This window comes from Enterobacter sp. MGH85 (genome assembly GCF_001037655.1).
Taxonomy (GTDB): domain Bacteria; phylum Pseudomonadota; class Gammaproteobacteria; order Enterobacterales; family Enterobacteriaceae; genus Enterobacter; species Enterobacter intestinihominis.
The window spans coordinates 57672-115342 of sequence record NZ_KQ089925.1; the positions used below are offsets into that span (position 1 = coordinate 57672).

Genomic DNA, 57671 nt, shown 5'->3' on the forward strand with positions numbered 1-57671 from the left:
AGCGGGAAGCCGCGGATCTCGTTATCGCCGCTCTGACCGAGGTACACCTCGTTCATGTACAGCTCAAGAATACGATCCTTGCTGTAGCGCGCATCCATCAGCACGGCCATGTACGCTTCGTTGGCTTTACGCCAGTAAGAGCGCTCGCTGGAGAGGAACAGGTTTTTCACCAGCTGCTGGGTCAGGGTACTCGCCCCCTGCACCGTACGCCCCGCGGTCAGGTTCGCCAGTACCGCACGACCAATGGAGTAGAGGCTAATCCCGTCGTGCTCGTAGAAGTGGCGGTCTTCGGTTGCCAGCAGGGTATCCACCAGCAGATCCGGGAAGCCGTTACGCGCCACGAACAGGCGCTGTTCGCCGTTTGCGGACGACAGCATGGTGATGAGACGCGGATCGAGACGGAAGAAACCGAACTGGCGATCGTTATCCATGTTCTCAATGGTTTCCAGGCGATCGCCGTCAAAGGTCAGACGCGCGCGCACCTGCCCTTCTTTACTGTCCGGGAAGTCGAACGGACGGCGGATCATCTCAATGCTTTTCGCCTGGACGGTAAATTCACCCGGACGGGTCATTTTCGTGACCTGACGATACTGCGTGGCTTGCAGCAGCTTCACCATCTCGTTCTTGCTGATGGACATGTCCGGCTCAAGGTTCACCATGCGGCCGTACACTGCCGCAGGCAATTGCCAGACTTTCCCGTCGATACGGCTGCGGATCTTCTGATCCAGATAAACGCCGTAAATCGCGATCAGGACAACAAAAACAATAAACAGCTTCAGCAGCAGCCAGAACCAGCCGCGTTTACCACGAGGCTTACGCCCTTTGCCTTTCCCTTTACGCGGCATCGGTTCTTCATCCTCATAATCGTCTTCATAGTCATCGTCATACTCCTCATCTCTGAGGCGACGACGGCTTACCTTTTCTTTCGCCGGACGCGTCGGCTTTCCCTTACGTCCTATTGGCTCGCGGTCATTCCCCGCCATGCTTTTTCTCCGCAACATTCAGGCGCAAAGGCCAGATTTTCTTATCTTGCACAGGTCAGTGAAAGAAGAAATCTCTCAAAATAAACAGCAAGACTTTCCTGACAGGAAAGTCTTTAGTGTTTTCTCCCTCTCCCTGTGGGAGAGGGCCGGGGTGAGGGCATCAGGCCGCACTTTACCTTTCAGGCCGCACTCCCCCATTACGAATATTTCTTCGTGCGCCGTGTCGGCGCGGTATTCGCCGGATCGTCCGGCCAGACGTGTTTGGGATATCGCCCCTTCATCTCTTTCTGCACTTCACGATAGCTCCCCGCCCAGAACGCACCCAGATCGCGGGTGATCTGCAAGGGACGATGCGCAGGCGAAAGCAGCTCAAGCACTAACGGCACGCGCCCTTCAGCGATGGACGGCGTGGTGGCCTCACCAAACATCTCCTGCATCCGAACCGCCAGCGCTGGCGGATTATCCTCATGATAACGAATGGCAATCCGGCTCCCGGTTGGCACAGTGTAATGCCCAGGCAGTTCACTATCCAGACGTTGACGTAACGACCAGTCCAGTAAATTCTGTAACGCTGCCTTAACATCAAGCGCCTTAAGGGCGCGCAGGGAGTGTACGCCGCTCATCTGCGGCAACAACCACTGTTCAAGCGTCGCGAGCAGCGTCTCATCATCCACCGCTGGCCACCCCTGTTCCGGCAGCCACTTCGCGGCGCAGTGCAGACGTATACGATATTGTTCAGCCTCAGGCGTCCAGTTCAATACGCTCAGCCCTTTTTCCCGAATGCCGTTCAGCATCGCCTGGTGTAACTCTTCCTCCGACAGCTTCGCCAGCGGTTTTGTCCCGAGCGTCAGTTTGCCAATCTGGCTACGACGGAACGCCTTCAGCGTGCCCTGGGCATCATCCCATTCGACAATGTCAGATTGCTGAAGCAGCTGCGGGCAGGCACGCGTCAGGGCGTCAATATCTACGGCAACCGCCTGCAAGATGCGCGCATCCGGGGAGTGACTGCCCTGGAGTAAGAGCGGCGCGATCAGCCATTCATGACGCGTCAGAGCATCATCGCTGTCCAGCATCGCGCCCATCCCATTTGCCAGTTGATAACGACCATCCAGCCCGCGACGGCGCGCGATTCTGTCCGGGAAGGCCTGGGCCAGAAGAGGGATAACTTTATCGCTGTCAGGCGATCCTCCCCGGCTCTTCAGGCGGTGACACAACTGCTGCGCGCGCTGTTGCCAGTTTCCCTGCTGGCGTGAAAAGGCCTGTCCCAGATCGCTGCTGCCACCGCGCGGCGGCTCCTCAAGAATAGCCGCCAGTTTTGCCGCCGTGGCAATTTCATCGTCGCCTTGTGCTGCCACCAGCATCGCTGCCAGACGCGGATCGTTGCCCAGCGCCGCCATTTTCTGGCCGCGCGCCGTCAGTCGCTCGCCTTCCAGCGCGCCAAGCTGGGTCAGCAGGCTGCGCGCGGCGGAAAGGTTCACAACAGGTGGAGGATTAAGCCAGGTGAGCTGGTCAGGGTCCGGGCAGCCCCACTGCATCAGATCCATTACCAGCCCGGAGAGATCGCTTTGTAAAATCTCAGGCGTACTCTGCAATGCCGCACGCTCCGCCTGCTCGGCGCTGGTTAAATGCAGGCAAATACCCGGCTCAAGACGCCCTGCTCGGCCTGCGCGCTGCACCATTGAGGCCTGGCTGATGCGCTGCGTCAGTAGCCTGGTCAGCCCGGTACGCGGATCAAAACTGGCCACCCTCTCCTGCGTACTGTCCACCACCAGGCGAATGCCTTCGATGGTCAAACTGGTTTCGGCGATATTGGTCGCCAGTACCACTTTGCGCTGCCCCGCCGGTGCGGGAAGGATCGCCTTGCGCTGGTCAGCCAAATGCAGCGCGCCGTAGAGCGGGCACAGCATAACGTCACTGCTCACCCTGGATGCCAGTTGCTCCTGTACGCGCTGGATTTCGCCTAGGCCGGGTAAAAAAAGCAGCAGCGAGCCGGGTTCCTGACGGAGCAATTCGGCGGTGGCGATGGCAACGGCTTCGTCAAAACGCTGATGGGCAGGCAGCGGCTGATAGCGGCGCTCGACCGGGAACGCACGCCCTTCAGAGGAGATCATCGGCGCGTCAGGGAGCGTCTGCCGGAGCCGCTCGTTATCCAGCGTCGCCGACATAATCAGCAGCCGAAGGTCGTCGCGCAGCCCCTGCTGAACGTCGAGCAGCAGCGCAAGGGCCAGATCGGCCTGGAGGCTGCGCTCGTGAAATTCATCAAGGATCACCAGCCCGACGCCGCTCAGCTCCGGATCGTTTTGCAGCATACGGGTAAGAATGCCTTCAGTGACCACCTCCAGCCGCGTAGACGGGCCAATGCAGGTTTCGGCGCGCATCCGGTACCCTACCGTCTCGCCCGGTTTTTCATTCAGCAGTTCCGCCAGGCGCTGCGCCACATTGCGCGCCGCCAGCCTGCGCGGTTCCAGCAGGATAATTTTCCCGCTGATGCTCCCCTCGCGCAGAATTTGCAGGGGCAGCCAGGTGGATTTACCCGCTCCGGTGGGCGCGCTGAGCAAAACCTGTGGCGCATGTTCTAAGGCTGCGAGAAGCTCAGGAAGGACGACTGCGACGGGCAAAGAGGACACTTACGGCTCCAGAGGGTTAACATTAATCGGCGTACATTGTAGCATCGGCGCATATCATTACCGAGTCTTGCGCATGTCTGAGTCAAAACGGCTATTCTTCGCCATTGAATTACCCACCACGCTTCAACGGCAAATTGTTCGCTGGCGCGCCAGCCACTTCCCCGCGGAAGCGGGCCGCCCTGTCGTCGCCGCCAATATGCACCTGACGTTAGCTTTTCTTGGCGAGGTGAGCGCAGAAAAGCAGCGCGCGTTAAGCGCAATGGCCGGACGCATTTCTCAGCCGGGTTTTACGCTGCATCTTGACGATGCCGGGCAATGGCTGCGCTCTCGGGTGGTCTGGCTGGGGACGCGGCAGCCCCCTCGCGGACTGCTCCAGCTCGCAAATATGCTGCGGGCACAGGCCGCGCGCAGCGGCTGTTATCAGAGCCCGCAGCCGTTTCATCCCCACATTACCTTGCTGCGCGATGCGGGTCAGGCTGTTGCCATCCCGCCACCGGGCTTTCACTGGTCCTTTCAGGTGAATGAATTTGCGCTGTACGAATCTGCCTTTGTACAAGGACGCACCCGCTATACTCCGCTCCAGCGCTGGACGCTGGGCGATACGTTAAGGAATCCTGATGAAGTTTAGCCCTGCACTCCAGCCCGCCACGCTGATCCAGCGTTACAAACGCTTTCTCGCTGACGTGATCACGCCTGAGGGCGAAACGCTCACGCTGCATTGTCCTAACACCGGCGCCATGACCGGTTGCGCCACACCGGGTGACACGGTCTGGTATTCCACATCAGAAAATACTAAACGCAAATATCCTCATACCTGGGAAATGACCGAGACGCAAAGCGGGGCATTTATTTGCGTTAATACCCTGCGCGCAAATCAGCTGGTTAAGGAAGCCCTGACAAATGGAATCCTTCCTGAACTGGTGGGTTACGGCACGCAAAAAAGCGAAGTGAAATATGGCGATGAAAGCAGCAGAATTGATTTTATGTTACAGGCGGAAGACCGCCCTGAGTGCTATATTGAAGTGAAATCAGTGACGTTAGCGGAAGAGGAAAACGGCTTCTTTCCGGATGCGGTAACGCTACGTGGCCAGAAGCATCTGCGGGAGCTAATGAGTGTAGCGGCGGCGGGCAAGCGCGCCGTGTTGCTGTTTGCGGTTCTGCATTCAGCCATTGAACGGTTTTCCCCGGCCCGTCATATTGATCCTAAATACGCGCAATTGTTGAATGAGGCACAAAAGCAGGGGGTAGAGATTTTCGCTTATAAAGCGGAACTTTCTGCCGATAATATGACTCTGAGATCCTCTCTTCCCATTGTCCTATAAGGGATTAGACGATTGACTAATAAGTGTTCTGGCCGCGTGCGCAAATACGCTTTTCCTCACAGGGTTGTCAAGTGTTACGTTTAGATAATTGCCATACGGAAAAGCATCTGCTATTTATAGCGACCTGATTTTTCCCCCAACACGGGGATCGATAGTGCGTGTTAAGGAGAAGCAACATGCAAGAAGGGCAAAACCGTAAAACATCGTCCCTGAGTATTCTCGCCATCGCTGGGGTGGAGCCGTATCAAGAGAAGCCGGGCGAAGAGTATATGAACGAAGCCCAGCTGTCGCACTTCAAGCGTATTCTTGAAGCATGGCGTAATCAACTCAGGGATGAAGTCGATCGCACCGTTACACATATGCAGGATGAAGCTGCTAACTTCCCGGATCCGGTCGACCGTGCCGCTCAGGAAGAAGAGTTCAGCCTCGAACTGCGTAACCGTGACCGCGAGCGCAAACTGATCAAAAAGATCGAGAAAACGCTGAAAAAGGTCGAGGACGAAGATTTTGGCTACTGCGAATCCTGCGGTGTTGAAATCGGTATTCGTCGTCTGGAAGCGCGTCCAACAGCCGATCTGTGCATCGACTGTAAAACGCTGGCAGAAATCCGCGAAAAACAGATGGCTGGCTAACGCCTTCCCTCTCACTACTCTGCTAAGGCGGGAGTTTCTCCCGCCTTGTTACCGTTGATATGTCTGAATCTCACTATATCGGGCGCTTTGCGCCATCTCCCTCCGGTGAATTACACTTCGGCTCATTAATTGCCGCGCTCGGCAGCTACCTACAGGCTCGCGCCCGTCAGGGTAAATGGCTGGTTCGCATTGAAGATATCGATCCTCCGCGTGAAGTTCCCGGTGCGGCAGAAACTATTCTGCGTCAGCTGGAACATTACGGTCTTCACTGGGACGGCGACGTACTCTGGCAGTCTCAACGCCATGATGCCTACCGTGAACGTCTGGCGTGGCTTTCTGAACAGGGCCTTTCCTATAACTGCACCTGCACGCGTGCGCGAATTCAGAGCGTGGGTGGCGTTTACGACGGCCACTGCCGTACGCGGCACAACGGCCCTGAGAATGCCGCCGTACGGCTGATACAGCGCGCTCCGGTGACGCAGTTTACCGATGTCCTCTCAGGAACCATTCAGGCGGATGATCGTCTGGCGCGTGAAGATTTTATTATTCACCGTCGCGATGGCTTGTTTGCCTATAACCTGGCGGTGGTTGTCGATGACCATTTCCAGGGCGTCACGGAAATCGTGCGTGGGGCGGATTTGGTTGAGCCTACCGTGCGGCAAATATCGCTTTACCAGCAGTTTGGCTGGACGGTGCCGGATTACATCCATCTGCCGCTGGCGGTCAATGAACAGGGGAGTAAGCTGTCAAAACAGAATCATGCCCCGGCGCTGCCTGACGGCGATCCGCGCCCGGTATTGATCGACGCGCTGCGATTTCTCAACCAGAATGTAACGCAGGAATGGCAGGATCTGAGTCTGGATGAATTGCTGAAAACGGCCATTGCTGACTGGACGCTTATGGCCGTGCCAAAAATCCAGCATTCTCAAATGCGTTGCGCTGAGCTATGATTAGCCGCTTTTTTGATAACAAAACACACTACGAGGTGTACTATTTTTACCCGAGTCGCTAATTTTTGCCGTAAAGTGCTGAGCCGCGAAGAGAGCATGGCGAATGATGCTATTGCACAGCCACACATGTCGGTCATTCCGCGTGAGCAGCACAATATTTCCCGCAAAGATATCAGTGAAAATGCCCTCAAGGTGCTCTATCGTCTGAATAAAGCAGGCTACGAGGCCTATCTCGTCGGCGGCGGGGTGCGCGATTTACTGCTGGGCAAAAAACCAAAAGATTTCGACGTGACGACCAGCGCCACGCCTGAACAGGTGCGTAAATTATTCCGCAACTGCCGTCTGGTTGGTCGCCGTTTCCGTCTGGCGCACGTGATGTTTGGACCGGAAATTATTGAAGTGGCGACCTTCCGCGGTCACCACGAAGCGGGCGTCAACGATCGCACAACTTCCCAGCGCGGCCAAAACGGCATGCTGCTGCGCGACAACATCTTCGGCTCTATTGAAGAAGATGCTCAGCGTCGCGATTTCACCATCAACAGCCTTTACTACAGCGTGGCGGATTTTACCGTGCGCGATTACGTCGGCGGTATGCAGGATCTGAAAGACGGCCTGATTCGCCTGATCGGCACGCCGGAAACGCGCTATCGCGAAGATCCGGTCCGAATGCTGCGCGCCGTGCGTTTCGCCGCCAAGTTAAACATGCGTATCAGCCCGGAAACCGCAGAGCCGATCCCGCGCCTGGCGACGCTGATTAACGACGTCCCCCCTGCCCGTCTGTTTGAGGAGTCGTTAAAGCTGCTCCAGGCAGGCTACGGGTTTGAAACCTACAATTTGCTGCGTGAATACAACCTGTTCCAGCCGCTGTTCCCGACCATTACCCGCTACTTCACCGAAAACGGTGACAGCGCAATGGAGCGGATGATTGCACAGGTGCTGAAGAACACGGATACCCGTATTCATAACGATATGCGCGTGAATCCGGCGTTCCTGTTCGCGGCCATGTTCTGGTATCCGCTGCTGGAAACGGCGCAGCGCATTACCCAGGAGAGCGGCCTCGCCTATTATGATGCGTTCGCGCTGGCGGCAAACGACGTGCTGGACGAAGGCTGTCGCACGCTGGCGATCCCGAAACGTATTACCACGCTGGTGCGTGATATCTGGCAGCTTCAGCTGCGTATGTCCCGCCGTCAGGGTAAACGTGCCTGGAAACTGATGGAGCATCCTAAGTTCCGCGCCGCGTTCGATTTGCTCTCTCTGCGTGCTGAAGTCGAAAGAAACCAGGAGCTACAGCGCCTGGCGCAGTGGTGGGGAGAATTTCAGGTCTCTGCACCACCGGAGCAAAAAGATATGCTCACGGATCTGGATGACGAGCCGGCACCGCGCCGTCGTCACCGTCGCCCGCGCAAGCGCGCGCCGCGTCGTGAAGGCACAGCATGACCCTTGCGTATATTGCCATCGGCAGCAATCTGGCCTCTCCGCTTGAGCAGGTTAACGCTGCCGTTCAGGCGCTGGGGGAGATCCCGCAAAGCCATATCGTGGCGGTCTCCTCCTTTTACCGTACGCCCCCGCTCGGCCCGCAGGATCAGCCTGATTATCTGAACGCCGCCGTGGTGCTGGAAACAGCCCTTGACGCAGAAACGCTGCTGGATAATACCCAGCGTATTGAGCTACAGCAGGGTCGCGTACGTAAAGCCGAACGCTGGGGACCGCGCACGCTCGACCTCGATATTATGCTTTTCGGCCACAAGGTAATTAACACCGAGCGCCTCACCGTTCCGCACTATGACATGAAAAACCGTGCGTTTATGCTCTGGCCGCTGTTTGAAGTCGCCCCCGATCTCACCTTCCCTGACGGCACCTCGCTGAACGCCGTTCTGCAAAGCCTCAACGCGGAAAAACCGGTCCGCTGGTAATCCCGTGTCACCCCCGATTAGCCATGTGTCAAATATGGTTAATCGATTGCCTAAAATCATTGTTCCCTCGAATGTTACTGTTAGAATGCGCAAAGATCCGCTTTTGGGCCATCAGGAAACAGTATGAAACCAACTACCATCTCCTTATTGCAGAAATGCAAACAGGAAAAGAAACGCTTCGCCACTATCACCGCGTATGACTACAGCTTCGCAAAACTGTTTGCCGAAGAAGGGATCAACGTCATGCTGGTCGGAGACTCGTTAGGGATGACGGTACAAGGACATGATTCTACTCTGCCGGTCACGGTCGAGGATATTGCTTACCATACCCGCGCCGTGCGCCGGGGTGCGCCCGCCTGCCTGCTACTTTCCGATCTGCCGTTTATGGCGTATGCCACCCCGGAACAGGCCTTTGAAAATGCGGCAACTGTGATGCGCGCCGGCGCCAATATGGTCAAAATCGAAGGCGGCGACTGGCTGGTCGATACGGTGAAAATGCTCACCGAACGGGCCGTGCCAGTTTGCGGGCACTTAGGGCTGACGCCGCAATCCGTGAATATCTTTGGCGGTTATAAAGTTCAGGGGCGTGGCGATGCGGCGCAGACGCTGTTTGATGATGCCCTGGCGCTGGAAGCCGCTGGTGCACAGCTGCTGGTGCTGGAGTGTGTGCCGGTTGAGCTGGCTAAGCGTATCACTGAGGCGCTGTCGATTCCGGTGATCGGCATCGGCGCGGGCAACGTCACCGATGGCCAGATTCTGGTCATGCACGACGCCTTCGGGATCACCGGCGGTCACATTCCAAAATTTGCTAAAAATTTCCTGACAGAAGCAGGCGACATGCGTGCTGCTGTGCGGCAGTATATTGCCGAGGTTGAGTCCGGCGTTTATCCGGGCGAAGAACACAGTTTCCATTAAGGAGTCCAGGTGTGCTAATCATAGAAACTCTGCCGCTGCTGCGCCAGCATATCCGCCGTGCACGTCAGGAAGGTAAACGTATCGCCCTCGTCCCGACCATGGGCAATCTGCACGACGGCCATATGAAGCTGGTCGATGAAGCGAGAGCCCGTGCAGATATCGTGGTAGTCAGTATCTTCGTTAACCCGATGCAGTTCGATCGCGAAGACGATCTGGCGCGCTATCCACGTACCTTGCAGGAAGATTGCGAGAAGCTCAAAAAACGTCATGCGGATATCGTCTTCGCACCGGCCCCCGCAGATGTTTATCCTCAGGGTACCACTGAAGCGACCTACGTCGACGTACCGGGTATTTCGACCATGCTGGAGGGTGCCAGCCGTCCGGGCCATTTCCGCGGCGTTTCCACCATCGTCAGCAAGCTGTTTAACCTGGTGCAGCCGGACATCGCCTGCTTTGGCGAGAAAGATTTCCAGCAGCTGGCGCTGATCCGCAAAATGGTTGCCGATATGGGCTACGACATAGAGATTGTCGGCGTGCCGATTGTACGTGCGAAAGATGGCCTGGCGCTTAGCTCCCGTAACGGCTATCTGACTGCGGAACAGCGTAAAATTGCGCCAGGCTTAAGCAAAGTCCTGAATACCATGGCAGAGCAACTGCTGGCAAAAGAATTAACCGCAGAAGAAATCATCGCTCTGGCTGAACAGGCGCTGAACGAGAAAGGTCTTCGTGCTGACGACGTTCAAATTCGGGATGCCGATACGCTTCTGGAACTCTCAGATACCAGCAAACGTGCGGTAATTCTGGTGGCGGCTTGGCTCGGCCAGGCCCGCCTTATCGACAACAAAGTGGTTGAACTGGCGTAGTTTTACTACCCGGAAGTGAAAGGTAAACGTAATGATTCGCAAAATGCTACAAGGTAAGCTTCACCGTGTGAAAGTCACCCAGGCCGACCTGCACTATGAAGGCTCCTGCGCGATCGACCAGGATTTTCTCGACGCGGCGGGTATTCTCGAAAACGAAGCTATTGATATCTGGAACGTTAATAACGGCAAACGCTTTTCAACGTACGCGATTGCCGCTGAACGCGGGTCTAAAATCATCTCCGTTAATGGGGCAGCGGCGCACTGCGCGGACGTGGGTGATATCGTCATTATTGCCAGCTTTGTGATGATGTCTGACGAAGAGGCACGTCGCTGGCAGCCAAAAGTGGCATACTTTGAAGGCGATAATGAAATGAAACGTATTGCGAAGGCAATTCCGGTTCAGGTTGCCTAAGCCAATAGTACTGTTATAAATTACCCGACAAATAGGTTGGGTAATTTATACATAATTAAAATGAATAGCATTCTTTTTATATATTTTTATTAATATATTAAAGTCAACCTGCCGAACACCTGCTCATCAAAATGATGAACAATTATTATCATTCACTATTAAATAATCATATTGACTTAAAGATCGTTTAAGTATTTCTAACGCCTAACGGCTTCTCACAACCATTACTCATCACTTAGAATCCTTTTCCCGAAGCATCTGTTCGGAACGAACATAAGCCTTGCTTATGTTCACTTTTCTAGCATTTAAATATGGATATAAAAAATGTCTTTTAATAAATTAGGTCTGGCAACTATAGTAGCAATGGTTCTGAGTGCGGGTTCTGCAATGGCAGCTGATATTCCTTCAGATACAGGCACTATTACTTTCCACGGTATGGTTTCTAATAACACCTGTAAAGTATCCCTGGATCAGAAGATTGACAAGAGGGTAATGATTTTGACGTTAACCTGGATACCGTGTTTGTAAAAGACTTCGCTAATGCGCTGGGTACCACCAGCACCCTGGGAGAAAAGAAATTCTCCCTCACCCTGACAGGTTGTGATTCTGCTACCGTCAACCAGGCATCTGCTCAGTTTGATTCCTGGGCGGGTTCTTCTTCAACTTCCGGCGGTCTGCTGGTTCCACCATCAAATACTCAAGGCGCCGCTAAAAACGTCAATCTGGTACTGTCAAACGATGGCAACTCCGCTACCGATCAGATCAAACTGGATCAGACCAACAATACCCAGAAAGCAACGATTGATACCACAGGCGCAGGCGCACTTTACTACCGTGTAGCGTATACCCAGGGTCAGAACTGGGATGCGGCCAACAACCCAGTGTCAGCTGGTGTGGTTCAGGCACAAGCTGCATTCACCATGATCTACGAGTAATTTTAAGCGCATAAATAAAATGCTCATATTATCCCCTGACGTACGTCAGGGGACTATTGATATCATTCCAACAGGAAGTGGAAAAATGTTAAGCACATCATTTTATAAAGGATTTAAAGCTGCCTACTTTACAGCTGCTGCTGTCGCGTCATTCCAGGCAAGCGCAGATATCGTTATTTCGGGAACACGTATTGTTTATCAGCAGTCGCAAAAAGATGTCATCGTTTCTTTAGACAACCGTGGCAAAAAACCACTATTAGTTCAATCATGGCTCGATGACGGTCGCGATGACACCAACCCACAGGAATTAAAACTACCGTTTATTATTACTCCACCAGTATCCCGAATTGATCCGCAAAAAGGTCAATCCGTTCGGATCTCATACCTGGGTGGTTCATTGCCGCAAGATCGCGAATCCCTATTCTGGTTCAATGTGCTCGAGATTCCACCGAAGTCAAAAGTGAAAGACGGTGAAAATCCTAACCAGCTCCAGCTGGCATTCCGCACACGTATTAAACTCTTTTTCCGACCTGACGGCCTGAAAGGTACGCCAGGAGATGCAGCAGCCAAAGTAACGTGGTCACAACAAAAACAAGGTAATACGCTAAACCTGATCGCACACAATGATTCCCCTTACAACGTTTCTATTTCAAATGTAAAGCTGAAATCAGCAAATAAAGAGTACCAGGTTGAGCATAAATCTATTTTACCGTTTAGTACTCAAATTATGCAGGTAAAAGGTTTAGGTAGTACTGCCACCGGCACTGTTGCTTACGAAACCATTAATGACAATGGCGGCTCTGATACTTTTGAAAGCAAAGTAAATTAATAACCGCACCACCGCCACATTATAAATATAACACGTATGAATGATTCATAGCATTCATACGACGACTTGTCTGGATGAAGCATGCTATTTCAACGATCAATTTTATGTCTCGCAATCTGTGCAGCATTTCCTCTGCATGCCAGCGAGACTGAAAAAAAAGCTGTAGACACCTCATCCGAAACAGAATCGGCCATTGAATTTAATGACCAGTTCCTTATCGATAATGGTGGAGGTATCAATGTCGATCGTTATGCTTATGGCAACCCAGTTCTGCCAGGTACTTACCGTGTAAAAGTGAATTTGAATGGCAATTCAAAATCCACGGTCGAGATGACATTTATTGATAACAAAACGCCACGTGCCTCAGCATGTCTGACTAAACTCACGCTGACACAGGCAGGCGTTGATACCAGCATATTAGGCGATGATGTCAAAGACGACGAAACGTCTTGCGTAGATATCAAAAAATATTATCCCGGTGCTTCTGAAAATTTTGATAGTAGCAAGCAGGAAATGGATCTTAATTTCCCGCAAATCTACGTGCTTAAACTTCCAGCAGGGTATGTCGACCCTTCATTATGGGATAATGGTGTTCCGGCCGGATTACTCTCATACGATCTTAATACCTGGCACAGCGAGTCAAACGGCACCAATTCAGATACCGCTTATGCGGGCTTGCATTATGGCCTGAACGTGGGGCCGTGGCGTTTACGTTCTCGCGGCAGTCTGAACTGGGACAGCGATAATGGCACACATTATTCCAGCCAGGATATCTACCTCCAGCGAGACATCACACCACTTAACGCACAGATGGTAATGGGTGATTCCTACACACGCGGTGATGTCTTTGACTCGGTGAGCCTGCGTGGTGCGCGTATGTATAACGATGACCGCATGCTCCCGGAAGGCACCTCTGGCTACGCGCCAGTAATTCGTGGTGTGGCAAACAGTAACGCCAAAGTTAGCGTAACGCAAAGCGGCAATAAAATTTATGAAACCACCGTTCCACCCGGTGCTTTCGAGATCAATGACCTCAGTACAACAGGCTATGGCAATGATTTGATTGTCACTGTAGAGGAAGCCGACGGAAGTAAACGGACGTTTACCGTTCCGTTCTCCTCAGTTACACAAATGCTCCGCCCAGGCTCCAGCCGCTGGGATGTGGGTTTAGGTGAGCTGAATGATGATTCATTGCACGTTAAGCCAAACGTTGGCTACGCAACTTACGCGTATGGTCTGAATAATACCTTTACCGGTTACGTGGGTGCGCAATATACGGATATGGATTTCTACGCCGGCCTGCTTGGTCTGGCTATGAATACCCGTATTGGTGCATTCGCATTAGATGTTACCGGGTCCTATGCCGATATCGACGGGCTGGACACGCTTAAAGGGCAAAGTTATCGGCTGACCTACAGCAAAATGCTTGAAGCTACTAACACATCTCTTAACGTGGCAGCTTATCGCTTCTCTACAGAAGATTATCTCAGCCTTAACGATGCCGCCTCATTGCAGGACAGTATTCATCACGAGGAATATGGCAATCGATCTTATGACAGCAATGCCGAGCTTTATGCTGATTATCAGCGTACCAAAAAACAGATACAGGTCAGCCTGAACCAGCCATTGAATGTTAACGGTGATGAATACGGCTCACTCTATATTAGCGGTACCTGGCAGGATTACTGGAATGACTCCAGCTCCACTTCCGACTACAGCGTGGGTTACAACAATAGTTTTGCTTACGGTAGCTATAGCGTTTCTGTGCAACGCACGTACAACGAAACAGGGGAAAAGGATGACAGCGTTTATTTAAACGTCAGTATTCCATTCAGCATATTCAATAAAGATAGCGCGCAGTCAGGCGGATTTAATAACGTCAACATGAGCCTGCGCACTGATTTAAAAGGCGGTACCAGTTTTAACTCTACGGCAAGCGGCAACTCCAAAAACAGTGAAGTGAGCTATTCCGTTAGCGCCTCATCAAGCGGGGGCAACTACGGCAACCTGAACCAGGTCAGTGGCTATAGCTCATGGAACAGTCCTTACGGGCCGCTCGGTGTCTCAGCGTCCTTTGGCGATGACAATAGTAAACAGTATTCCGCGAGTTATAACGGCGGAATGGTTGTTCACTCGGGTGGCGTTGTATTTACATCCGGCAGTATCGGCGAAACGGATTCACTTGCGCTGGTAAAAGCAAGTGGCGCAACGGGTGCTCGGCTGGGTTACGGCCAAAGCCGCATTAACAGCTCCGGGTACGGGATTATGCCGTATATGTCAGCCTACAGAGAAAACCGAGTATCGCTCGATATCAGCACTCTCGAAGCAGACGTTGAAATCAAAAATACCAGCGCTGTTGCCGTACCTCGCAATGGCTCCGTTGTATTAGTGAATTTTGAAACGGATGAAGGTCGTTCGCTTGTTATGGAATTACAACGTTCTGATAACGGCTTTATTCCGTTAGGTGCAGACGTTCTGAATGAGAAAAACGAATCTATCGGAACGGTAGGCCAGGCAGGACAAGCTTATGTACGCGGTGTGGAAGACAAAGGCGCTCTCCGGGTGGTATGGGGAAGCGATGGATCCAGCTCATGCACGGTGCATTATCAGATTCCTGAAAATGCGAAGAAAGCAGGCTTAACCACGATTCTGAGTAATCAACAGTGCCAAATGTAATGATGTTAAAACAGGGAATCACACCCATGGGAAATAATATGAAGAAAAATCATTGCGGTTATTCATTAATCGCATTAGCAATGTTAGCGATGTCAGGTTCTGCTGCGGCAGCCGATCTCAATGTTAACTTCACTGCCAATATCCGCGAAACCACCTGCGATATGAAACTGGTCGGCGGTACGGGTTCAGATACGCAGCAAACGCTGACTATCGGTAATAACGGTCAGGTACGTTTAGATGATGTCAAAGCCGGAACGGCAAATGCCAATTTCAAAATTGTGCTCGTTGAATGCCCGGCGTCGCTGACCTCATTGAAAACCAAAGTATCGGGAACAAGATCTGGATATTTATACTCAGGCCTTGTTAACCAAATACAAAAAATCGACGGAGGTGCAGACTTCTCTGCTGTTGAGATTGCCAGAGCCAGCGCACCAGATGCCCCGTTTATCATTAACTCTGAGGACGATAACGAGCGCCTGGTCTGGAGTCCGACAGAAATCCAGAATAAGGAAGTTGCTCTGGTGGCCACCTTACGTGAAACACAGGAAAACAGGATGACCATAGGTGATTTTCAGGCCGTGGCGACCTTTGAATTTATCTACGAGTGATTAGTGCAGGAAAACGGAGCAACATTATGAAATTCAATTCTACTTTTATCGCCCTGTCCGTTTCTGCTCTTCTGTTCTCGGGAATGGCAAGCGCAGCAATTACAGGCACCCCTAGTGTCGAATTAACGATTAAATCAAAAATTGTATCAGGCACATGTACCGCAAAAGTACTTAACGATGCAGGAACAGCCTCCACTGAAATTGCGTTCGGCGACGTATACAAATCCGATCTGGTGAACAAAACCCGTGTCGAGCCGCTCAAGATTAGTTTCACCAACTGTTCTGGAGTAACCAAGGCAACGGTGTCCGCTGCGAAAGGCGCTGGTGGTGAATGCAGTGGCGTCAACAAGACGGGTGATTCTTACTCTGGCGGCTTAGCAACGGGCTTTGAGATCTGGTCGGGTGTTGTCGATACTGGCGAGCTTATGAGCTGTAACACGCCTCCGGCTGCTAAGGATGTCACCATTACTGATGGTACCGGTGAATTCCCGATGAATTCCCGTATCGTTATCGGGCAAGGCCAAACCATTGCTGATGTAGGCGCGGGGGCGGTTACTGCGCCAGTCACGTTTACTATCGCTTATCCATAATACCAGGAACCAGTATGCAACAATCACCGTTTATTTTATACCAGCCCGGTCTTGTGTTGCTTATGGGCTTGGCTGGTGGCATCTTGCCTGGCGTAAGCCAGGCAAGCTCAGGATTAGACGTAAATATTACCGCTAACATTGTTAATAGCACCTGTAAGATGACCGTGGAAAATGACGGCGAAATTTATCTCCCCAATGCGATGCGCAGTTGGTTTTATAACCCGGATGGTAGCGATCGTTTTACTGCAACCGATGATGCAGGCGGTACGCCTTTTAAGATCCATGTAGATGATTGCTATGGAGACAGCGGTACGGCTAAAAAGCTGAGTTTTAGCTTTTCGCCGCAGTCGGGTTTCTGGCCAGGACAAAATCAGGTTTTCAAAAGTGATGATACCGCCGCAGGCGCGGCAAAAAATGTCGGCGTCGTCGTTTTCTCTGAAAAATATAAAAAGAATGTTTTAAACAACGACGGCACGTCAAAAATCACTTATGACGTAAGCGGTCAGGATACTGCATTTTTAACGGATTATCAGTTCTATGCCCGATATCAAAATATTGGCGTAGTGGCTGGTGGTGTCGTTACCAGTAAAGTATTGGTTGACGTCACTTACGAATAATAATCAGAACAGGAAAAAGGATGAGAATGTTCAACTTTATAAGACAGGGTTTCAACGTGAAAGGCACAATGGCGTTTGCCATGGCGAGCGCGTTATTAACCCTCAGCCACTCCTGCTGGGCAGATGAGTGCCGCATGAATAATGGAAAAGGCGGCACAACCACGCTGATCAATTCTGACTACTCAGGTGGCACCGTACGTCTTCCCCCTCCGGGTAATTATGCCAGTACTCTTTTTAACGTTAACCTGACACCAGGCATTCAGGCCGAATGTGGTATGGGGGACGATGGTTTTAACCTCGTGTCACAAACAAACCCGACCTTGCTGATGGGGAGCAGTTATGGCAGGGCTATGTTTGAAACAAATATTCCGGGGATTTATTATTCCGTAAGGGTGCACACCGCAGAAAGCACTGGAGGCATGGGTGGTTACTTCGCTATGAATACTACTGGCTGGACTACCGTTGCATCCTCAGGTAAGTCTGACCCCTGGGATAGAAAATGGATAAACACCTCAGTTCAAATTTATATTGATGAAGGTTACAGAGGCAACCCGAACAAAGAAACCGCAATCAGACCCAAACCCGGCACTCTGGGTAAAATGGCTATTGGTAATCCAGATGATACTAACAACCAACCATGGACATTTGTGGTCAACGAGGACTCATTCCAGATCCCGATCGTTCTTCCAACCTGCGACATGGCCATGCTATCGGATGGTACTAATAATGTTAACCTGGGGGAATATTATGTTTCAGACATTAAAAACAATCGGGTTAAGGATATCCCTTTTTCCATTAGCTTAAGCAATTGTACCGGTGTGGCAAATATCACAACCAAACTCACCACCTCAAAGCTAACCGGAAAAAATAATGATCTTCTTGGTAATACGCTTTCGTCCGGAGCTGAAGGCGCAGGCGTGAAAATCATGTATAACGGAACCTCTCAACTTCTGCCGAATAATCCTGACTCATCCTATGTCATAACGGATTACCAAACCCCTGAATCCAAGCAAATTAATTATGTTGCTCAACTGGTAGCAAACGGAAACACAGTGAAACCGGGGTCGTTTAAAGCCACCGGCGTATTCACCCTTTCATACGATTAACCGCTATCCCTGCGGCTGATTACTGATCAGCCGCGACATCGTCTCCAGTGAGTCCGTTCTTAAGATATACAAACGCTTCAACAGGAACGGATTATCCCCCGGCTTCACCTTCCCCTTCATCGTCGTCACTGCCAGATGAAAACCAGCGTCATTCGCTGCCTTTATCGCTTTATTGTCATAGCCGCCAAACGGATAAGACACATACAATACGCGCGGGTTGAACTGCGCCAGTGCACGACGTGAGCGTTCAAAATCAAACAGGATCACGTGATAGCTACGGCTCAACAGGATGGGGTGTTTATAGCCATCCACGCGATGCAGGAAATGAGTGTGAGACTGAATGTCGAACACATCCTGGATGCCCTTGATTTCCTGAACGCTCATAAACTGTAGCGATTTTGGATCCCACTTCTGCGGATGGCCTTTGATTCGGGATGAAATAATAAACGCCGTCGCGTTGAAGCCATATTCTTTCAGAACAGGGTACGCGTAACGACTCACCGATTTGAGGCCATCATCAAAAGTGATCACCACCGCTTTCGCGGGCAGGTTCATCTTGTTACGCACGTACCCTTCAAGCTGGTACATCGTCAGCGTGGTGTAGCCCTGATCGCGTAACCAGGCCATCTGATTATTAAACGCACGTACGCTGGTCGTCGTGGAGGTATGTCGAAAACGGGTGTTCTCTTCATCACGCAAAATATGATGGTAGGTCAGAACCGGTAGCCCGTTATCTTCCTGCGCATCCAGGCTGCTTACCCATGCCAGACGATTACCGATACGGATCTGGAACCAGGTCTGGTTCAGGCGGTCTTTCAGCTTATTCAGAATCGGATAGCGAAGATTAGCGCTTAAGGTGCCAAAGGGCGCGCTTCCGCTGCTGGGGGCGTTATACACCGGCGTGTCTTTCCAGGTAATGAGGTTTTGATTACTGAGCGGCTTGTTCAAGTCACCCAGGCTATCCTCAACGCGTTGTTTGCCCTGAACTTTTTCAAGGTGGTCTTTATCAATAAACCCCGTACCGAATCCGAAACGAAATTCATAGTAATCCGCCGCGGCCGGAAAGACAGCGAGGATCTGCCCGGCGCGGACATTCCCCACATTCACAACGGCATTTCCTACCTGCGCCCAGATGGCCGCATCTTCGGTGGTTTGCATATACTGAGCAGGAAGGCCTTGCTGGCTGGTCAGGCTGGCAGACGCACCACCGGAAACCACGAGCAGAAGGATAAAGATAACGCGCTTGAGCATGGAATATAAATCGACACAGAAAATCAGCCGCCATTGTAACAAAAGCGGCATCAATACCAATGTTTAATGCTTATACAGATCGTGAAGCAGAACAAAAGGCGGGTTCTTCTGCTGCTGGTGCCACAAGCTGCTCACGCCCGGCGAGCCCTGCGCCACAATGGCGTGACGAAATTCAGCGCTGCTCAACGTTGCGCGCAGCGGATACATCGCTTCGAGTAAAGGCAGGCTGATACCGGAGATTACTTCACAGTTATCGTGCTTATGGCTCATTAGGGCAGCCGCACGGTATGGCGCCGCGCCGGATCTGTCAGTGAGAAAAATCACGCCATCGCCGGTGTCGGTTTCATGCAGCGCGTCACACATCATTCGGCTGAGCATATTGGTGCTCAGCCCTCGCCAGTAATTTACCGCACGACATTGCGCCAGGGGGCCAAATCGGGCCTCCAGCTTAAGCAGCATTTCCTGTGCCTCTTCATCGTGGCAGGTGATCACCCATCCCAGCATAACGTCTCTCCTTAGCAGGCGAGTAGTTTATCCAGGTGAAGGTTAGTTTACGGTGATAACTGTCAAAGAAAGTGCCCGGCAAACAGAACGTCGCCGGGCAGAAGGTTAGCTACGCAGCCCGCGTCCGCGCTGGATCAGATACCAGCACAGCAGATAGAATGCCACGATAAACACCACCAGCACCACAACGGTGGTGAACAGCGGGACATCGGCAATGCCGAGGAAGCCAAAGCGGAAGCCGCTGATCATGTAGACAATCGGGTTCAGGTGCGACAGCGCCTGCCAGAACGGCGGCAGCAGCGTCAGGGAGTAAAACACCCCGCCCAGATAGGTCAGCGGCGTCAGCACGAAGGTCGGGATCAGGCTGATGTCATCAAACGTTTTAGCAAACACCGCGTTCAGCAGCCCGGCGAGGGAGAACAGGATCGCCGTCAGCAATAATGTGAGCGCCACGAACAGCCACGAATGCACCTGGAACGGGACGAAGAACAACGAAATCGCCGTCACCAGAATCCCCACGCACAGCCCGCGCGCTACGCCGCCGCCCACGTAACCGGCGATGATCACATGCGTTGGCACCGGCGCCACCAGCAGCTCTTCAATGTTGCGCTGGAACTTGGCGCTAAAGAACGACGACGCTACGTTCGCGTAAGCGTTGGTGATCACCGCCATCATGATCAGGCCCGGCACGATAAACTGCATATAGGTAAAACCGTGCATCTCACCAATGCGGGAGCCAATCAGGTTACCGAAAATGATGAAGTAGAGCGTCATGGTGATCACCGGCGGCACCAGGGTTTGCACCCAGATACGCATAAAGCGGTTAATCTCTTTTGCCCAGATGCTTTTCAGCGCGACCCAGTAAAGATGCGTCATGCCTTGTCTCCTTGTTTGTCGTGCACCAGAGAGACAAACAGCTCTTCCAGTCGGTTTGCTTTGTTACGCATGCTTAATACCTGAATGCCCTGCGCACTCAACTGTGAGAACACGCTGTTGATACCCTGCTCGCGCAGCACTTCTACCTCCAGCGTCGAGGTATCGACCAGGCGATAGTTGTAGCCCTCCAGTTTCGGCAGCGCGCTTTTCGCCGCCAGATCGAGGATAAAGGTCTCTGATTTGAGCTTGGAGAGCAGATTCTTCATCGAGGTGTTTTCCACCAGCTCACCGTGCTGAATAATGCCGATATTGCGGCACAGCATTTCCGCCTCTTCCAGGTAGTGCGTGGTCAGAATGATGGTGGTGCCTTTATCGTTCAGATCTTTCAGGAAGCCCCACATGGAACGACGCAGTTCAATATCCACGCCAGCAGTCGGCTCATCAAGGATAAGCAGCTTTGGCTCGTGCATCAGCGCGCGGGCAATCATCAGGCGGCGCTTCATCCCCCCGGACAACATCCGCGCGCGTTCGTTACGCTTCTCCCACAGGTCGAGCTGTTTCAGATACTTTTCGCTGCGCTCAAGCGCCTCTTTGCGCTCAACGCCATAGTAACCCGCCTGGTTAACAACAATCTGCTGTACCGTCTCAAACGGGTTGAAGTTGAACTCCTGCGGCACCAGCCCCAGCTGACGCTTGGCGTTGACCACATCTTTTTGCAGATCGTAGCCAAACACGCTGACGCGGCCGGAGGTTTTGTTGACCAGCGAGCTGATGATCCCGATGGTGGTGGATTTCCCCGCCCCGTTCGGCCCCAGAAGCGCGTAGAAATCTCCCGCTTCGACTTTAAGATCTATCCCGCGCAGCGCCTGAACGCCCCCCGGGTAGGTTTTTTTGAGCTGTTCAAGCTCCAGTGCAATCGCCATGAATTCAACTTACCTTAAGTTCTGACACACGTTGTGTGGTTTCATTAAAAGTCGGGTTACCCTATAGTAGCGCAACGCAATCACTTGTTTACAGGTCGCTAACCTCCATGAACGACATAGATACACTCATCAGCAACAATGCACTATGGTCAAAAATGCTGGTGGAGGAAGACCCCGGATTTTTTGGAAAACTCGCGCAAGCGCAGAACCCGCGCTTTCTCTGGATTGGATGTTCTGACAGCCGTGTCCCCGCCGAACGTCTGACGGGTCTTGAACCTGGCGAACTGTTTGTTCACCGCAATGTGGCTAACCTGGTTATTCATACCGATCTCAACTGCCTTTCGGTTGTGCAGTACGCCGTTGACGTTCTTGAGGTTGAGCACATCATTATTTGTGGCCACTACGGCTGCGGCGGCGTGCAGGCGGCGGTCGAAAACACAGAGCTGGGGTTAATCGATAACTGGCTGCTGCACATTCGTGATATCTGGTTCAAACATAGCTCACTGCTGGGCGAAATGCCGCAGGAGCGCCGTCTCGACACGCTGTGTGAGCTGAACGTGATGGAGCAGGTCTATAACCTGGGCCATTCGACGATTATGCAGTCTGCCTGGAAACGCGGGCAGAAGGTCTCCATCCACGGCTGGGCGTACGGTATTCACGACGGTCTGCTGCGCAATCTGGAAGTGACCGCCACCAACCGCGAAACGCTGGAACAGCGTTACCGCTCGGGAATTGCCAACCTCAAGCTTAAGCATGTGAACCATAAATAACAAAGCCGGGGGTTTTCACCCTCTCCCTGTGGGCTGAGGGTTCCCCACAAATTAATGCGAGCACTGAGCAATCCCCTCGCCCCTCCGGGGAGAGGGTTAGGGTGAGGGGAACATCCGGCGGTGGTGGTCATTCCGTTCACTTTATGTTCCTTGCTACTCTGTAACGACATGACCGGTGAACGTGCCAGGGTGGCTCAGTCGCCACCACCCTGGCGACCCGGGCTCCCGGCGGTAAATCGCCGCTTCGCGGTGCCCTCGGCTTATTCCTTCCGGCTTATCGGGTACGGGCGGAGGCAACGTCCCTGTAAAGCCGCCCTCTCGGCGCATCCCTGCGCCTCGCCCCGGCCGGAAGGCAAACGCCTCAGCGATTTACAGCCGGACCAGGGCATCGCTGACAGCCCTCAGTCATTTAGAAAGCAACTTTATTGCTTCTGCATAAAGAAATTACTGGGGATCCCTCAGCCCTGTGGGAGAGGGCTGGGGTGAGGGCATCAGCCCGCAATTATTCGTCCAGAATCACTACTTTCCCAACATACGGCAGATGGCGATAACGCTGCGCGTAATCAATGCCGTAACCCACCACGAATTCGTCCGGGATGGAGAAACCAACGAACTCCACCGGCACCTGCACTTCACGGCGCTCAGGCTTATCCAGCAGAGTACAAATCGCCAGTGATTTTGGTTCACGCAGGCTCAGGATCTCACGCACTTTAGAGAGCGTGTTACCGGAGTCGATGATGTCCTCAACAATCAACACATCTTTGCCACGAATATCTTCATCCAAATCTTTCAGGATTTTCACATCACGGGTTGTGGACATGCCGCTGCCGTAACTGGAGGCGGTCATAAAATCGACCTCGTGCGGCACCTGCACTTCACGGCACAGGTCTGCCATGAACATGAAAGAACCACGCAACAGACCGACCAGCACCATTTCGCTGCCGCTGTCCTTGTAATGTTCGGTGATTTGACGACCCAGTTCGGCGATACGCGCTTTGATCTCGGCTTCCGGGATCATCACTTCAACAGTATGTTTCATATTACTAACCAAATGATTTTAGTGAAAATCTCTCAATGCGGATGACTCTCGCTCCGGCATCGATACGCAAGCCAGCCATTATACCAGTAAATGGATTGCCCTGGCGTATGAGTTATAAAAAGCAATATTTGTGATTCCGATCACAGTTGTTAATACCTATAATTAATTGCTAGCAAATAATTAACAAAACTGACGAGTACTTTTCTATGGCTGAAACAAAAACTAAACAGCCGCGTCTACTGGTGACATTAACAGCCGCGTTTGCCGCATTCTGCGCGCTGTATTTGTTAATCGGTGGCGTATGGCTGGTCGCGATTGGCGGCTCCTGGTACTACCCGATTGCGGGTCTGGTTATGGTTGGCGTAACCGTCCTGCTTTTACTCAGAAAACAATCTGCTCTGTGGCTGTACGCAGCGTTACTGCTCGCAACCATGATCTGGGGCGTCTGGGAGGTCGGGTTCGACTTCTGGGCGTTGACGCCGCGCAGCGACATTCTGGTCTTCTTCGGTATCTGGCTGATCCTGCCGTTTGTCTGGCGTCGTCTGATCGTCCCTTCCAGTGGTGCTGTAGCCGGTCTGATCGTTGCCCTGCTGATTAGTGGCGGCATCCTGACCTGGGCCGGATTCAACGACCCGCAGGAGATCCACGGTACGCTGAACACTGAATCCACGCCGGCTGCGGCTATCTCGCAGGTGGCTGACGGCGACTGGCCAGCCTATGGTCGTAATCAGGAAGGTCAACGTTACTCCCCGCTGAAGCAGATCAACGCGGACAACGTGAAAAACCTGAAGGAAGCCTGGGTATTCCGTACCGGCGACCTGAAAATGCCAAACGATCCGGGTGAGCTGACCAACGAAGTGACCCCGATTAAAGTGGGCAACATGCTCTACCTGTGTACGGCGCACCAGCGTCTGTTCGCGCTCGACGCGGCCACCGGTAAAGAGAAATGGCACTTTGATCCACAGCTGAACTCCAACCCGTCGTTCCAGCACATCACCTGCCGCGGCGTCTCTTACCACGAAGCGCGCGCTGATAATGCCAGCCCGGAAGTCATTGCCGACTGTCCTCGCCGCATTATGCTGCCGGTGAACGATGGCCGCCTGTTTGCCATCAACGCTGAGACCGGTAAGCTGTGCGAAACCTTCGCTAACAAAGGCATTCTGAATCTTCAGACCAACATGCCGGACACTACGCCGGGTCTGTATGAGCCGACCTCCCCGCCAATCATTACCGATAAAACCATCGTGATTGCCGGTTCGGTAACGGATAACTTCTCTACCCGCGAAACCTCCGGCGTTATCCGTGGTTTCGACGTGAACACCGGTAAACTGCTGTGGGCCTTCGACCCGGGCGCGAAAGATCCCAACGCGATCCCATCGGATGAACACACCTTTACCTTTAACTCACCGAACTCCTGGGCACCGGCAGCGTATGACGCGAAGCTGGACCTGGTTTACCTGCCGATGGGCGTGACCACGCCGGATATCTGGGGCGGTAACCGTACGCCGGAGCAGGAACGTTACGCCAGCTCCATCGTGGCGCTGAACGCAACGACCGGTAAACTGGCATGGAGCTACCAGACCGTTCACCACGATCTGTGGGATATGGATATGCCGTCCCAGCCGACGCTGGCGGACATTACCGTTAACGGTAAAACCGTTCCGGTGATTTACGCCCCGGCCAAAACCGGCAACATCTTCGTGCTGGATCGCAGCAACGGTAAGCTGGTTGTTCCTGCGCCGGAAAAACCGGTTCCGCAGGGTGCGGCCAAAGGCGACTACGTTACCAAAACGCAGCCGTTCTCTGATCTGAGTTTCCGTCCGGAGAAAGACCTCAGCGGTGCAGACATGTGGGGTGCCACGATGTTTGACCAGCTGGTATGCCGCGTGATGTTCCACCAGCTGCGCTATGAAGGCATCTTCACGCCGCCGTCAGAGCAGGGCACGCTGGTCTTCCCGGGTAACCTGGGGATGTTCGAGTGGGGTGGGATCTCCGTTGACCCTAACCGTCAGGTCGCCATCGCTAACCCAATGGCGCTGCCGTTCGTTTCCCGTCTGATCCCACGCGGTCCGGGTAACCCAATGGAGCAGCCTAAAGATGCGAAAGGCAGCGGTACCGAAGCCGGTATCCAGCCGCAGTATGGCGTTCCTTATGGTGTGACCCTGAATCCGTTCCTTTCTCCGTTCGGTCTGCCGTGTAAACAGCCTGCCTGGGGTTACATCTCCGGTCTGGATCTGAAGACCAACAAGATCGTCTGGAAGAAACGTATTGGTACGCCACAGGACAGCATGCCGTTCCCGATGCCTGTTCCAGTGCCGTTCAATATGGGTATGCCAATGCTGGGTGGCCCAATCTCCACCGCCGGTAACGTGCTGTTCATCGCGGCAACCGCAGATAACTACCTGCGCGCGTACAACATGACCAACGGTGAAAAACTGTGGCAAGGCCGTCTGCCAGCCGGTGGACAGGCTACGCCGATGACCTATGAAGTGAATGGCAAGCAGTACGTTGTCATCTCCGCAGGTGGTCACGGTTCGTTTGGCACGAAGATGGGCGACTATATTGTCGCGTATGCACTGCCTGACGACGCTAAGTAATGAAAAAGCCCGGTGGCGCTAACGCATACCGGGCTTTCGGGTGTCCTATGTAGGCCGGGTAAGGCGAAGCCGCCACCCGGCTTTTTTTATACGGTAAAGCCCAGCATCATCCCCGTATCTTCATGCTCCAGCAGATGGCAGTGGGCCATATAGGCAAACTCTTTCGGCGCTTCGTGATCGAACTTCACCAGCACCTCGCTGACACCGCCTTCCACCCTCACCGTATCTTTCCAGCCCCGGCGATGCGCGTCCGGCGCTTTACCGTTCTCAGAGAGAATACGGAACTGCGTGCCGTGGATATGGAACGGGTGCAGCATCATGTCGCCTTCGCCTGAAATCACCCAGCGTTCAAACTGCCCTTTCGTGGCGGCGAACATGGGCGTGTTCATATCGAACGCTTTGCCGTTGATGCGGTTGGCGTCGTGGAAATCGAAACCATGGCCGCCGTGATCCATGCCGCCCATTTTACCGTGGTCCATATTCATATGGCCCATCATCTGGCCGTGGTGCATTCCCGCCATGGCCTGCTTGCCGTACTTCTTCATCAGCGCCTGCATGCCCATCATGTCGAGCATCGGGTCCATGGAGAGCTGAAGTTTACGCTGCGTAAGCCCGTCCAGCGACGGGAGTGCGGGTAGCGTGGTGAGGGCGTCCGGCAGCGTACCGGAAGCGGCGATCTGTAGCGGCTGAATGCGCAGGACCGGATGGGGTTTATCAAACGGCGCAACGGCCATCCCCATCTGGCTGACCGGCAGGGTCACCAGGTCAAACGCTTTGCCATCGCTGATATCCACCAGCACCTCGAAGCGCTCGCCCATCAGCATCGGCAGCTCGCTCACCTTCACCGGTTCCGGCAGCAGGCCACCGTCGCTTGCCACCACATACAGCGGGCGTTTATCGCTGGTGGCGAAGTTCAGCGAGCGGGCGTTACAGCCATTTAGCAGGCGTAAACGCAGCCAGCCTTTTGGCGCGGCATGCTGCGGGTAGATTGCGCCGTTGGTCAGCAGCGTATCGCCAAACCAGCCTACCGCCGCGCTCATTACGTCCAGCTGATAGTCAATTTGCCCGTCAGCGCTGAATTTTTTGTCCTGCACAATCACCGGGACATCGTCGATCCCCCACTGTTTCGGCAGGCGCAGCAGGCGGCTTTCATCGTCTTCAATCAGCACCAGACCGGCCAGCCCCATCGCCACCTGATGGCCCGTTTTGCCATGCTGATGCGGGTGGAACCAGCAGGTCGCTGCACGCTGGTCAGGAGTAAAGGTGACGCTGCGCTTACCACCAGGCCTGATGACGCCCTGAGGCCCCCCATCCACTTCGCCCGGGACTTCCAGCCCATGCCAGTGCAGCGTGGTCTCTTGCGCAAGCGTGTTATGAATGTCTACCGTCACCGCCTTCCCTTTGCGTAACTGCAACGCCGGGCCGAGCAAATTGCCGTTATAACCCCACGTCGTGGCGGCGTGCTGACCGAACGTGGTTTTACCGGCCTGCACCACAAGCTGAATGCGGCTGCGGGCATCTGCGGCGAGTAATTCAGGTATGGGTAAAGCAGGTCTGTCGGCGGCAAAAACGGCGCGGCTCCAGAGAGGTAACGCGCTGGCAACCCCCAGCGCGGCAGAAAATTTTAAAAAATCACGACGTTGCATGTGCATTTCCTTATTTCCAGCAGGCGATATTTTGAGCATAAACCCTCCCCTTACCGGAAGGTCAAGCACGGCGGCAATAATAAAGATCGTCGGCCTGGCATCAAGTATGCTAACGTTAATTTTCCGTGATGCAGTGGTAAAGGCAATGAAGACGTTTTTCAGAACAATTTTGTTCGCCAGCCTGATGGCGATGTGTGCGAATAGTTACGCGCTAAGTGAAAACGAAGCGGAAGATATGGCCGATCTGACGGCAGTTTTTGTTTTTCTGAAAAACGATTGTGGTTACCAGAATTTACCCAATGGGCAAATTCGTCGCGCACTGGTCTTTTTTGCCCAGCAGAACCAATGGGACCTCAGCAACTACGACAGCTTCGACATGAAGGCGCTCGGTGAAGACAGCTACCGTGATTTAAGCGGTATTGGCATTCCCACTGCTAAAAAATGCAAAGCGCTGGCTCGCGATTCACTCAGCCTGCTCGCCTACGTGAAGTAACCTTCCCGACGCCCCTTGTTGACCCGCTAACCGCTTCACGGCGGTGTTGTGTTGCGCCCATCTGCCGGCTGTAATGGATGTTAACGAAGGAGGTGCTCCCCGTGACCGAAAAAACGGTATGGCAAGAAACGCTGCATGACCAGTTTGGTCAGTATTTTGCCGTGGATAACGTGCTCTATCATGAGAAAACCGATCATCAGGATCTGATAATCTTTGAAAACGCCGCCTTTGGCCGCGTGATGGCGCTGGACGGCGTGGTGCAAACCACCGAGCGCGACGAGTTTATCTATCACGAAATGATGACCCACGTCCCGCTGCTGGCCCACGGCCACGCGAAGGACGTGCTGATTATCGGCGGCGGCGACGGCGCGATGCTGCGTGAAGTCTCGCGTCATCAGAATGTCGAAACCATCACCATGGTGGAAATCGACGCCGGTGTGGTGTCGTTCTGCCGCCAGTATCTGCCCAACCACAATGCTGGCAGCTATGACGATCCGCGGTTTAATCTGGTTATCGACGATGGCGTCAATTTTGTTAACCAGACCACGCAAACGTTTGATGTCATTATCTCTGACTGTACCGACCCTATCGGTCCGGGCGCGTCGCTGTTTACCTCGTCGTTTTACGAAGGCTGCAAGCGCTGCCTGAAGCCTGGCGGGATTTTTGTGGCGCAAAACGGCGTTTGCTTCCTGCAACAGGATGAAGCGCTTGATAGCCACCGTAAGCTGAGCACCTATTTTGCTGACGTCAGCTTCTACCAGGCGGCGATCCCCACTTACTACGGCGGGATCATGACCTTTGCCTGGGCGACGGATAACGACGTCCTGCGCCATCTCTCCACCGAAATTATCCAGGCCCGCTTCCACCAGGCCGGACTCAAATGCCGATACTACAACCCGGCGATCCACACCGCAGCCTTTGCGTTGCCTCAATATCTGCAAGACGCGCTGTCCTCAAAGGAGGTGAACTAATTGAAAAAGCTTAAACTGCATGGCTTTAACAATCTGACCAAAAGCCTGAGTTTTTGTATTTACGATATCTGCTACGCCAAAACAGCGGAAGAGCGCGATGGTTATATCGCCTATATCGATGAACTCTACAACGCCAACCGTCTGACCGAGATCCTGACAGAGACCTGCTCGATTATCGGCGCCAACATCCTGAATATCGCGCGCCAGGATTACGAGCCGCAGGGAGCAAGCGTCACCATTCTGGTCAGTGAAGAGCCGGTTGACCCGCAGCTTATCGACAAAACCGAGCACCCCGGCCCACTGCCAGAAGTGGTTGTCGCCCACCTGGATAAAAGCCATATCTGCGTGCACACCTACCCGGAAAGCCACCCGGAAGGCGGACTGTGTACCTTCCGCGCGGATATTGAAGTGTCGACCTGCGGCGTGATTTCACCGCTGAATGCGTTGAATTATTTAATCCACCAGCTGGAATCCGATATCGTCACTATTGATTATCGCGTGCGCGGTTTTACCCGTGATATCAACGGCATGAAGCACTTCATCGATCATGAGATCAACTCCATTCAGAACTTCATGTCCGACGACATGAAGTCGCTATACGACATGATGGATGTGAACGTCTATCAGGAGAATATCTTCCACACCAAAATGTTACTTAAGGAATTCGACCTTAAGCACTACATGTTCCACACGAAGCCGGAAGATTTAAGCGAAGAAGAGCGTAAGGTCATTACTGACCTGCTCTGGAAAGAGATGCGCGAAATTTACTACGGCCGTAACATTCCGACCGTGTAATCGTGGACCGAAGCAGGGACGCTTCGGGGAGTTACTTCTGTTTCATAAAGTCGCGGTAGGCGTTCACCACTTTCAGGAAATCTTCCACACCGCACAGCGACAGGCTTTCTTCGTCGTAGTAGCTCATCCCCTCTTCCATCTCATCACCCGAGAACTCAAGCTGGTTGGCACGCACCATCACCTCTTCGCCATCCATCCACAGGGTGTATTCGTGTCCGGCGCGTTGCCAGGAGCGTTCACTGCCTTTCACCGTTTCCGCTGCCTGTTCGACTTCATCCAGCAGCGCGAGGTTCTCTTTCACCTCTTCGTTAAACCAGTGTCCAACGGCTTCGTGCCCCATCGACATTCGCACTTTCACCACGCCGGTGATGTCGCGCAAAAATTCGTAATCCATAGCGTTTTCCTCTGCAAAGCCATTAGGGTAATTATCGCAGCAGAGAGGAAGAAAAAAAGCGGGAGAGGTGGGAGGAATGAAAATAAAAAAAATACCCCTCACCCTGGCCCTCTCCCAAAGGGAGAGGGAATAAAATCCCCTCGCCCCTTGGGGAGAGGGGTTAGGGGTGAGGAGTTGGTTTTTTATACCGCGGTCTGGAAGATCACCCCGTCAGCCTTCTCGGTGTACTGAGAGAGCTGGTCGAAGTTCAGATAGCGATAGGTATCCACCGCCGTCTTATCTACCTGAGCCACAAAGGTCTGGTACTCTTCCGGCGTTGGCAGTTTGCCAATCAGCGCCGCTACCGCTGCCAGCTCCGCAGAAGCCAGGTAGACGTTCGCCCCGGTACCCAAACGGTTCGGGAAGTTACGGGTGGAGGTGGAAACCACTGTCGCACCGTCGGCCACGCGCGCCTGGTTGCCCATGCACAGGGAGCAGCCCGGAATTTCAATACGCGCCCCGCTCTTACCGAACACGCTGTAGTAGCCCTCTTCGGTCAGCTGCGCCGCATCCATACGGGTTGGCGGCGCCACCCACAGACGGGTCGGCAGCTGGCCTTTGTGAGTATCCAGCAGCTTACCGGCAGCACGGAAGTGGCCGATGTTGGTCATACAGGAGCCGATGAACACTTCGTCGATCTTATCGCCCTGTACGTCAGAGAGCAGACGCGCATCGTCCGGATCGTTTGGCGCACACAGGATTGGCTCTTTGATATCCGCCAGATCGATGTCGATCACCGCCGCGTACTCTGCGTCAGCGTCAGCTTCCAGCAGCTGCGGATCCGCCAGCCATTTTTCCATGCCCTGAATACGACGCTCCAGCGTACGGCGGTCGCCGTAGCCTTCCGCAATCATCCACTTGAGCAGCACGATGTTGGAGGTCAGATACTCAATAATCGGCTCTTTGTTCAGCTTGATGGTACAGCCCGCCGCAGAACGCTCGGCAGAGGCATCGGTCAGCTCGAACGCCTGCTCAACTTTCAGATCCGGCAGACCTTCAATTTCCAGAATGCGGCCAGAGAAGATGTTTTTCTTGCCCTTCTTCTCAACGGTCAGCAGACCCTGTTTGATGGCATACAGCGGGATTGCGTGCACCAGATCGCGCAGAGTGATGCCCGGCTGCATTTTGCCTTTGAAGCGCACCAGCACGGATTCAGGCATGTCGAGAGGCATCACGCCGGTCGCTGCGGCAAACGCCACCAGACCGGAGCCCGCAGGGAAGGAGATACCAATCGGGAAACGGGTATGGGAGTCACCGCCGGTACCCACGGTATCCGGCAGCAGCATGCGGTTCAGCCAGGAGTGGATAACGCCGTCGCCCGGACGCAGGGAGACACCGCCACGGTTCATAATGAAGTCAGGCAGCGTGTGGTGCGTAGTGACGTCAACCGGCTTCGGATATGCCGCAGTGTGGCAGAAGGACTGCATCACCAGGTCAGACGAGAAGCCCAGGCACGCAAGGTCTTTCAGTTCATCACGGGTCATTGGACCGGTGGTGTCCTGAGAGCCCACGGAGGTCATTTTCGGCTCGCAGTACGCGCCAGGACGGATACCAGCGATGCCGCAGGCGCGACCGACCATTTTCTGTGCCAGCGAGAAGCCGCGATTGCTTTCCGCCACGTCTTTCGCCTGACGGAACACGTCACTGTGCGGCAGACCCAGCGCTTCACGCGCTTTGGTGGTCAGGCCACGGCCAATGATCAGCGGAATACGGCCACCGGCACGCACTTCGTCGATCAGCACGTCGGTTTTCAGCTCGAAGCTTGCCAACAGTTCGTTGGTTTCGTGGTTGCGCACTTCGCCTTTATACGGGTAAACGTCAATCACGTCGCCCATGTTCAGGTTGCTCACGTCCACTTCAATTGGCAGAGCGCCCGCATCTTCCATGGTGTTGAAGAAGATTGGCGCAATTTTGCCGCCGAGGCACAGGCCGCCGCCGCGCTTGTTCGGCACGTGCGGAATGTCGTCGCCCATGAACCACAGCACGGAGTTGGTGGCGGATTTACGGGAAGAACCGGTACCAACCACATCACCGACGTAGGCCAGCGGGAAACCTTTCTCCTGAAGCGCTTCGATCTGTTTAATCGGGCCAACGCTACCCGGCTGATCCGGCTCGATGCCTTCACGGGCGTTTTTCAGCATCGCCAGGGCGTGCAGGGGGATATCAGGACGAGACCACGCGTCCGGAGCCGGAGAGAGGTCATCGGTGTTGGTTTCACCGGTAACCTTAAAGACGGTCACGGTAATTTTTTCAGCAAGCGCAGGGCGGTTCAGGAACCATTCGGCATCGGCCCAGGACTGCATCACCTGCTTCGCGTAAACGTTGCCTGCTTTGGCTTTTTCTTCTACATCGTAGAAGTTATCGAACATCAGCAGCGTTGAAGAGAGCGCTTTGGCAGCAATCGGTGCCAGCTTTTCGTTGTCCAGCGCGTCAATCAGCGGATGAATGTTATAGCCGCCCTGCATGGTGCCGAGCAGTTCAATGGCTTTTTCAGGAGTAACCAGTGGGGAGGTGGCTTCGCCTTTGGCGATAGCAGCAAGGAATCCGGCTTTTACGTAGGCAGCTTCATCTACGCCAGGCGGTACGCGGTTGATCAGCAGATCTAACAGGAATTCTTCTTCGCCCTCAGGCGGGTTCTTCAGCAGCTCGACGAGCGCGGCCATTTGGGTTGCATCTAAAGGTTTGGGTACAATTCCCTCGGCGGCACGTTCTGCTACGTGCTTACGGTATTCTTCTAGCACGACGGTTCTCCTCGCTCTCATTGTCATATGCGGCGGGCGTTCTCTTCACGCTCCTGTGAGACAGCAGTTTGTAGGGTAAATGCCCGATACCGCGTCGGGCAGCATAGCAGGATTTCTGCACAGTGTTAATCTGTTTACAAAAAAGCAACATTAAATTATTTGCTGAATCGTTAAGCATGGTGTAGCGGGGAGACGAGGCGAATCTTGTCCTCTTTCCCGTCGCCTTTTCAGCTATCCGATATAATTGTGTAATAAATACTCACACTCTTTATCCGGACGCTACGGTTGGTTTCCCAACAATAGTCAAAACTGTAAAACACGAGTGAATGATACTCGCGGCAACAGCAACGCCTCACGGCACTGCACTCGTCTCGTTGGAGTCAATCTATGAAGTTGCCTTTTAAGCCACATCTTCTTGTTCTGCTTTGCAGTGCGGGGCTGTTTGCCGCCTCGGGTGTCATGTACGTTAAAAGCCGCGCAACGGAACCTGCTACGCCTGCTCCGGTTACACAACAACCTGGCGCACCGGTAGCCCAGCCTGCGCCCGTCGCTGCCCCGGTCTACACTGCGGCGCAAATCGACCAATGGGTTGCCCCTGTCGCGCTTTACCCGGATGCCCTGCTGTCGCAAATCTTGATGGCGTCGACCTACCCGTCAAATGTTATTCAGGCCGCGCAGTGGTCGAAAGACAATCCTAAAATGCAGGGTGATGCCGCCCTGCAGGCGGTAGCCACCCAGCCGTGGGATCCCAGCGTAAAATCCCTGGTTGCGTTTCCTCAGCTGATGTCGTTGATGGGCGAAAATCCGCCATGGGTACAAAATCTGGGAGACGCCTTCCTTGCACAGCCGAAAGATGTGATGGATTCCGTACAGCGGCTGCGCCTGCTGGCCCAACAAACGGGTGCGCTACAATCCACACCGCAGCAGACGGTCACCACCGTCACGAAACCTGCATCGACAAAAACCACGACAACCGCAACGCCTACCAGCCCAACGGTGATCAAGATTGAATCCGCCGATCCGCAGGTGGTGTATGTTCCCACGTATAATCCGAATACGGTTTATGGTAGCTGGCCTAACACCGCTTACCCGCCGGTCTATCTTCCGCCCTCACCCGGCGAGCAATTCACGGACAGTCTGGTTAAAGGATTAGGTTTTAGCCTCGGGGTCGCTACAACCTACGCCATTTTCAGCAATATTGACTGGGATGATGACGACTGGGATCACCATCATCACGATGATGACTGGGACAACCACGGCGGTTATAACCGCAACGGTGATAACAACATCAATATCAACGTGGATAATTTCAACAGAATCAGCGGGCAGCACCTGAACGGTAATAACCACACCTGGCAGCACAATCCTGCCTATCGTGAAGGCGTGCCTTACCCGAATAACCAGCTGGCTAACCGCTTCCACTCTACACAGACAGCCACCGGGCTAAGCGCGACGCAGCAAAAACCAGTCAATCGCGACAGCCAGCGCCAGGCCGCTCTCAGCCAGATGGAAAAATCAACGGGTAAAACCCTCCCACACTCAGTACATACAGCCACGCGAGACGCACAACGTCTGGCCTCAACGCAACAGTTGAAGCAGATCTCGCAGCGAAATAACTATCGTGGATATGACACCAGGCCGCAGGCCGTAAAACGGACGAGCACGCCGCAGCGTGTACATCATCAGACTGACATGCACAGACAGGAGAAGCGGGTTTCACAGACGGTACAGCAGCCAGCCAGGCTGCATCGGGCCAATGCCCTGAGCGGCAACGACAGCCGCTCCGCGAACTGGCAAGCCCAGCAGCAGCGCGGGGCGCAAAGCCGGCAGCTCGCTACTCGTCAACATCAGCCGCGCCAGCTCACTGGTGAACGCGCTGAACGCCATGAATTCCGTCATCGTTAAGGGAGCCGACATGAAACGTCAATTACTCAGTGGAATGGTGTTGTTCATGGTCTCGGCGGCCGTCATGGCACAGCAATCGTTCAGTTCGCCAGAACAGGCGACCAGTGCGCTGGCAAGCGCCATCAGCGAGCAAAACGAAAGTGCGATGAACAATTTGCTCGGTGAAAACTGGCGCGATTTCCTGCCGCCAGAAGGCGTTGATCCTGATGCGGTCGATCGCTTCCTGCGCGACTGGAACGTTCATCATAAAACCGTCATCAGTGGCAACGTGGCGCACCTGGTGGTGGGCGATAACGGCTGGCAGCTACCGATCCCGGTGGTCAAAACGGCATCTGGCTGGCAGTTTGATATGCAGGAAGCCGCAGAAGAGATCCTGACCCGCGAAATCGGGCGCAACGAACTCGCAGCCATCGAAGCGCTTCACGCCTATGTTGATGCCCAGCAGAGCTATTTTGCGATGAACCAAAAGTACGCGCAGAAGATAGTCAGTTCTAAAGGTAAAAAGGATGGACTGTACTGGCCCGGCGCTCCCGGTGAAACGCCCAGCCCACTGGGTCCGGCGTTCAGTCCTCCACAGTCGGGGGCGGGTTACCATGGTTACCGATTCCGCATCATGCCGGATAAAAATGGCTTTGCCATGGTCGCCTGGCCGGTGAACTACGGTCAGACGGGGGTAATGAGCTTTGTAATTAACCAGGATGACGCGGTTTATCAGGCAGATCTCGGCAACGATTCGGCGCAGAAAGCGCAGGCTCTTAGTGAATACCAGCCGGATAAGACCTGGCAGCCTGTCACACCCTGAACGCAGCGCATAAAAAAAGCGGCCTGAGGCCGCTTTTTTCATCTGAAGAAACTTATTTCTTCTTCGCTTTCGCGTTTGGCAGGTCAGTAATGCTACCTTCAAACACTTCTGCCGCCAGGCCCACGGACTCATGCAGAGTCGGGTGTGCGTGGATGGTCAGCGCGATGTCTTCTGCGTCGCAGCCCATTTCGATAGCCAGACCGATTTCACCCAGCAGCTCGCCGCCGTTGGTACCGACAATCGCACCACCGATGACGCGGTGAGTTTCTTTGTCGAAGATCAGTTTGGTCATACCGTCTGCGCAGTCGGACGCGATAGCACGGCCAGAAGCAGCCCACGGGAAGGTGGCAGTTTCGTAGCTGATGCCTTTCTCTTTCGCTTCTTTCTCAGTCAGACCAACCCATGCAACTTCTGGCTCGGTATACGCGATAGATGGGATCACTTTCGGATCGAAGTAATGCTTCATGCCGGCGATAACTTCAGCGGCAACATGACCTTCGTGAACACCTTTGTGCGCCAGCATTGGCTGACCGACGATATCGCCGATAGCAAAGATGTGCGGCACGTTGGTACGCAGCTGTTTGTCAACGCGGATGAAGCCACGGTCGTCCACTTCCACGCCAGCTTTGCCCGCGTCGAGATTTTTACCGTTCGGCACACGGCCGATAGCCACCAGCACGGCGTCGTAACGCTGTGGTTCGGATGGGGCTTTTTTGCCTTCCATGGAAACGTAAATACCGTCTTCTTTCGCTTCAACGGCAGTCACTTTGGTTTCCAGCATCAGGTTGAATTTCTTGCTGATGCGTTTGGTGAAGACTTTAACGATATCTTTGTCGGCTGCCGGGATTACCTGGTCGAACATTTCAACCACGTCGATCTCTGAACCCAGCGCATGGTACACAGTACCCATTTCCAGACCGATGATACCGCCGCCCATAACCAGCAGACGCTTAGGAACGGTTTTCAGCTCCAGCGCATCGGTGGAATCCCACACGCGTGGATCTTCATGTGGAATGAATGGCAGTTCGATTGGGCGAGAGCCTGCCGCGATGATCGCGTTGTCGAAGTTGATCACGGTTTTGCCGTTTTCGCCTTCCACTTCCAGGGTGTTCGCACCGGTGAATTTACCCAGACCGTTTACCACTTTCACTTTACGGCCTTTGGCCATACCCGCCAGACCTCCGGTCAGCTGAGTGATAACTTTCTCTTTCCAGGTACGAATTTTGTCGATATCGGTTTTCGGCTCGCCGAAGACGATACCGTGTTCAGCCAGCGCTTTGGCTTCTTCGATAACTTTCGCTACGTGCAGCAGCGCTTTAGAAGGGATACAGCCGACGTTCAGACAAACACCGCCGAGGGTGCTGTAACGTTCTACGATGACGGTTTCCAGACCTAAATCCGCGGCGCGAAATGCTGCGGAGTAACCTGCCGGGCCTGCCCCAAGTACTACGACCTGAGTTTTGATTTCTGTGCTCATCATGACCTCTTAATGTATACCCGTCGTCCACCGGGTCGTTCTATCCGCCCGTATTTTACAAAATTGTTAACAATTTTGAAACAACAAACGGCTCACGAATTATCGCTTTCACCAATAACCTCAAAAACCCCATGAGATTATCAGAAAAAAGCCGGCCGACTGGCCGGCTTTTCGATTACATCACCAGGCGGCGAATGTCGCTCAGGGTGTTGTTGATGATGGTGATGAAACGCGCACCATCAGCCCCGTCGATTACGCGGTGGTCGAAGGACAGAGAGATTGGCATCATCAGACGCGGCACGAACTCTTTGCCATTCCACACCGGCTCCATCGCGGACTTGGACACACCGAGGATAGCCACTTCCGGCGCGTTTACAATCGGCGCGAAGTGGGTGGTACCCAGGCCGCCGATGCTGGAGATAGTGAAGCAGCCGCCCTGCATTTCGCCGGCAGTCAGCTTACCATCACGCGCTTTTTTGGAGATGGTGGTCAGTTCACGGGACAGCTCGGTAATGCTCTTCTTGTTCACGTCTTTGAAGACCGGAACCACCAGACCATTTGGCGTATCAACCGCAACACCGATGTTGATGTATTTCTTCAGCGTCAGCTTCTGGCCGTCTTCAGACAGGGAGCTATTGAAGCGTGGCATCTGCTCAAGGGCAGCGGCAACGGCCTTCATGATAAAGACCACTGGGGTGAACTTCACGTCCAGCTTACGCTTCTCAGCTTCGGCGTTCTGCTGTTTACGGAACGCTTCCAGATCGGTGATATCGGTCTTATCGAAGTGCGTAACGTGCGGGATCATCACCCAGTTACGGCTCAGGTTAGCACCAGAGATTTTCTGGATACGGCCCAGCTCCACTTCTTCGATTTCACCGAACTTACTGAAGTCCACTTTCGGCCATGGCAGCATGCCCGGGATACCGCCGCCAGCGGCTGCCGCAGGTGCAGCTTCGGCGCGTTTCACCGCGTCTTTCACGTAAGCCTGAACGTCTTCGCGCAGGATACGACCTTTACGGCCGGTGCCCTTCACTTTCGCCAGGTTCACACCGAATTCGCGCGCCAGGCGACGAATCAGCGGAGTCGCGTGGACGTAAGCGTCGTTTTCAGCGAACTCAGATTTTTCTGCTTTAGCAGCAGGGGCAGCAGCAGGTTTAGCAGCCTGAGCCGGTGCAGCAGCAGGTGCCGGAGCAGCCGCGGCAGCCGGAGCGGCGGCAGGCGCTGCGCCTTCCACTTCGAAGACCATGATCAGAGAGCCGGTAGACACTTTGTCGCCGGTGTTGATTTTGATCTCTTTAACGGTACCGGCGAACGGCGCAGGCACTTCCATGGAAGCTTTGTCGCCTTCAACGGTGATCAGTGACTGTTCAGCGGCAACTTTGTCGCCCACTTTCACCATCACTTCGGTCACTTCAACTTCGTCACCGCCGATGTCCGGTACGTTAACGTCTTTCGCGCCGCCAGCAGCCGCTGGCGCAGCGGCCGGAGCCGGAGCAGCAGCCTGAGCAGGCGCAGCGGCAGGTGCTGCACCCGCCACTTCGAAGACCATGATCAGCGAGCCGGTAGACACTTTGTCGCCAGTGTTGATCTTGATCTCTTTAACGGTACCGGCGAACGGTGCTGGCACTTCCATAGAGGCTTTGTCGCCTTCTACGGTGATCAGTGACTGCTCAGCCGCAACGGTGTCGCCCACTTTCACCAGGATTTCGGTAACTTCAACTTCGTCACCGCCGATGTCAGGCACATTTACTTCTTTCGCTGCCGCGGCCGCTGCTGGAGCAGCAGCAGGAGCGGCTTCTTTCTTCTCTTCCTGCGCAGGTGCAGCAGCTGCTGCACCGTCGGCGGAATCGAAAATCATGATCAGTTTGCCAGTCTCGGTTTTATCGCCAACAGAGACTTTGATCTCTTTAACGATGCCAGCCTGAGGAGACGGGACTTCCATAGAGGCTTTGTCGCCTTCTACGGTGATCAGCGACTGTTCAGCTTCAACTTTGTCGCCTACTTTGACCAGGATCTCGGTGATTTCAACTTCATCAGCCCCGATGTCCGGTACATTGATTTCGATAGCCATTATTCTTTTACCTCTTACGCCAGACGCGGGTTAACTTTATCTGCATCGATGTTGAATTTGGTGATTGCGTCCGCAACCACTTTCTTATCGATTTCGCCACGTTTAGCCAGTTCGCCCAGTGCTGCTACTACCACGTAGGAAGCATCAACTTCGAAGTGGTGACGCAGGTTTTCGCGGCTGTCAGAACGACCGAAGCCGTCAGTACCCAGTACGCGATAATCATCAGCTGGAACGTAAGTACGAACCTGCTCAGCGAACAGTTTCATATAGTCAGTAGACGCCACCGCTGGCGCGTCGTTCATCACCTGAGCGATGTACGGAACGCGTGGGGTTTCCATTGGGTGCAGCATGTTCCAGCGCTCACAATCCTGGCCATCACGCGCCAGTTCAGTGAAGGAGGTCACAGAGTACACATCGGAACCCACACCGTAGTCTTTCGCCAGGATCTGCGCTGCTTCACGAACGTGACGCAGGATAGAACCGGAGCCCAGCAGCTGAACTTTACCTTTGCTACCTTCGATGGTTTCGAGTTTGTAGATACCTTTACGGATACCTTCCTCGGCACCTGCTGGCATTGCCGGCATGTGGTAGTTTTCGTTCAGGGTGGTGATGTAGTAGTAAACGTTCTCTTGCGCTTCACCGTACATGCGCTGCAGACCGTCATGCATGATGACTGCCACTTCGTACGCGTAAGACGGGTCGTAAGAGATACAGTTAGGGATAGTCAGAGACTGAATGTGGCTGTGACCATCTTCGTGCTGCAGACCTTCACCGTTCAGGGTCGTACGACCAGAAGTACCACCGATCAGGAAGCCGCGAGCCTGCTGGTCGCCTGCCTGCCAGCACAGATCACCGATACGCTGGAACCCGAACATGGAGTAGTAGATGTAGAACGGGATCATCGGCAGGTTGTTGGTGCTGTAAGAGGTCGCAGCAGCCAGCCAGGATGCGCCTGCACCCAGTTCGTTGATACCTTCCTGAAGGATCTGACCTTTCTCGTCTTCTTTGTAGTATGCAACCTGCTCACGGTCCTGCGGGGTGTACTGCTGGCCGTTCGGGCTGTAGATACCGATCTGACGGAACAGACCTTCCATACCGAAAGTACGCGCTTCGTCGGCGATGATTGGAACCAGACGATCTTTGATTGACTTGTTCTTCAGCATCACGTTCAGGGCACGAACGAAAGCGATAGTGGTAGAGATCTCTTTGTTCTGCTCTTCCAGCAGCTGAGAGAAGTCTTCCAGGGCTGGCAGTTCCAGCTTCTCGGTGAAGTTAGGCTGACGAGCAGGCAGGTAGCCTTTCAGTGCCTGACGACGTTCGTGCAGGTATTTATGCTCTTCAGACCCTTCCGGGAAGGTAATGTAAGACAGGTTTTCTACCTGCTCATCGGTAACTGGAACGTTGAAACGGTCGCGGATATAACGCACGCCGTCCATGTTCATTTTCTTAACCTGGTGAGCGATGTTTTTACCTTCTGCGGTATCACCCATGCCGTAACCTTTGATGGTGTGGGCCAGGATCACAGTCGCTTTACCTTTGGTTTCCTGCGCTTTTTTCAGTGCAGCGTAAACTTTCTTCGGATCGTGACCACCGCGGTTCAGCGCCCAGATCTGCTCGTCAGTCCAGTCTGCAACCAGGGCTGCGGTTTCAGGATATTTGCCGAAGAAGTGCTCACGAACGTAGGCACCGTCTTTGGATTTGAAGGTCTGGTAGTCGCCGTCAACGGTTTCGTTCATCAGCTGGATCAGTTTACCGCTGGTGTCTTTACGCAGCAGCTCATCCCAACGACCGCCCCACATGACTTTGATCACGTTCCAGCCTGCACCCGCGAAGATGCCTTCCAGTTCGTTAATGATCTTGCCGTTACCGGTTACCGGACCATCCAGACGTTGCAGGTTACAGTTGATGATGAAGCACAGGTTGTCCAGCTTCTCACGGGTCGCGATGGTGATCGCGCCTTTAGATTCTGGCTCATCCATTTCACCGTCGCCCAGGAAGGCGTAAACGGTCTGCTCAGAGGTGTCTTTCAGACCACGGTGTTCCAGGTACTTCAGGAATTTAGCCTGATAGATTGCACCAATTGGACCCAGACCCATAGATACGGTCGGGAACTGCCAGAACTCAGGCATCAGTTTAGGGTGCGGATAAGAAGACAGACCCTTACCGTGAACTTCCTGACGGAAGTTGTTCATCTGCTCTTCAGTCAGACGACCTTCCAGGAAGGCACGTGCATAGATGCCCGGAGAGATGTGGCCCTGGAAGTACACCAGATCGCCGCCGTCTTTCTCGTTGGCTGCACGGAAGAAGTGGTTGAAGCACACTTCGTAAACGGTCGCAGAGGACTGGAAGGACGCCATGTGGCCACCCAGTTCCAGATCTTTCTTGGATGCGCGCAGAACGGTCATGATAGCGTTCCAGCGGATAGCAGAACGGATACGGCGTTCCAGATCCAGATTGCCCGGGTATTCCGGTTCGTCTTCGACGGCAATCGTGTTTACGTAGTTGCTAGCCCCTGCACCTGAAGCCACTTTCACGCCGCCTTTGCGCGCTTCTGAAAGCAGCTGATCAATCAGATACTGAGCACGCTCAACACCTTCTTCACGGATGACCGATTCGATCGCCTGTAGCCAGTCGCGAGTTTCGATCGGATCCACGTCATTTTGGAGACGTTCTGACATGGGGGTATTCCTTATCTATCTAATACGTTGATTTGTCTGGAACCTGTCCCATTGTGCTCTCGGTTAAGAACACAATAAGACAGGTTCTGCGTTTAGTTGCCGCGCTCTAAAAGTACCTGGCGCTTAATCCTTTCGTTGCTGTATGCGGCGCAATGAACGCTCGCGACGCGATTGTTCACGGCTGCGGTCCAGCAAGATTTCCTCAATGAAAGCCAGATGGCGGTGCGACGCTTCACGCGCCTGCTCCGGTTCCCCGGCCATTATCGCCTCGAATACTCGGGTGCGATGGTTACTTACCAGCGGGAGCATCTCCCGACGGGCATACAACAATTCAAAATTCTGACGAACGTTCTGGGCCAGCATGGGCTCCATGCAGCGTAGCAGATGGAGGAGCACCACGTTGTGCGCTGCTTCGGTGACGGCAATTTGATACTGGACAACGGCGCTGGATTCGGCGTCTAAGTCGCCGGACTGCTGTGCCCGTTCAATGGCCTGATGCAGCTCGCGAATACGTACGCGGTCTTCATCAGTGCTGCGAAGGGCGGCGTAATAGGCCGCGATACCTTCCAGCGCGTGACGGGTCTCAAGCAGATCAAACTGGGATTCTGGGTGGTCAGAGAGAAGTTCTACCAGCGGGTCGCTGAAGCTCTGCCACAGGCTGTTTTGCACAAAGGTTCCGCCACCCTGACGACGGAGCAACAGGCCCTTTGCTTCGAGACGTTGAATCGCCTCACGCAGAGAGGGGCGTGAAACGTCGAACTGTTTTGCCAGCTCGCGTTCTGGCGGGAGTTTCTCGCCCGGGCGCAGTGTCCCTTCGAGAATCAAAAACTCCAGCTGCTGCTCAATCACATCGGAAAGTTTTGGTTGGCGAATTTTGCTGTAGGCCATATTCCCTGTCTTACGCCTTTTTGCCCGGAGTCAATTGGTCTTACCAATTTCATGTTCGTATCGCTAAAGTAACAAAGTATTCACCTTCTGTCCATATTGGTTTTGATTGAAATCAGGAAACCCGGCACATTTTAACAACCTTACAGAACTAACGTTTCAGGAATGTAACTTTGCACAAATGAAATGGTTACTCCCAAAGGGGCAGTTTTAACCATATTTAAACGAGGGATTTTGCAATCTGAAGCGATTCAACAAGGCAAAATATGAAAATTCGCCCACTTATGACGCATTTCTATTCTATAGGTTGGGGTATGAGGGGTTAACGTACCGATTTACAATTGGTTTCTTTTTATTCAAGTCGTCATCAGCCCTTCATAAAGCAGGTGCATTCGCTGGCACTTACCACTATTCTGGCGCTAACGGAAGCCATCTCCGCTTTTTTCGGTATCGTTAACCGTAAAGAAATAAATACAGAATATGGACTTTCATAATTACACACGCACAGCGTGAACATAACAACCACACACGAGGTTTCAAATGGAAGCTCAACAGCATGGCGATCAGCTAAAGCGCGGCCTTAAAAACCGCCATATTCAGCTCATCGCCCTGGGCGGTGCTATTGGTACTGGCCTGTTTCTGGGCAGTGCGTCCGTTATCCAGTCGGCCGGTCCGGGCATCATTCTGGGTTACGCGATTGCAGGTTTCATTGCGTTTTTGATTATGCGCCAGTTAGGGGAAATGGTCGTTGAGGAGCCGGTTGCAGGCTCTTTTAGCCACTTTGCCTACAAATACTGGGGCAGCTTTGCGGGCTTCGCCTCCGGATGGAACTACTGGGTTCTTTACGTGCTGGTTGCTATGGCGGAACTCACCGCCGTCGGTAAATACATTCAATTCTGGTACCCGGAGATCCCCACCTGGGCGTCTGCGGCAGTCTTCTTCGTGCTGATCAACGCCATTAACCTGACCAACGTGAAAGTGTTTGGGGAAATGGAGTTCTGGTTCGCCATTATCAAAGTAATTGCCGTTGTAGCGATGATCATTTTTGGCGGCTGGTTGCTCTTCAGCGGCAACGGTGGCCCGCAGGCAACCGTACGCAACCTCTGGGAACAGGGCGGGTTCCTGCCGCACGGCATGACCGGCCTGGTAATGATGATGGCGATCATTATGTTCTCCTTCGGCGGTCTGGAGCTGGTGGGCATCACCGCCGCGGAAGCCGACAACCCGGAGCAGAGCATCCCGAAAGCCACAAATCAGGTTATCTACCGTATTCTGATCTTCTACGTGGGCTCCCTGGCGGTCCTGCTCTCCCTGCTGCCATGGACACGCGTCACGGCGGATACCAGCCCGTTTGTGCTGATCTTCCACGAGCTGGGCGACACCTTCGTGGCGAACGCGCTTAACGTCGTAGTGCTGACCGCCGCGCTCTCTGTTTATAACAGCTGCGTTTACTGCAACAGCCGTATGCTGTTCGGCCTGGCGCAACAGGGCAACGCACCGAAAGCGCTGCTTACCGTTGATAAACGTGGCGTACCGGTTAACACCATTATCGTGTCGGCGGTCGTGACGGCGCTTTGCGTTCTGATTAACTACCTGGCACCGGAATCGGCCTTCGGCCTGCTGATGGCGTTGGTGGTTTCCGCGCTGGTGATCAACTGGGCGATGATTAGCCTCGCGCACATCAAGTTCCGCCGCGCCAAGCAGCAGCAGGGCGTAACCACGCGCTTCCCTGCCCTGCTCTATCCGCTGGGGAACTGGGTTTGCCTGCTGTTCATGGCGGCCGTGCTGGTCATCATGCTCATCACGCCAGGCATGGCGATTTCCGTCTACCTCATCCCGGTGTGGATTGCGATCCTCGGCGTGGGCTATATGGTGAAACAGAAAAACGCCAAAACGGTGAAAGCGCACTAAGTGTTTTCTCGCTGTACCCGCGGTTGCGGGTACAGCGTCTTGTTACCTTCCTCACAAATTCACGCCAACAGCAAAATCCTCCATATCACCGCCCTTATATTGCAACGCATATATCCGTTTGCCAGCGAATAATTCTCTCCATACCGAAACCCGGAGATCTGTCGATGGATAACAACAAACTGTCAGTAAAAGAAAAGATCGGCTATGGCATGGGTGACGCCGGATGCAACATTATCTTTGGCGCCATCATGTTATTTGTTAACTATTTTTATACGGATATTTTTGGTCTGGCGCCTGCGCTGGTTGGGGTACTGCTGCTGTCCGTTCGCGTGATTGACGCCGTAACGGACCCAATCATGGGCGCGATTGCCGACCGTACCCGCAGCAAATATGGCCGATTTCGTCCATGGCTACTGTGGATTGCCTTCCCCTATGCGCTGTTCAGCATCCTGATGTTCACCACCCCAGAGTGGAGCTATAACAGCAAAGTTATCTATGCATTTGTCACCTACTTCCTGCTGTCGCTGACCTATACCGCCATCAACATTCCGTACTGCTCGCTCGGTGGCGTGATCACCAACGACCCGAAAGAGCGCGTTGCCTGCCAGTCCTATCGTTTTGTTATGGTCGGTATCGCCACGCTGCTGCTGTCGCTTACGCTCCTGCCAATGGCCGACTGGTTCGGTGGGGATAACAAAGCCAAAGGCTACCAGATGGCGATGACCGTGCTGGCGCTGATTGGTACCTGCATGTTCCTGTTCTGCTTCGCCACGGTGCGCGAGCGCGTTCGCCCGGCGGTACAAACCCATGACGAACTGAAAAACGACCTGAAGGATGTGTGGAAGAATGACCAGTGGGTGCGCATTCTGCTTCTGACGCTCTGCAACGTCTGCCCGGGCTTTATCCGCATGGCGGCCACCATGTATTACGTCACCTGGGTAATGGGGCAAAGCACCCATTTCGCCACGCTGTTTATCAGCCTGGGCGTTGTCGGCATGATGTTCGGTAGTATGCTGGCGAAAGTGCTGACCGACCGCTGGTGCAAGCTGAAGGTCTTCTTCTGGACCAACATCGCGCTGGCGATTTTCTCCTGCGCCTTCTACTTCTTCGACCCGAAAGCGACGACAACCATTGTTGTGCTTTACGTCCTGCTGAATATCCTGCACCAGATCCCATCCCCTCTGCACTGGTCACTGATGGCCGACGTGGACGACTACGGTGAATGGAAAACCGGGAAACGTATCACCGGGATCAGCTTCTCCGGCAACATCTTCTTCCTGAAGCTGGGTCTGGCGATTGCCGGGGCGATGGTTGGCTTCCTGCTCTCCTGGTACGGTTATGACGCGGGCGCAAAAGCGCAGAGCGCGGATGCCATCAACGGCATTGTGCTGCTCTTTACCGTCATTCCTGGCATTGGATATTTAATTACCGCGGGCGTTGTACGTCTGCTGAAAGTGGACCGTGAGACCATGAAGCAAATCCAGTCCGATCTGGAGAAGCGTCGCACCAACTATCGTGAACTGAGCGACTATCAGGAATTTAAAGCCGCTGAGACTAAATAAGGAAAGCCGAATGCAAACCTGGCCAAACCCGTTTATTGAACAACGCGCCGACCCGTATATCCTGCGCCACGAAGGACAATATTACTTTATCGCCTCCGTGCCGGAGTATGACCGGCTGGCGATCCGCCGCGCGGACTCGCTGGAAGATTTAGGCAATGCCGAAGAGGTAGTTGTCTGGCGCAAGCCCGACACCGGCCCGATGAGCCAGCTGATCTGGGCACCGGAACTGCATCATATCGACGGCAAGTGGTACATCTACTTTGCCGCCACACATACCCAGGCGCTCGACGAACTCGGGATGTTCCAGCATCGCATGTTCGCCATTGAATGCGCAGATCGCGATCCGCTCACCGGTACGTGGGTGGAAAAAGGGCAAATCAAAACCCCGTTTGACACCTTCGCGCTGGATGCCACTACCTTTGTGCATCAGGGCAAACGCTGGTATCTGTGGGCGCAAAAAGCCCCGGACATTTCCGGTAACTCCAATCTTTACCTGTGTGAAACGGAAAATCCGTGGACGCTGAAAGGCGAGCCGGTGATGCTCAGTAAACCGGAATATGACTGGGAGTGCCGCGGATTCTGGGTCAACGAAGGCCCGGCGGTGCTGTTCCATGGTGATAAGCTATTTATCAGCTATTCCGCCAGCGCCACCGACGAGAATTACTGCATGGGATTACTGTGGATAGACGTAGATGCCGATCCGCAAAACCCGGCTAACTGGCATAAATCCCCGCGCCCGGTGTTCGTCACCAGCTACGAAAACCGTCAGTATGGACCAGGCCATAACAGCTTTACGCAGACGCCGGAAGGCGACGATGTGCTGGTCTACCACGCGCGAAACTACACTGAAATTGAAGGCGATCCGCTTTACGATCCGAATCGCCACACTCGCCTGAAGCTCGTCCGCTGGGACGACAACGGGATGCCTGATTTCGGCATCCCGCCTGCGGATACGCTGTAACGGCTTCGGCGCGCTGGGTCAGACCAGCGTGCCGTAAATCGTCAGCAACGCCACAATCACCACCACCACAAACGACGTTTTTTTCGCCATCGAGACGGCAGCTTTAGGCGTTTCGACTTTGTTCGTGTGCGGCTCGCGAGCCAGCGAGAATTGAGCCAGTCGGGTTAAGACCTGATACTGCGCGGTATGGCGGTCTGCAAGGGAGGCAAACCACGCTGGCAACGCCTTTTCACCGTGACCGATGAGGGCATAGACCACGCCGACCAGTCGCACCGGAAGCCAGTCGAGCACGTGCAGAATGGCATCAATGCCGGACTGGAGACGTTCATGCGGCGTAAGGTAGCGGGCAAGCCAGGTCTGCCAGGCGCGCAGAAAAGCATAGCCCATCAGCAGTACCGGTCCCCATGGACCGCCCACCACAAACCAGAACAGCGGCGCCAGGTAGTAACGGAAGTTAATCCACAGCAGCGCGTTTTGTAGCTCGCGCAGAAATTCGCGTTCATCGCAGTCCGGCGGTACGCCGTGGATCATCGTCAGCTCGCTCGCCATCGCGCCGCGCGCGTGGACATCATCCCGGGAAGCAGCTTTCAGATACGCGTGATAGTGCAAACGCACCTTGCCCGCGCCAATACACAACACGCCCAGCAGTATCCATACCACCAGCAGCGGCACGTTGAAAAAGAGGCCGTAAAGTGAGCGTAGCAACAGGAACGTAATCACCATCACACCTGCCGTCATAAGCAGCGTGCGTAGCATGGAAAAATGCCTGATCCGGCGGAATAACACTTCCAGCCGATGATCCAGATGCCAGTGCTCGCCGAGCTTAAACAGGCGTTCGGCGATCATAACCAGCAGCATGGTAAACAACGTCATGTTATCTCCTTATCTGACGACGTGGTAAGCATGGCGTGAAACCGGGACCAGTCAAACGCCGGGCCGGGGTCGGTTTTTCTTTCGGGGGCGATGTCGCTGTGCCCCGTAATATTGTCTGCAATGGCGGGATAAAGCCCCACTAAAGTTTGCGTCACAGCAACCAGTTTCTGATATTGCGCATCGGTGTAAGGCGTGGTGTCCGTTCCTTCCAGTTCAATTCCAATGGAGAAATCATTGCACCGCTCGCGCCCCTGATACATCGACACGCCGGCATGCCAGGCTCGCTTATCAAAAGGAACATACTGAACCACTTCGCCATCACGGCGGATCAGGCAGTGCGCCGATACACGCAAATGCGCAATCTCAGCAAAGTAAGGATGAGCATCGGGATCTATCGTTCCCGTGAATAACGCGTCGATCCACGGACCGCCAAACTCACCTGGCGGGAGACTTATGTTGTGAACCACCAGCAGTGTGGGCTTTTCATCCTCCGGGCGGCAATCGTGGTGCGGCGACGGTACATGTCGCGCGTCCACCAGCCATCCGTTTTCTAACAACATGCTGGAACTCCTTATCTATGGTGCTGTTACTCGGTTCAGAGTAGCATGTTTCAATATTATGATTCGTTACCAATTTGGAGTTTTATCATGCCGCCTCGCCGCTATAACCCCGACCACCGACGTGACGCGCTTCTGGAACGTATTAATAGTGATATCCCGGCAAGCGTTGCCCATGCCCTGAGAGAAGACCTCGGCGGTGACGTCAGTGCCGATAACGATATTACCGCCCAATTGTTGCCAAAAGAGACACGGTCGCACGCGGTAGTCATCACCCGCGAAGCGGGGGTTTTCTGCGGCAAACGCTGGGTTGAGGAGGTCTTTACCCAGCTGGCGGGCGACGAGGTGCAGGTAACATGGCACGTTGAGGACGGTGATGCGGTCACGGCAAATCAGCTACTGTTCGAGCTGGACGGCCCGTCCCGCGTCTTGCTGACCGGTGAACGCACCGCGCTCAATTTTGTGCAAACGCTCTCTGGCGTTGCCAGTGAAGTACGCCGCTACGTTGACCTGCTGGCAGGCACCCGCACGCAGCTACTGGATACCCGTAAAACCCTGCCGGGCCTGCGCACCGCGCTGAAATACGCCGTGCTCTGCGGTGGCGGCGCCAACCATCGTCTGGGGCTATCCGATGCCTTCCTGATCAAAGAGAACCACATTATTGCCTCTGGCTCGGTACGTCAGGCCGTGGAAAAAGCCTTCTGGCTGCATCCGGATGTGCCGGTTGAGGTGGAAGTGGAAACGCTGGATGAGCTGGACGAGGCCATTAAAGCGGGGGCTGACATCATCATGCTCGATAACTTCGACACGGAGCAGATGCGTGAAGCGGTCAAACGCACAAACGGCCAGGCGCAGCTTGAGGTGTCCGGCAACGTGACGTTCGACACCCTCCGCGAATTTGCTGAAACCGGCGTCGATTATATCTCCGTTGGCGCCCTGACCAAGCACGTACGTGCCCTGGACCTCTCGATGCGCTTCAAATAACTGATCTTCCCCTCTCCGCCCGGAGAGGGGAAATACGAAACCGCTCGCAATTACGCTGTCCTTCTCTGCAACACTGAATCATTTCCCTGAAAACCCTTTCACGTTCGCGCTTTTGCCCCTCGTTTCTGCGCGCCGGTACTGCCACAGTAGCGCCACTTAACGTAAGGAGCAGATATGAACAGACAACAAGGATTTACCCTGATTGAGTTAATGGTGGTCATTGGCATTATTGCCATCCTGAGCGCGATTGGCATCCCGGCTTATCAGAACTACCTGCGAAAAGCAGCGCTCACCGATATGCTGCAAACGTTCATTCCCTACCGCACCGCTATTGAGCTTTGCGCCCTGGATCGTGGTGGTGTGGATCGCTGCGACGCAGGAACCAATGGCATCCCCTCCCCGACTACCACGCGTTACGTTTCAGCGATGAGCGTGGCGAAGGGGGTCGTATCGTTAACAGGGCAGGAAAGCCTTAACGGACTTGAAGTGCTCATGACACCGATCTGGAGCGACGGTAACGGTATGACGGGCTGGACGCGCGCCTGCAACATTGCGTCCGACACGGCGCTCAGACAAGCCTGTGAAGATGTTTTCCGCTTCGACAACAACTGACAGGAGTGGACAATGAACACCGAACAGCTTATGACGCTCTGTCAGCGCCATCACGCACTGCTACTCGCAAGCGACACCGAGATGATCAGCATTGCGGTGGTGGGTAATCCTGCCTCTGAGCTGATGGAAGCGTTACGCTTCGCCACGCAGAAACGTATTGATATTGAGTGCTGGACGGCCGAACGGATGGAAAAACGGCTTCAGTCCCTCTCATCATCACACCTGCCGGGAATAGCGCCAAACTCAGCCGCTGACGTGCTCAGTACAACGTTGCAGCAGGCAGTGAACCAGCGGGCTTCTGACATCCATATTGAACCGACGGAGCACGGCTACCAGATCCGTTTGCGAATCGACGGTGTTCTCTACCCGCAACCGCCGGTTTCCGCCGCCCTCGGTACGACGCTTGCCGCACGCCTGAAGGTGCTGGGCCAACTGGATATTGCGGAGCGCCGCCTGCCGCAGGACGGTCAGTTTACGGTGGAGCTGGCAAGCGTCCCCGTCTCTTTTCGTATCGCAACCCTTCCCTGTAGCGGTGGAGAAAAAATCGTGCTTCGTCTGCTTCACCAGGTGCAGCAGGCACTGGAGCTTGAACTGCTGGGGATGAGTGCAGACCAGCAGGCCCGTTTTGCCGGGGCGCTTAACAGCCCTCAGGGATTGATTCTGGTCACCGGCCCGACCGGTAGCGGGAAAACGGTGACGCTGTACAGCGCGTTACAGGCGCGAAATACCCCTGACGTTAATATTTGCAGCGTGGAAGATCCCGTTGAAATCCCGCTTGCAGGCTTAAACCAGACGCAGATTAATCCGCGCGCGGGGCTGACCTTCCAGAGCGTGCTGCGTGCCCTGCTCAGGCAGGATCCTGACATCATTATGGTGGGTGAAATTCGTGACGGCGAAACGGCAGAAATTGCCATTAAGGCGGCGCAAACCGGGCATCTGGTGCTGTCCACCCTCCATACTAATTCGACGACTGAAACGCTGGTACGGCTGCAACAGATGGGCGTCGCGCGCTGGATGATCTCTTCGGCGCTCTCGATGGTGATTGCCCAGCGGCTGGTGCGTCGTTTATGCCCGTACTGCCGACAGGAAGCCAGCCGCCACACCGAATTACCTCGCACGCTGTGGCCCCGGCCGCTTCCTCGCTGGCAACCCACCGGTTGCGATCGCTGCTACCACGGTTTTTATGGTCGCGTAGCCATTTTTGAAGTGCTCGTCATCGACGACACGCTGCGGCAGGCCATCGCCAGCGGAGCAAGCACGGAGGTGATTGGGTCCAGCGCACGTCAGGCGGGAATGACATCTTTGTTTGAGCATGGCTGCATGTCCGTGGAGCAAGGGCTGACCACGCTCGAAGAGCTGTTGCGCGTCCTGGGAATGCCCGATGGCTGCTAATTCGCTCTGGCGCTGGCGTGCCCTGACCACCGAGGGGGAGGTGCAAACCGGCACCCTCTGGGCCATCGACCGTAACGCAGCTTACACGGCTCTGGTGCTTAAACAGCTGCACCCGCTGGCGCTAAAACGCTGCCAGCAGCGACACCGATGGCAGGTGCAACACTGCTACGATATTTTTCGCCAGCTCGCCACGCTGCTACAGGCCGGACTAACGCTGTCCCAAAGCCTGCACATGCTGGCGGAACAGCATCCTTTGAAGCACTGGCAGGCGCTGCTGCACAGTCTTGCTGATGACCTGAGCGAAGGTTGCGCCCTGTCAGAGGCCATGAAGAAATGGCCAGAGGTGTTTAGCCCCCTTTATGTCTCGATGGTGAAGACGGGTGAGCTGACGGGTAAGCTCGAAGCCTGCTGCCGTCAGCTTGCGCAGCAACAAAAATCCCAGCAGCAGCTCAGTGCAAAGGTGAAGAAAGCGCTGCGCTATCCGCTGATCATCCTGACGCTGGCCGTTTTCGTGGTGCTGGCGATGGTCACACTGGTGTTGCCTGAGTTTGCTGCAATCTACAAAACGTTCAACACCCCGCTCCCTTTGCTCACGGAGGCAGTCATGGGGCTGGCGGCCCTGGTTCAGGCGCATATCCTCACTCTTTTGGCCCTGCTCGTGGCAATGGTTGTCATCGCCTGTAAGCTGCGGCGGCATCCGCGCTGGCAGTATGTCTTATTACACGTACCGGTGATGGGCACGCTGATGCGTGGGCAAAAACTGGGGCAAATTTTTACAGTGCTGTCATTAACCCAGCAGGCCGGGATTGCCTTTTTACAAGGAGTGGAGAGTGTGGAGGAGACCGTTGAGAGTGGCTACTGGCAGGAGAAACTCCGTGAGATACGCAGCGATATCGAACAGGGGATGCCCGTGTGGTCCTCCTTCCAGAAGGCCTCTGTTTTTACGCCACTGTGTATTCAGCTCATTCGCACCGGAGAAGTATCGGGTTCACTGGATGTGATGCTGATGAATCTGGCCCGCCATCATACGGAACAGACATTTCAGCAGGCAGACAATCTGGCGGCGCTTCTTGAGCCTTTGCTACTGGTCGTGACAGGTCTGATTATTGGCACGCTGGTGGTGGCGATGTATCTGCCAATTTTCCATCTGGGGGATGCAATGAGCGCGGGGTAATGCTGGCGCACGGACGCGCGCCAGCCGTAGCCGTCAGAGGCTATTAAATACGCGGTTTTCCTGCTCCTGAACGCGGATAAACGTCGTGCGTTTCGTCAGCTCTTTCAGGCGGGAAGCCCCAACGTAGGTGCAGGCAGAACGCAGACCGCCGAGGATATCGCGCGCCGTGTTTTCGACCGGGCCACGCAGTGGCAGCTTAACGGTTTTGCCTTCCGCCGCACGGTATTTCGCGACACCCCCCACGTGACGGGTCATCGCAGATTCAGAGCTCATTCCGTAGAACAGCATGAATTTCTCACCGTTCTCTTCCACCACGGTACCACCGCTCTCTTCGTGGCCGGCCAGCATGCCACCGAGCATCACGAAGTCCGCGCCGCCGCCGAAGGCTTTCGCCACATCGCCTGGCATGGTGCAGCCACCGTCGCTGATGATCTGGCCGCCCAGACCGTGCGCGGCGTCAGCGCATTCAATTACCGCAGACAGCTGCGGATAACCCACACCGGTTTTCACGCGCGTGGTGCAAACGGACCCCGGGCCAATGCCTACTTTCACAATGTCGGCCCCGGAGAGGATCAGCTCTTCACACATTTCACCGGTCACCACGTTGCCCGCGATGATGGTTTTGGTTGGCCAGGCTTCACGCGCCTTGCTGACGAACTGGACGAAATGCTCGGAATAACCATTTGCCACGTCAATGCAGACAAAATTCAGCGCCGGATTGGCGTTCAGGATCTGTTTGGTTTTCTCGAAATCTGCATCAGACGTACCGGTCGAGACCATCACATGCTTCACCACGTCAGCCGAGGCGGAGGCGACAAACGCATTCCACTCCTCAGGGCTGTAGTGTTTATGTACCGCAGTAAGGATGTCGAATTGCGCCAGCGCGGTCGCCATCTCGAAGGTCCCGACGGTGTCCATATTGGCCGCGATAATCGGCACGCCAGACCACGTCTGACCGGAATGCTTAAAGGTGAATTGACGTTCGAGTTCAACGTCTGAGCGACTTTTCAGTGTAGAGCGTTTAGGGCGGATAAGAACGTCTTTGAAACCTAACTTCAGATCTTCTTCAATACGCATGTGCGGATTCCTGGGGTTAGAGGCAAATATATTAAAAGCACAACTCCAGTGACGCTATCATACGCACTAATACCTGCTCCGCAAGACTGCGAAATTCTCTTTTTTTACGCTACAATCCTATAAATTTACCTGGTAAAAAGCGGGTAAAGAGAGCTAAACATTGGCTGTTGTAAGTTTGAATTTTAAGCAACTGATTTTAAAACTGAATAATTCCCAGGATCTGATTTAATGGGGTATATCGTCGCATTAACCGGCGGCATCGGTAGTGGTAAAAGCACCGTTGCGCACGCGTTTGCTCGTCTCGGCATCACGATTATCGACGCCGATATCATTGCCCGTCAGGTGGTAGAACCCAATACACCCGCCTTAAACGCCATCGAAGCGCATTTTGGTCGCCGTGTGATACAGGCTGACGGCACCCTGAATCGTCGGCAGTTGCGTGAGTGCATATTTTCCGATCCGGCGGAAAAAGCCTGGCTTAATGCCCTGCTCCACCCCATTATCCACCATGAAACTCAGCGTCAGATTGCCGCAGCCAGTTCGCCCTATGTGTTGTGGGTGATCCCGTTACTGGTGGAAAATCAGCTTCAAAATAAAGCAGACAGAACGCTGGTGATTGACGTTTCCCGCGAAACGCAAATCCAGAGAACCATGGCGCGTGACCATGTTTCACGCGAGCATGCTGAACAAATTCTTGCCGCACAGGCCACGCGCGAAGCGCGCCTCGCCGTTGCGGATGATGTTATTGATAATAACGGCGCACCAGATGCCATTGCATCGGATGTTGCTCGTCTGCATGCGCAGTATCTGACCTTCGCCGCGCAGGCCGTTGCACAGGAAAAACCATAATGTCGACTCATATCCTTTTTGAGCATCCGCTTAACGAAAAAATGCGTACCTGGCTACGCATAGAATTTCTTATTCAACAACTTTCACAACATCTGCCCGTCAACGATCATGCCACCGCGCTGCATTTTTTCCGCAACGTGGGCGATCTGCTGGATGTGATTGAACGCGGCGATGTCCGCACTGAGCTGTTGAAAGAGCTGGAGCGCCAGCAGCGTAAATTACAGGCCTGGGCCGAAGTACCGGGCGTAGATAAAAGTCGAATTGACGCTTTACGCCAGCAGCTAAAAAACAGCAGCGCGACGCTGATGGCCGCGCCACGCGTTGGACAATTTTTACGCGAGGACCGTCTGATTGCGCTGGTGCGTCAGCGTCTGAGCATACCGGGCGGTTGCTGTAGCTTTGACCTTCCAACGCTGCATATGTGGCTGCACATGCCGCAGGAACAGCGCGATCGCCAGGTAAACAGCTGGATGGGCAGTCTGGAGCCGATGAATCAAACGTTATCCCTGATCCTCGATCTTGTGCGTAACTCTGCCCCGTTCCGCAAGCAGACCAGTCTCAACGGTTTTTATCAGGATAACGGCGACGACGCCGATCTTCTGCGTTTGAATCTCTCTCTTGGCGAGCAGCTTTACCCGCAAATTTCCGGACATAAAAGCCGTTTCGCGATCCGCTTTATGCCGCTGGACAGTGAGCATGGCACCGTGCCGGAACGCCTCGATTTTGAACTGGCCTGTTGTTAAGGAGTGCCGATGTCTGACGTAACCACCGTAAACTGCCCAACCTGTGGGAAAACTGTCGTCTGGGGAGAAGTGAGTCCATTTCGCCCATTCTGCTGCAAACGCTGTCAACTTATAGACCTGGGCGAATGGGCGGCGGAAGAGAAACGCATTCCGAGCGAAGGCGATCTCTCGGATAGCGATGACTGGAGCGAAAACCAGCAGTAACATTTAAAGCCTGCTGGCGCTTCGCTTAGCAGGCCTACGGTTGTGCGACCAGCCGGAGGATCACAGGCTCATTGGCAGGCGGGAATTTTTCCGCATCGCTGGCCTGAAGCTCAATCCAGTTACCCGGCTGCCCCTCTTTTCCCCATGGCTCACCTTCCCAGTTTTCCACCAGCCAGAACCAGAGCGTGATGTGCCTGTCCGGAAACTGGTACTCCAGCTTATCGAACAGCGTTGCATCAAGCGGGGTGATCCCCACCTCTTCCTGAAGCTCACGCACCAGCGCCTGCTCCGGCGTTTCACCTGATTCGATTTTCCCGCCGGGGAATTCCCATTTGTTGGCCATATGCGCATCGGCGGCACGTTGGGTAATGAAGATCTGGTTTTGCGGGTTGCGAATGATCCCGACAGCAATTTGCAGTGTTTTCATCATGTCACGTCCATAAAAAAGGCGCAGATATCTGCGCCTTTTCGTTTTGTTATGTTCTTAGCTCAGGCGGCCGTGGCACGCCTTGTATTTTTTGCCGGAACCGCATGGGCACGGATCGTTACGACCGACTTTACGATCGCCCGTCTGCGCTGCGATTGCCGCTGCGGCTTCGCTCTCATCGGTCTGATGACTCAGCTGCTGCATCTGTGCCAGACGCTCAGCTTCTTCACGACGCTGCTGCTCCATCGCTTCCACTTCTTCCGGCATACGCACCTGAACTTTGCTCAGAGTGCTGATGACTTCATACTTCAGCGACTCCAGCATGGCAGCAAACATGGAGAAGGATTCACGCTTGTACTCCTGCTTCGGATCTTTCTGCGCATAACCACGCAGGTGGATACCCTGACGCAGGTAGTCCATTGCCGCCAGGTGCTCTTTCCACAGGGAGTCCAGGGTCTGCAACATTACGCCTTTCTCGAAGTGGCGCATCATCTCAGCGCCAACCACTTCTTCCTTACGCTTATAGACGTCCAGCGCGGTTTCGTAGATACGCTCGCGCAGGGTCTCTTCGTGCAGCTCAGGCTCTTTGTCCAGCCACTCTTTGATTGGCAGTTCGAGGTCGAAGTCGTTTTTCAGACGTTCCTGCAGGCCTTCGATATCCCACATCTCTTCCAGAGACTGCGGTGGAATGTGCGCGTCGATAGTGGCTTTGAACACATCTTCGCGAATGCTGTTGATGGTTTCGCTCACGTCGGACACGTCCAGCAGTTCGTTACGCTGGGTATAGATTGCACGACGCTGGTCGTTGGCAACGTCATCATATTCCAGCAGTTGCTTACGAATGTCGAAGTTGCGGCTTTCTACTTTACGCTGGGCGTTGGCAATCGCTTTGGTAACCCACGGGTGCTCGATCGCTTCGCCAGGTTTCATGCCCAGTTTACGCATCATGCCGGACACACGGTCAGAGGCGAAAATACGCATCAGCGCATCTTCCATGGACAGATAGAAGCGGGAAGAACCGGCATCACCCTGACGGCCCGCACGACCGCGCAGCTGGTTATCGATACGACGAGATTCATGACGCTCGGTACCAATGATGTGCAGACCACCGGATGCCAGCACCGCGTCGTGACGCACCTGCCAGTCGGCTTTGATCTGCGCGATTTGCTCCGGGGTTGGGTTTTCCAGCTCGGCCACTTCGGCCTGCCAGCTACCGCCGAGCATAATATCGGTACCACGACCCGCCATGTTGGTAGCGATGGTTACGGCAGCCGGGTAACCCGCCTGCGCAACGATATCTGCTTCTTTAGCGTGGAACTTGGCGTTCAGCACGTTGTGCTTGATGCCCGCCTTGGTCAGCTCGTTAGACACCACTTCAGATTTCTCGATGGAGATGGTCCCCACCAGAACCGGCTGGCCCTTCGCGGTACGATCGCGAATATCTTCGATGATCGCCTGGATTTTTTCCGCTTCGGTCATGTAAACCAGGTCCGGCATATCCTTACGG

The 57671-nt window shown here is 54.2% G+C and carries 51 protein-coding genes and 1 pseudogene (2 of these 52 cut by a window edge); 33 read left to right on the forward strand and 19 right to left on the reverse strand.

All coding sequences use genetic code 11. The annotated features are described in order from the left end of the window. Positions 1-983: the beginning of a bifunctional glycosyl transferase/transpeptidase gene (gene mrcB / locus SK51_RS00265; RefSeq protein WP_023305460.1), read on the reverse strand. The gene continues 1543 nt to the left of window position 1, outside the view; 983 of the gene's 2526 nt are visible here — the first part of the coding sequence; the start codon lies at positions 981-983; the stop codon falls past the left edge of the window. Positions 984-1180: 197 nt separating this feature from the next. After that, entirely contained in the window at positions 1181-3610 is a 2430-nt protein-coding gene (hrpB, locus tag SK51_RS00270; RefSeq protein ID WP_023305459.1) for an ATP-dependent helicase HrpB, read from the reverse strand. A 73-nt stretch (positions 3611-3683) separates the two neighbouring features. Here hrpB and thpR point away from each other — a divergent pair, with 73 nt between their 5' ends. From thpR to SK51_RS24890, 16 genes and pseudogenes are all read left to right on the forward strand, one after another. Next, the gene (thpR, locus tag SK51_RS00275) at positions 3684-4238 is read left to right on the forward strand and encodes an RNA 2',3'-cyclic phosphodiesterase (protein ID WP_003856249.1); all 555 of its coding nucleotides are present in this window, start codon (positions 3684-3686) and stop codon (positions 4236-4238) included. Beyond that, complete coding sequence (sfsA, locus tag SK51_RS00280; RefSeq protein ID WP_023299353.1) at positions 4228-4932, forward strand: DNA/RNA nuclease SfsA; 705 nt, start codon at positions 4228-4230, stop codon at positions 4930-4932. Before thpR ends, sfsA begins: the two co-directional genes overlap by 11 nt. A gap of 176 nt (positions 4933-5108) precedes the next feature. Then, positions 5109-5564, forward strand: coding sequence for an RNA polymerase-binding protein DksA (gene dksA / locus SK51_RS00285; RefSeq protein ID WP_001155232.1), 456 nt, complete (start codon positions 5109-5111; stop codon positions 5562-5564). A gap of 59 nt (positions 5565-5623) precedes the next feature. After that, positions 5624-6514: a tRNA glutamyl-Q(34) synthetase GluQRS gene (gene gluQRS / locus SK51_RS00290; protein ID WP_023305458.1), complete on the forward strand. Its 891-nt coding sequence runs from the start codon at positions 5624-5626 to the stop codon at positions 6512-6514. Positions 6515-6556: 42 nt separating this feature from the next. Next, on the forward strand, positions 6557-7954 hold the full coding sequence (gene pcnB, locus SK51_RS00295; RefSeq protein WP_071785222.1) for a polynucleotide adenylyltransferase PcnB: 1398 nt from the start codon (positions 6557-6559) through the stop codon (positions 7952-7954). After that, a complete protein-coding gene (gene folK / locus SK51_RS00300; RefSeq protein ID WP_023305457.1) occupies positions 7951-8430 on the forward strand; it encodes a 2-amino-4-hydroxy-6-hydroxymethyldihydropteridine diphosphokinase in 480 nt (159 codons plus the stop codon). Before pcnB ends, folK begins: the two co-directional genes overlap by 4 nt. A gap of 123 nt (positions 8431-8553) precedes the next feature. Continuing rightward, the gene (panB, locus tag SK51_RS00305; protein ID WP_022647086.1) at positions 8554-9345 is read left to right on the forward strand and encodes a 3-methyl-2-oxobutanoate hydroxymethyltransferase; all 792 of its coding nucleotides are present in this window, start codon (positions 8554-8556) and stop codon (positions 9343-9345) included. An 11-nt stretch (positions 9346-9356) separates the two neighbouring features. Further along, on the forward strand, positions 9357-10208 hold the full coding sequence (gene panC, locus SK51_RS00310) for a pantoate--beta-alanine ligase (protein WP_023305456.1): 852 nt from the start codon (positions 9357-9359) through the stop codon (positions 10206-10208). 31 nt (positions 10209-10239) lie between these two features. Beyond that, positions 10240-10620 carry an aspartate 1-decarboxylase gene (gene panD / locus SK51_RS00315; protein ID WP_022647084.1) on the forward strand — a complete coding sequence of 127 codons (381 nt, stop codon included), beginning with the start codon at positions 10240-10242 and terminating at the stop codon, positions 10618-10620. Between the two features lie 324 nt (positions 10621-10944). Then, positions 10945-11555 (forward strand): annotated as a pseudogene (locus SK51_RS00320) (fimbrial protein). A gap of 85 nt (positions 11556-11640) precedes the next feature. Then, complete coding sequence (locus SK51_RS00325) at positions 11641-12384, forward strand: fimbrial chaperone (RefSeq protein WP_032676693.1); 744 nt, start codon at positions 11641-11643, stop codon at positions 12382-12384. A gap of 81 nt (positions 12385-12465) precedes the next feature. Then, positions 12466-15060 carry an outer membrane usher protein gene (locus SK51_RS00330; RefSeq protein WP_048206562.1) on the forward strand — a complete coding sequence of 865 codons (2595 nt, stop codon included), beginning with the start codon at positions 12466-12468 and terminating at the stop codon, positions 15058-15060. Between the two features lie 38 nt (positions 15061-15098). Next, a complete protein-coding gene (locus SK51_RS00335) occupies positions 15099-15668 on the forward strand; it encodes a fimbrial protein (RefSeq protein WP_032671560.1) in 570 nt (189 codons plus the stop codon). 26 nt (positions 15669-15694) lie between these two features. Next, positions 15695-16258, forward strand: a complete 564-nt coding sequence (locus SK51_RS00340; RefSeq protein WP_023299346.1) for a fimbrial protein — start codon at positions 15695-15697, stop codon at positions 16256-16258. 14 nt (positions 16259-16272) lie between these two features. Next, complete coding sequence (locus tag SK51_RS00345) at positions 16273-16875, forward strand: fimbrial-like protein (protein ID WP_022647078.1); 603 nt, start codon at positions 16273-16275, stop codon at positions 16873-16875. A gap of 20 nt (positions 16876-16895) precedes the next feature. Next, the gene (locus SK51_RS24890) at positions 16896-17981 is read left to right on the forward strand and encodes a fimbrial protein (RefSeq protein WP_050594919.1); all 1086 of its coding nucleotides are present in this window, start codon (positions 16896-16898) and stop codon (positions 17979-17981) included. 3 nt (positions 17982-17984) lie between these two features. On the opposite strand, the gene SK51_RS00355 is transcribed toward SK51_RS24890, so the two are convergent. The 4 genes from SK51_RS00355 to SK51_RS00370 form a co-directional block, all read right to left on the reverse strand. Further along, entirely contained in the window at positions 17985-19232 is a 1248-nt protein-coding gene (locus SK51_RS00355) for a polysaccharide deacetylase family protein (protein WP_032670914.1), read from the reverse strand. Between the two features lie 63 nt (positions 19233-19295). Next, positions 19296-19736, reverse strand: a complete 441-nt coding sequence (locus SK51_RS00360) for a PTS sugar transporter subunit IIA (protein ID WP_022647075.1) — start codon at positions 19734-19736, stop codon at positions 19296-19298. A gap of 105 nt (positions 19737-19841) precedes the next feature. Continuing rightward, complete coding sequence (locus SK51_RS00365; protein ID WP_022647074.1) at positions 19842-20612, reverse strand: ABC transporter permease; 771 nt, start codon at positions 20610-20612, stop codon at positions 19842-19844. Next, positions 20609-21535, reverse strand: coding sequence for an ABC transporter ATP-binding protein (locus SK51_RS00370; protein ID WP_003856300.1), 927 nt, complete (start codon positions 21533-21535; stop codon positions 20609-20611). Before SK51_RS00370 ends, SK51_RS00365 begins: the two co-directional genes overlap by 4 nt. Positions 21536-21642: 107 nt before the next feature. On the opposite strand from SK51_RS00370, the gene can reads away from it, so the two are divergent. Next, complete coding sequence (gene can, locus SK51_RS00375) at positions 21643-22305, forward strand: carbonate dehydratase (RefSeq protein WP_003856301.1); 663 nt, start codon at positions 21643-21645, stop codon at positions 22303-22305. A gap of 502 nt (positions 22306-22807) precedes the next feature. Here can and hpt read toward each other — a convergent pair. Next, complete coding sequence (gene hpt, locus SK51_RS00380; RefSeq protein WP_003856303.1) at positions 22808-23344, reverse strand: hypoxanthine phosphoribosyltransferase; 537 nt, start codon at positions 23342-23344, stop codon at positions 22808-22810. 206 nt (positions 23345-23550) lie between these two features. Between hpt and SK51_RS00385 the strand changes: the two genes are divergently transcribed. Further along, positions 23551-25941 (forward strand): glucose/quinate/shikimate family membrane-bound PQQ-dependent dehydrogenase, encoded by a 2391-nt coding sequence (locus SK51_RS00385; protein WP_023305450.1) that lies wholly within the window; start codon positions 23551-23553, stop codon positions 25939-25941. An 86-nt stretch (positions 25942-26027) separates the two neighbouring features. Here SK51_RS00385 and cueO read toward each other — a convergent pair whose 3' ends face one another. Continuing rightward, positions 26028-27587, reverse strand: coding sequence for a multicopper oxidase CueO (gene cueO / locus SK51_RS00390; protein WP_032676691.1), 1560 nt, complete (start codon positions 27585-27587; stop codon positions 26028-26030). A 145-nt stretch (positions 27588-27732) separates the two neighbouring features. Here cueO and SK51_RS00395 point away from each other — a divergent pair, with 145 nt between their 5' ends. The 3 genes from SK51_RS00395 (at position 27733) to speD (ending at position 29846) form a co-directional block, all read left to right on the forward strand. Further along, a complete protein-coding gene (locus SK51_RS00395) occupies positions 27733-28080 on the forward strand; it encodes a YacC family pilotin-like protein (RefSeq protein ID WP_003856306.1) in 348 nt (115 codons plus the stop codon). A 101-nt stretch (positions 28081-28181) separates the two neighbouring features. After that, a complete protein-coding gene (gene speE, locus SK51_RS00400) occupies positions 28182-29051 on the forward strand; it encodes a polyamine aminopropyltransferase (RefSeq protein WP_022647071.1) in 870 nt (289 codons plus the stop codon). After that, positions 29052-29846 (forward strand): adenosylmethionine decarboxylase, encoded by a 795-nt coding sequence (gene speD / locus SK51_RS00405; RefSeq protein ID WP_022647070.1) that lies wholly within the window; start codon positions 29052-29054, stop codon positions 29844-29846. Positions 29847-29877: 31 nt separating this feature from the next. On the opposite strand, the gene yacL is transcribed toward speD, so the two are convergent. Continuing rightward, positions 29878-30240 carry a protein YacL gene (gene yacL / locus SK51_RS00410; RefSeq protein ID WP_022647069.1) on the reverse strand — a complete coding sequence of 121 codons (363 nt, stop codon included), beginning with the start codon at positions 30238-30240 and terminating at the stop codon, positions 29878-29880. Between the two features lie 182 nt (positions 30241-30422). Beyond that, positions 30423-33020: a bifunctional aconitate hydratase 2/2-methylisocitrate dehydratase gene (gene acnB / locus SK51_RS00415; protein ID WP_023305448.1), complete on the reverse strand. Its 2598-nt coding sequence runs from the start codon at positions 33018-33020 to the stop codon at positions 30423-30425. Positions 33021-33407: 387 nt separating this feature from the next. Here acnB and SK51_RS00420 point away from each other — a divergent pair, with 387 nt between their 5' ends. Then, positions 33408-34925 (forward strand): DUF3300 domain-containing protein, encoded by a 1518-nt coding sequence (locus tag SK51_RS00420; RefSeq protein ID WP_023305447.1) that lies wholly within the window; start codon positions 33408-33410, stop codon positions 34923-34925. A 10-nt stretch (positions 34926-34935) separates the two neighbouring features. Further along, the gene (locus SK51_RS00425) at positions 34936-35727 is read left to right on the forward strand and encodes a DUF2950 family protein (RefSeq protein ID WP_023305446.1); all 792 of its coding nucleotides are present in this window, start codon (positions 34936-34938) and stop codon (positions 35725-35727) included. Positions 35728-35779: 52 nt separating this feature from the next. Here the strand turns inward: SK51_RS00425 and lpdA are convergent, their stop codons facing one another. The 4 genes from lpdA to pdhR all read right to left on the reverse strand — a co-directional run bounded on the left by lpdA (position 35780) and on the right by pdhR (position 42841). Beyond that, positions 35780-37204, reverse strand: a complete 1425-nt coding sequence (gene lpdA / locus SK51_RS00430; protein WP_003856313.1) for a dihydrolipoyl dehydrogenase — start codon at positions 37202-37204, stop codon at positions 35780-35782. A gap of 175 nt (positions 37205-37379) precedes the next feature. Next, on the reverse strand, positions 37380-39275 hold the full coding sequence (aceF, locus tag SK51_RS00435; protein WP_023299336.1) for a pyruvate dehydrogenase complex dihydrolipoyllysine-residue acetyltransferase: 1896 nt from the start codon (positions 39273-39275) through the stop codon (positions 37380-37382). 14 nt (positions 39276-39289) lie between these two features. Then, positions 39290-41953, reverse strand: a complete 2664-nt coding sequence (gene aceE, locus SK51_RS00440) for a pyruvate dehydrogenase (acetyl-transferring), homodimeric type (protein WP_022647064.1) — start codon at positions 41951-41953, stop codon at positions 39290-39292. Between the two features lie 123 nt (positions 41954-42076). After that, on the reverse strand, positions 42077-42841 hold the full coding sequence (gene pdhR / locus SK51_RS00445) for a pyruvate dehydrogenase complex transcriptional repressor PdhR (protein WP_006173806.1): 765 nt from the start codon (positions 42839-42841) through the stop codon (positions 42077-42079). A 537-nt stretch (positions 42842-43378) separates the two neighbouring features. On the opposite strand from pdhR, the gene aroP reads away from it, so the two are divergent. From aroP to SK51_RS00465, 3 genes are all read left to right on the forward strand, one after another. Further along, a complete protein-coding gene (gene aroP, locus SK51_RS00455) occupies positions 43379-44749 on the forward strand; it encodes an aromatic amino acid transporter AroP (RefSeq protein ID WP_023299335.1) in 1371 nt (456 codons plus the stop codon). Positions 44750-44913: 164 nt separating this feature from the next. Then, positions 44914-46311, forward strand: coding sequence for a glycoside-pentoside-hexuronide (GPH):cation symporter (locus SK51_RS00460; RefSeq protein WP_022647062.1), 1398 nt, complete (start codon positions 44914-44916; stop codon positions 46309-46311). Positions 46312-46321: 10 nt separating this feature from the next. Then, entirely contained in the window at positions 46322-47272 is a 951-nt protein-coding gene (locus SK51_RS00465; protein WP_023305445.1) for a glycoside hydrolase family 43 protein, read from the forward strand. Positions 47273-47290: 18 nt separating this feature from the next. Here SK51_RS00465 and ampE read toward each other — a convergent pair whose 3' ends face one another. Both ampE and ampD read right to left on the reverse strand, forming a co-directional pair. Further along, positions 47291-48145: a beta-lactamase regulator AmpE gene (gene ampE, locus SK51_RS00470; RefSeq protein WP_023299333.1), complete on the reverse strand. Its 855-nt coding sequence runs from the start codon at positions 48143-48145 to the stop codon at positions 47291-47293. Beyond that, positions 48142-48705 carry a 1,6-anhydro-N-acetylmuramyl-L-alanine amidase AmpD gene (gene ampD / locus SK51_RS00475; protein WP_022647059.1) on the reverse strand — a complete coding sequence of 188 codons (564 nt, stop codon included), beginning with the start codon at positions 48703-48705 and terminating at the stop codon, positions 48142-48144. The genes ampE and ampD overlap by 4 nt, the downstream gene beginning before the upstream one ends. Positions 48706-48792: 87 nt before the next feature. Here ampD and nadC point away from each other — a divergent pair, with 87 nt between their 5' ends. The 4 genes from nadC to hofC all read left to right on the forward strand — a co-directional run bounded on the left by nadC (position 48793) and on the right by hofC (position 52864). After that, complete coding sequence (gene nadC / locus SK51_RS00480) at positions 48793-49686, forward strand: carboxylating nicotinate-nucleotide diphosphorylase (protein WP_023305444.1); 894 nt, start codon at positions 48793-48795, stop codon at positions 49684-49686. Positions 49687-49860: 174 nt separating this feature from the next. Then, on the forward strand, positions 49861-50298 hold the full coding sequence (gene ppdD, locus SK51_RS00485) for a prepilin peptidase-dependent pilin (protein ID WP_023299332.1): 438 nt from the start codon (positions 49861-49863) through the stop codon (positions 50296-50298). Positions 50299-50310: 12 nt separating this feature from the next. Continuing rightward, a complete protein-coding gene (gspE, locus tag SK51_RS00490) occupies positions 50311-51690 on the forward strand; it encodes a type II secretion system protein GspE (RefSeq protein WP_023305443.1) in 1380 nt (459 codons plus the stop codon). After that, positions 51680-52864: a protein transport protein HofC gene (hofC, locus tag SK51_RS00495; protein WP_023305442.1), complete on the forward strand. Its 1185-nt coding sequence runs from the start codon at positions 51680-51682 to the stop codon at positions 52862-52864. Before gspE ends, hofC begins: the two co-directional genes overlap by 11 nt. 33 nt (positions 52865-52897) lie before the next feature. Here hofC and SK51_RS00500 read toward each other — a convergent pair whose 3' ends face one another. Then, positions 52898-53941, reverse strand: a complete 1044-nt coding sequence (locus SK51_RS00500; protein ID WP_022647054.1) for a GMP reductase — start codon at positions 53939-53941, stop codon at positions 52898-52900. A 228-nt stretch (positions 53942-54169) separates the two neighbouring features. Between SK51_RS00500 and coaE the strand changes: the two genes are divergently transcribed. Genes coaE through yacG form a run of 3 tightly spaced genes read left to right on the forward strand, consistent with a single transcriptional unit; the run spans position 54170 to position 55737 of the window. Next, on the forward strand, positions 54170-54790 hold the full coding sequence (gene coaE / locus SK51_RS00505; RefSeq protein WP_023299329.1) for a dephospho-CoA kinase: 621 nt from the start codon (positions 54170-54172) through the stop codon (positions 54788-54790). Further along, a complete protein-coding gene (zapD, locus tag SK51_RS00510) occupies positions 54790-55533 on the forward strand; it encodes a cell division protein ZapD (protein ID WP_022647052.1) in 744 nt (247 codons plus the stop codon). The genes coaE and zapD overlap by 1 nt, the downstream gene beginning before the upstream one ends. 9 nt (positions 55534-55542) lie before the next feature. Continuing rightward, complete coding sequence (gene yacG, locus SK51_RS00515) at positions 55543-55737, forward strand: DNA gyrase inhibitor YacG (protein WP_003856332.1); 195 nt, start codon at positions 55543-55545, stop codon at positions 55735-55737. 34 nt (positions 55738-55771) lie between these two features. Here yacG and mutT read toward each other — a convergent pair whose 3' ends face one another. Next, the gene (gene mutT / locus SK51_RS00520; RefSeq protein WP_032621758.1) at positions 55772-56164 is read right to left on the reverse strand and encodes an 8-oxo-dGTP diphosphatase MutT; all 393 of its coding nucleotides are present in this window, start codon (positions 56162-56164) and stop codon (positions 55772-55774) included. A 57-nt stretch (positions 56165-56221) separates the two neighbouring features. Further along, positions 56222-57671: the 3' portion of a preprotein translocase subunit SecA gene (gene secA / locus SK51_RS00525; RefSeq protein WP_022647050.1), read on the reverse strand. Its footprint extends 1256 nt past the window's final position; only the last 1450 of its 2706 coding nucleotides appear in the window; its start codon lies beyond the right edge, outside the window; its stop codon occupies positions 56222-56224.

Coding starts and splice junctions, on each gene's coding strand:
- thpR (WP_003856249.1), top strand. CDS start 3,684: ATGTCTGAGTCAAAACGGCTATTCTTCGCCATTGAATTACCCACCACG.
- sfsA (WP_023299353.1), top strand. CDS start 4,228: ATGAAGTTTAGCCCTGCACTCCAGCCCGCCACGCTGATCCAGCGTTAC.
- dksA (WP_001155232.1), top strand. CDS start 5,109: ATGCAAGAAGGGCAAAACCGTAAAACATCGTCCCTGAGTATTCTCGCC.
- gluQRS (WP_023305458.1), top strand. CDS start 5,624: ATGTCTGAATCTCACTATATCGGGCGCTTTGCGCCATCTCCCTCCGGT.
- folK (WP_023305457.1), top strand. CDS start 7,951: ATGACCCTTGCGTATATTGCCATCGGCAGCAATCTGGCCTCTCCGCTT.
- panB (WP_022647086.1), top strand. CDS start 8,554: ATGAAACCAACTACCATCTCCTTATTGCAGAAATGCAAACAGGAAAAG.
- panD (WP_022647084.1), top strand. CDS start 10,240: ATGATTCGCAAAATGCTACAAGGTAAGCTTCACCGTGTGAAAGTCACC.
- SK51_RS00325 (WP_032676693.1), top strand. CDS start 11,641: ATGTTAAGCACATCATTTTATAAAGGATTTAAAGCTGCCTACTTTACA.
- SK51_RS00330 (WP_048206562.1), top strand. CDS start 12,466: ATGCTATTTCAACGATCAATTTTATGTCTCGCAATCTGTGCAGCATTT.
- SK51_RS00335 (WP_032671560.1), top strand. CDS start 15,099: ATGAAGAAAAATCATTGCGGTTATTCATTAATCGCATTAGCAATGTTA.
- SK51_RS00340 (WP_023299346.1), top strand. CDS start 15,695: ATGAAATTCAATTCTACTTTTATCGCCCTGTCCGTTTCTGCTCTTCTG.
- SK51_RS00345 (WP_022647078.1), top strand. CDS start 16,273: ATGCAACAATCACCGTTTATTTTATACCAGCCCGGTCTTGTGTTGCTT.
- SK51_RS24890 (WP_050594919.1), top strand. CDS start 16,896: ATGAGAATGTTCAACTTTATAAGACAGGGTTTCAACGTGAAAGGCACA.
- SK51_RS00355 (WP_032670914.1), bottom strand. CDS start 19,232: ATGCTCAAGCGCGTTATCTTTATCCTTCTGCTCGTGGTTTCCGGTGGT.
- SK51_RS00360 (WP_022647075.1), bottom strand. CDS start 19,736: ATGCTGGGATGGGTGATCACCTGCCACGATGAAGAGGCACAGGAAATG.
- SK51_RS00365 (WP_022647074.1), bottom strand. CDS start 20,612: ATGACGCATCTTTACTGGGTCGCGCTGAAAAGCATCTGGGCAAAAGAG.
- SK51_RS00370 (WP_003856300.1), bottom strand. CDS start 21,535: ATGGCGATTGCACTGGAGCTTGAACAGCTCAAAAAAACCTACCCGGGG.
- can (WP_003856301.1), top strand. CDS start 21,643: ATGAACGACATAGATACACTCATCAGCAACAATGCACTATGGTCAAAA.
- hpt (WP_003856303.1), bottom strand. CDS start 23,344: ATGAAACATACTGTTGAAGTGATGATCCCGGAAGCCGAGATCAAAGCG.
- SK51_RS00385 (WP_023305450.1), top strand. CDS start 23,551: ATGGCTGAAACAAAAACTAAACAGCCGCGTCTACTGGTGACATTAACA.
- cueO (WP_032676691.1), bottom strand. CDS start 27,587: ATGCAACGTCGTGATTTTTTAAAATTTTCTGCCGCGCTGGGGGTTGCC.
- SK51_RS00395 (WP_003856306.1), top strand. CDS start 27,733: ATGAAGACGTTTTTCAGAACAATTTTGTTCGCCAGCCTGATGGCGATG.
- yacL (WP_022647069.1), bottom strand. CDS start 30,240: ATGGATTACGAATTTTTGCGCGACATCACCGGCGTGGTGAAAGTGCGA.
- SK51_RS00420 (WP_023305447.1), top strand. CDS start 33,408: ATGAAGTTGCCTTTTAAGCCACATCTTCTTGTTCTGCTTTGCAGTGCG.
- SK51_RS00425 (WP_023305446.1), top strand. CDS start 34,936: ATGAAACGTCAATTACTCAGTGGAATGGTGTTGTTCATGGTCTCGGCG.
- lpdA (WP_003856313.1), bottom strand. CDS start 37,204: ATGAGCACAGAAATCAAAACTCAGGTCGTAGTACTTGGGGCAGGCCCG.
- aceF (WP_023299336.1), bottom strand. CDS start 39,275: ATGGCTATCGAAATCAATGTACCGGACATCGGGGCTGATGAAGTTGAA.
- aceE (WP_022647064.1), bottom strand. CDS start 41,953: ATGTCAGAACGTCTCCAAAATGACGTGGATCCGATCGAAACTCGCGAC.
- pdhR (WP_006173806.1), bottom strand. CDS start 42,841: ATGGCCTACAGCAAAATTCGCCAACCAAAACTTTCCGATGTGATTGAG.
- aroP (WP_023299335.1), top strand. CDS start 43,379: ATGGAAGCTCAACAGCATGGCGATCAGCTAAAGCGCGGCCTTAAAAAC.
- SK51_RS00460 (WP_022647062.1), top strand. CDS start 44,914: ATGGATAACAACAAACTGTCAGTAAAAGAAAAGATCGGCTATGGCATG.
- SK51_RS00465 (WP_023305445.1), top strand. CDS start 46,322: ATGCAAACCTGGCCAAACCCGTTTATTGAACAACGCGCCGACCCGTAT.
- ampE (WP_023299333.1), bottom strand. CDS start 48,145: ATGACGTTGTTTACCATGCTGCTGGTTATGATCGCCGAACGCCTGTTT.
- ampD (WP_022647059.1), bottom strand. CDS start 48,705: ATGTTGTTAGAAAACGGATGGCTGGTGGACGCGCGACATGTACCGTCG.
- nadC (WP_023305444.1), top strand. CDS start 48,793: ATGCCGCCTCGCCGCTATAACCCCGACCACCGACGTGACGCGCTTCTG.
- ppdD (WP_023299332.1), top strand. CDS start 49,861: ATGAACAGACAACAAGGATTTACCCTGATTGAGTTAATGGTGGTCATT.
- gspE (WP_023305443.1), top strand. CDS start 50,311: ATGAACACCGAACAGCTTATGACGCTCTGTCAGCGCCATCACGCACTG.
- hofC (WP_023305442.1), top strand. CDS start 51,680: ATGGCTGCTAATTCGCTCTGGCGCTGGCGTGCCCTGACCACCGAGGGG.
- SK51_RS00500 (WP_022647054.1), bottom strand. CDS start 53,941: ATGCGTATTGAAGAAGATCTGAAGTTAGGTTTCAAAGACGTTCTTATC.
- coaE (WP_023299329.1), top strand. CDS start 54,170: ATGGGGTATATCGTCGCATTAACCGGCGGCATCGGTAGTGGTAAAAGC.
- zapD (WP_022647052.1), top strand. CDS start 54,790: ATGTCGACTCATATCCTTTTTGAGCATCCGCTTAACGAAAAAATGCGT.
- yacG (WP_003856332.1), top strand. CDS start 55,543: ATGTCTGACGTAACCACCGTAAACTGCCCAACCTGTGGGAAAACTGTC.
- mutT (WP_032621758.1), bottom strand. CDS start 56,164: ATGAAAACACTGCAAATTGCTGTCGGGATCATTCGCAACCCGCAAAAC.